The organism is Leptospira ognonensis (genome assembly GCF_004770745.1).
In the GTDB taxonomy this organism is placed as follows: domain Bacteria; phylum Spirochaetota; class Leptospiria; order Leptospirales; family Leptospiraceae; genus Leptospira_A; species Leptospira_A ognonensis.
In genome coordinates this window covers 57,672-115,342 of the sequence record NZ_RQGD01000039.1, presented here as the reverse complement: position 1 = coordinate 115,342, position 57,671 = coordinate 57,672, and the positions used below count along the sequence as shown (strand labels likewise).

The 57,671-nt window shown below is 40.7% G+C and carries 59 protein-coding genes and 2 tRNA genes (2 of these 61 cut by a window edge); 24 read left to right on the top strand and 37 right to left on the bottom strand.

Annotation, left to right across the window (positions count from 1 at the left end; genetic code table 11):
• Positions 1-424: the 5' portion of a 5'-methylthioadenosine/S-adenosylhomocysteine nucleosidase family protein gene (locus EHQ58_RS15410; protein ID WP_135624795.1), read on the bottom strand. It extends 452 nt beyond the left edge of the window; only the first 424 of its 876 coding nucleotides appear in the window; the start codon lies at positions 422-424; its stop codon lies beyond the left edge, outside the window.
• 27 nt (positions 425-451) lie between these two features.
• Between EHQ58_RS15410 and EHQ58_RS15405 the strand changes: the two genes are divergently transcribed.
• The 6 genes from EHQ58_RS15405 to EHQ58_RS15380 all read left to right on the top strand — a co-directional run bounded on the left by EHQ58_RS15405 (position 452) and on the right by EHQ58_RS15380 (position 6,446).
• The gene (locus EHQ58_RS15405) at positions 452-994 is read left to right on the top strand and encodes a glutathione peroxidase (protein WP_135624794.1); all 543 of its coding nucleotides are present in this window, start codon (positions 452-454) and stop codon (positions 992-994) included.
• Between the two features lie 4 nt (positions 995-998).
• Positions 999-1,877 carry a ChaN family lipoprotein gene (locus EHQ58_RS15400; RefSeq protein WP_246047390.1) on the top strand — a complete coding sequence of 293 codons (879 nt, stop codon included), beginning with the start codon at positions 999-1,001 and terminating at the stop codon, positions 1,875-1,877.
• Positions 1,878-1,896: 19 nt separating this feature from the next.
• The gene (locus EHQ58_RS15395) at positions 1,897-4,500 is read left to right on the top strand and encodes a transglycosylase domain-containing protein (protein ID WP_135624793.1); all 2,604 of its coding nucleotides are present in this window, start codon (positions 1,897-1,899) and stop codon (positions 4,498-4,500) included.
• Positions 4,500-5,456, top strand: coding sequence for a hypothetical protein (locus EHQ58_RS15390; RefSeq protein ID WP_135624792.1), 957 nt, complete (start codon positions 4,500-4,502; stop codon positions 5,454-5,456). Before EHQ58_RS15395 ends, EHQ58_RS15390 begins: the two co-directional genes overlap by 1 nt.
• A gap of 5 nt (positions 5,457-5,461) precedes the next feature.
• On the top strand, positions 5,462-5,914 hold the full coding sequence (locus tag EHQ58_RS15385) for a hypothetical protein (RefSeq protein WP_135624791.1): 453 nt from the start codon (positions 5,462-5,464) through the stop codon (positions 5,912-5,914).
• A 145-nt stretch (positions 5,915-6,059) separates the two neighbouring features.
• Entirely contained in the window at positions 6,060-6,446 is a 387-nt protein-coding gene (locus EHQ58_RS15380; RefSeq protein ID WP_135624790.1) for a TIGR04452 family lipoprotein, read from the top strand.
• A gap of 375 nt (positions 6,447-6,821) precedes the next feature.
• Here EHQ58_RS15380 and EHQ58_RS15375 read toward each other — a convergent pair.
• A tRNA-Tyr gene (locus EHQ58_RS15375) sits at positions 6,822-6,903 on the bottom strand.
• An 11-nt stretch (positions 6,904-6,914) separates the two neighbouring features.
• A tRNA-Thr gene (locus tag EHQ58_RS15370) sits at positions 6,915-6,989 on the bottom strand.
• Between the two features lie 86 nt (positions 6,990-7,075).
• Here EHQ58_RS15370 and EHQ58_RS15365 point away from each other — a divergent pair.
• The 4 genes from EHQ58_RS15365 to EHQ58_RS15350 are packed head-to-tail and all read left to right on the top strand — an operon-like array spanning position 7,076 to position 10,186.
• Positions 7,076-7,465, top strand: coding sequence for a hypothetical protein (locus EHQ58_RS15365; RefSeq protein WP_135624811.1), 390 nt, complete (start codon positions 7,076-7,078; stop codon positions 7,463-7,465).
• Between the two features lie 9 nt (positions 7,466-7,474).
• Positions 7,475-8,287 carry a transketolase gene (locus EHQ58_RS15360; protein WP_135624789.1) on the top strand — a complete coding sequence of 271 codons (813 nt, stop codon included), beginning with the start codon at positions 7,475-7,477 and terminating at the stop codon, positions 8,285-8,287.
• A 49-nt stretch (positions 8,288-8,336) separates the two neighbouring features.
• Entirely contained in the window at positions 8,337-9,230 is an 894-nt protein-coding gene (locus EHQ58_RS15355; RefSeq protein ID WP_135624788.1) for a transglutaminase-like domain-containing protein, read from the top strand.
• 2 nt (positions 9,231-9,232) lie between these two features.
• Positions 9,233-10,186 carry a polyprenyl synthetase family protein gene (locus EHQ58_RS15350; protein WP_135624787.1) on the top strand — a complete coding sequence of 318 codons (954 nt, stop codon included), beginning with the start codon at positions 9,233-9,235 and terminating at the stop codon, positions 10,184-10,186.
• Here the strand turns inward: EHQ58_RS15350 and EHQ58_RS15345 are convergent.
• A complete protein-coding gene (locus tag EHQ58_RS15345) occupies positions 10,183-11,436 on the bottom strand; it encodes an ATP-binding protein (protein ID WP_135624786.1) in 1,254 nt (417 codons plus the stop codon). The two genes, EHQ58_RS15350 and EHQ58_RS15345, sit on opposite strands and share 4 nt — an antisense overlap.
• Entirely contained in the window at positions 11,393-12,103 is a 711-nt protein-coding gene (locus EHQ58_RS15340; RefSeq protein ID WP_135624785.1) for an LIC10920 family plasminogen-binding lipoprotein, read from the bottom strand. Before EHQ58_RS15340 ends, EHQ58_RS15345 begins: the two co-directional genes overlap by 44 nt.
• Positions 12,104-12,158: 55 nt before the next feature.
• On the opposite strand from EHQ58_RS15340, the gene EHQ58_RS15335 reads away from it, so the two are divergent.
• The gene (locus tag EHQ58_RS15335; RefSeq protein WP_246047388.1) at positions 12,159-14,018 is read left to right on the top strand and encodes a chloride channel protein; all 1,860 of its coding nucleotides are present in this window, start codon (positions 12,159-12,161) and stop codon (positions 14,016-14,018) included.
• Here the strand turns inward: EHQ58_RS15335 and EHQ58_RS15330 are convergent.
• Complete coding sequence (locus EHQ58_RS15330; protein WP_135624784.1) at positions 13,995-14,519, bottom strand: DUF6580 family putative transport protein; 525 nt, start codon at positions 14,517-14,519, stop codon at positions 13,995-13,997. The genes EHQ58_RS15335 and EHQ58_RS15330 overlap by 24 nt on opposite strands.
• Positions 14,520-14,604: 85 nt before the next feature.
• On the opposite strand from EHQ58_RS15330, the gene mazG reads away from it, so the two are divergent.
• Complete coding sequence (gene mazG / locus EHQ58_RS15325) at positions 14,605-15,438, top strand: nucleoside triphosphate pyrophosphohydrolase (RefSeq protein ID WP_135624783.1); 834 nt, start codon at positions 14,605-14,607, stop codon at positions 15,436-15,438.
• Here mazG and EHQ58_RS15320 read toward each other — a convergent pair.
• Complete coding sequence (locus EHQ58_RS15320; protein ID WP_246047387.1) at positions 15,424-16,932, bottom strand: M14 family zinc carboxypeptidase; 1,509 nt, start codon at positions 16,930-16,932, stop codon at positions 15,424-15,426. The two genes, mazG and EHQ58_RS15320, sit on opposite strands and share 15 nt — an antisense overlap.
• Before the next feature lie 7 nt (positions 16,933-16,939).
• On the opposite strand from EHQ58_RS15320, the gene EHQ58_RS15315 reads away from it, so the two are divergent.
• The 3 genes from EHQ58_RS15315 to EHQ58_RS15305 are packed head-to-tail and all read left to right on the top strand — an operon-like array spanning position 16,940 to position 19,202.
• The gene (locus EHQ58_RS15315) at positions 16,940-17,806 is read left to right on the top strand and encodes a formylglycine-generating enzyme family protein (protein WP_425460491.1); all 867 of its coding nucleotides are present in this window, start codon (positions 16,940-16,942) and stop codon (positions 17,804-17,806) included.
• A complete protein-coding gene (locus tag EHQ58_RS15310) occupies positions 17,803-18,804 on the top strand; it encodes an LIC_10091 family lipoprotein (protein WP_135624780.1) in 1,002 nt (333 codons plus the stop codon). Before EHQ58_RS15315 ends, EHQ58_RS15310 begins: the two co-directional genes overlap by 4 nt.
• Positions 18,801-19,202, top strand: a complete 402-nt coding sequence (locus EHQ58_RS15305; protein WP_135624779.1) for an LIC_13241 domain-containing protein — start codon at positions 18,801-18,803, stop codon at positions 19,200-19,202. Before EHQ58_RS15310 ends, EHQ58_RS15305 begins: the two co-directional genes overlap by 4 nt.
• 3 nt (positions 19,203-19,205) lie before the next feature.
• On the opposite strand, the gene lpxD is transcribed toward EHQ58_RS15305, so the two are convergent.
• From lpxD to EHQ58_RS15280, 5 genes are all read right to left on the bottom strand, one after another.
• Entirely contained in the window at positions 19,206-20,267 is a 1,062-nt protein-coding gene (lpxD, locus tag EHQ58_RS15300; RefSeq protein WP_135624778.1) for a UDP-3-O-(3-hydroxymyristoyl)glucosamine N-acyltransferase, read from the bottom strand.
• A gap of 17 nt (positions 20,268-20,284) precedes the next feature.
• Entirely contained in the window at positions 20,285-20,725 is a 441-nt protein-coding gene (locus EHQ58_RS15295) for a DoxX family protein (RefSeq protein WP_135624777.1), read from the bottom strand.
• Positions 20,726-20,792: 67 nt separating this feature from the next.
• The gene (ygiD, locus tag EHQ58_RS15290) at positions 20,793-21,569 is read right to left on the bottom strand and encodes a 4,5-DOPA-extradiol-dioxygenase (protein ID WP_135624776.1); all 777 of its coding nucleotides are present in this window, start codon (positions 21,567-21,569) and stop codon (positions 20,793-20,795) included.
• Between the two features lie 6 nt (positions 21,570-21,575).
• Positions 21,576-22,217, bottom strand: coding sequence for a RibD family protein (locus tag EHQ58_RS15285; RefSeq protein WP_135624775.1), 642 nt, complete (start codon positions 22,215-22,217; stop codon positions 21,576-21,578).
• Positions 22,214-22,456, bottom strand: coding sequence for a (2Fe-2S)-binding protein (locus EHQ58_RS15280; RefSeq protein WP_246047386.1), 243 nt, complete (start codon positions 22,454-22,456; stop codon positions 22,214-22,216). Before EHQ58_RS15280 ends, EHQ58_RS15285 begins: the two co-directional genes overlap by 4 nt.
• A 69-nt stretch (positions 22,457-22,525) precedes the next feature.
• On the opposite strand from EHQ58_RS15280, the gene EHQ58_RS15275 reads away from it, so the two are divergent.
• Entirely contained in the window at positions 22,526-23,875 is a 1,350-nt protein-coding gene (locus tag EHQ58_RS15275; RefSeq protein WP_135624774.1) for an MFS transporter, read from the top strand.
• Positions 23,876-23,877: 2 nt separating this feature from the next.
• A complete protein-coding gene (locus EHQ58_RS15270) occupies positions 23,878-24,108 on the top strand; it encodes a hypothetical protein (protein WP_135624773.1) in 231 nt (76 codons plus the stop codon).
• Here the strand turns inward: EHQ58_RS15270 and EHQ58_RS15265 are convergent.
• The 4 genes from EHQ58_RS15265 to EHQ58_RS15250 form a co-directional block, all read right to left on the bottom strand.
• Positions 24,105-24,920 (bottom strand): LIC13212 family protein, encoded by an 816-nt coding sequence (locus EHQ58_RS15265; protein ID WP_135624772.1) that lies wholly within the window; start codon positions 24,918-24,920, stop codon positions 24,105-24,107. The two genes, EHQ58_RS15270 and EHQ58_RS15265, sit on opposite strands and share 4 nt — an antisense overlap.
• A 67-nt stretch (positions 24,921-24,987) precedes the next feature.
• The gene (locus EHQ58_RS15260; RefSeq protein WP_135624771.1) at positions 24,988-26,034 is read right to left on the bottom strand and encodes an alpha/beta hydrolase; all 1,047 of its coding nucleotides are present in this window, start codon (positions 26,032-26,034) and stop codon (positions 24,988-24,990) included.
• Positions 26,035-26,037: 3 nt separating this feature from the next.
• Positions 26,038-27,522 carry a DUF2779 domain-containing protein gene (locus EHQ58_RS15255; protein WP_135624770.1) on the bottom strand — a complete coding sequence of 495 codons (1,485 nt, stop codon included), beginning with the start codon at positions 27,520-27,522 and terminating at the stop codon, positions 26,038-26,040.
• The gene (locus tag EHQ58_RS15250; protein ID WP_135624769.1) at positions 27,512-28,519 is read right to left on the bottom strand and encodes a helix-turn-helix transcriptional regulator; all 1,008 of its coding nucleotides are present in this window, start codon (positions 28,517-28,519) and stop codon (positions 27,512-27,514) included. Before EHQ58_RS15250 ends, EHQ58_RS15255 begins: the two co-directional genes overlap by 11 nt.
• 75 nt (positions 28,520-28,594) lie before the next feature.
• On the opposite strand from EHQ58_RS15250, the gene EHQ58_RS15245 reads away from it, so the two are divergent.
• Positions 28,595-29,359 carry an LIC13411 family adhesin gene (locus EHQ58_RS15245; protein WP_135624768.1) on the top strand — a complete coding sequence of 255 codons (765 nt, stop codon included), beginning with the start codon at positions 28,595-28,597 and terminating at the stop codon, positions 29,357-29,359.
• Here EHQ58_RS15245 and EHQ58_RS15240 read toward each other — a convergent pair.
• The 10 genes from EHQ58_RS15240 to EHQ58_RS15195 all read right to left on the bottom strand — a co-directional run bounded on the left by EHQ58_RS15240 (position 29,356) and on the right by EHQ58_RS15195 (position 40,788).
• Complete coding sequence (locus EHQ58_RS15240; protein ID WP_135624767.1) at positions 29,356-29,724, bottom strand: LIC13410 family lipoprotein; 369 nt, start codon at positions 29,722-29,724, stop codon at positions 29,356-29,358. The genes EHQ58_RS15245 and EHQ58_RS15240 overlap by 4 nt on opposite strands.
• Positions 29,725-29,755: 31 nt before the next feature.
• Positions 29,756-31,009: an MFS transporter gene (locus tag EHQ58_RS15235; protein WP_135624766.1), complete on the bottom strand. Its 1,254-nt coding sequence runs from the start codon at positions 31,007-31,009 to the stop codon at positions 29,756-29,758.
• Positions 31,010-31,015: 6 nt separating this feature from the next.
• On the bottom strand, positions 31,016-31,696 hold the full coding sequence (locus EHQ58_RS15230) for a biliverdin-producing heme oxygenase (RefSeq protein ID WP_135624765.1): 681 nt from the start codon (positions 31,694-31,696) through the stop codon (positions 31,016-31,018).
• Positions 31,697-31,788: 92 nt separating this feature from the next.
• Entirely contained in the window at positions 31,789-32,850 is a 1,062-nt protein-coding gene (locus EHQ58_RS15225) for a hypothetical protein (RefSeq protein WP_210412837.1), read from the bottom strand.
• The gene (locus tag EHQ58_RS15220) at positions 32,850-33,635 is read right to left on the bottom strand and encodes a GNAT family N-acetyltransferase (RefSeq protein ID WP_135624763.1); all 786 of its coding nucleotides are present in this window, start codon (positions 33,633-33,635) and stop codon (positions 32,850-32,852) included. Before EHQ58_RS15220 ends, EHQ58_RS15225 begins: the two co-directional genes overlap by 1 nt.
• 88 nt (positions 33,636-33,723) lie before the next feature.
• Positions 33,724-36,537, bottom strand: a complete 2,814-nt coding sequence (polA, locus tag EHQ58_RS15215; protein WP_135624762.1) for a DNA polymerase I — start codon at positions 36,535-36,537, stop codon at positions 33,724-33,726.
• A 3-nt stretch (positions 36,538-36,540) separates the two neighbouring features.
• Positions 36,541-37,644: a glycosyltransferase gene (locus EHQ58_RS15210; RefSeq protein WP_135624761.1), complete on the bottom strand. Its 1,104-nt coding sequence runs from the start codon at positions 37,642-37,644 to the stop codon at positions 36,541-36,543.
• Positions 37,645-38,214 (bottom strand): ATP-binding protein, encoded by a 570-nt coding sequence (locus EHQ58_RS15205; RefSeq protein WP_246047385.1) that lies wholly within the window; start codon positions 38,212-38,214, stop codon positions 37,645-37,647.
• 142 nt (positions 38,215-38,356) lie between these two features.
• Positions 38,357-39,916, bottom strand: a complete 1,560-nt coding sequence (gene gltX, locus EHQ58_RS15200; protein ID WP_135624760.1) for a glutamate--tRNA ligase — start codon at positions 39,914-39,916, stop codon at positions 38,357-38,359.
• Positions 39,913-40,788, bottom strand: a complete 876-nt coding sequence (locus tag EHQ58_RS15195; RefSeq protein ID WP_135624759.1) for a hypothetical protein — start codon at positions 40,786-40,788, stop codon at positions 39,913-39,915. The genes gltX and EHQ58_RS15195 overlap by 4 nt, the downstream gene beginning before the upstream one ends.
• Before the next feature lie 80 nt (positions 40,789-40,868).
• On the opposite strand from EHQ58_RS15195, the gene EHQ58_RS15190 reads away from it, so the two are divergent.
• From EHQ58_RS15190 to EHQ58_RS15180, 3 genes are read left to right on the top strand one after another with little or no spacing between them, the layout of a single operon-like run.
• Entirely contained in the window at positions 40,869-42,239 is a 1,371-nt protein-coding gene (locus EHQ58_RS15190; protein ID WP_135624758.1) for a DNA gyrase subunit A, read from the top strand.
• A gap of 4 nt (positions 42,240-42,243) precedes the next feature.
• Complete coding sequence (locus EHQ58_RS15185) at positions 42,244-44,373, top strand: ATP-binding protein (protein WP_135624757.1); 2,130 nt, start codon at positions 42,244-42,246, stop codon at positions 44,371-44,373.
• Between the two features lie 10 nt (positions 44,374-44,383).
• The gene (locus tag EHQ58_RS15180; protein ID WP_135624756.1) at positions 44,384-45,199 is read left to right on the top strand and encodes an Lp29 family lipoprotein; all 816 of its coding nucleotides are present in this window, start codon (positions 44,384-44,386) and stop codon (positions 45,197-45,199) included.
• A 62-nt stretch (positions 45,200-45,261) separates the two neighbouring features.
• On the opposite strand, the gene EHQ58_RS15175 is transcribed toward EHQ58_RS15180, so the two are convergent.
• The 9 genes from EHQ58_RS15175 to EHQ58_RS15135 form a co-directional block, all read right to left on the bottom strand.
• Entirely contained in the window at positions 45,262-46,215 is a 954-nt protein-coding gene (locus tag EHQ58_RS15175) for an outer membrane protein assembly factor BamD (RefSeq protein WP_135624755.1), read from the bottom strand.
• A gap of 222 nt (positions 46,216-46,437) precedes the next feature.
• Positions 46,438-47,898 (bottom strand): hypothetical protein, encoded by a 1,461-nt coding sequence (locus tag EHQ58_RS15170; protein WP_135624754.1) that lies wholly within the window; start codon positions 47,896-47,898, stop codon positions 46,438-46,440.
• Positions 47,899-48,047: 149 nt separating this feature from the next.
• Positions 48,048-49,094 carry a hypothetical protein gene (locus EHQ58_RS15165; RefSeq protein WP_135624753.1) on the bottom strand — a complete coding sequence of 349 codons (1,047 nt, stop codon included), beginning with the start codon at positions 49,092-49,094 and terminating at the stop codon, positions 48,048-48,050.
• Between the two features lie 2 nt (positions 49,095-49,096).
• Positions 49,097-49,429 carry a TRL domain-containing protein gene (locus tag EHQ58_RS15160; RefSeq protein ID WP_135624752.1) on the bottom strand — a complete coding sequence of 111 codons (333 nt, stop codon included), beginning with the start codon at positions 49,427-49,429 and terminating at the stop codon, positions 49,097-49,099.
• Positions 49,426-49,749 carry a TRL-like family protein gene (locus EHQ58_RS15155; protein ID WP_135624751.1) on the bottom strand — a complete coding sequence of 108 codons (324 nt, stop codon included), beginning with the start codon at positions 49,747-49,749 and terminating at the stop codon, positions 49,426-49,428. Before EHQ58_RS15155 ends, EHQ58_RS15160 begins: the two co-directional genes overlap by 4 nt.
• 5 nt (positions 49,750-49,754) lie before the next feature.
• The gene (lsa14, locus tag EHQ58_RS15150; protein WP_246047384.1) at positions 49,755-50,144 is read right to left on the bottom strand and encodes an adhesin Lsa14; all 390 of its coding nucleotides are present in this window, start codon (positions 50,142-50,144) and stop codon (positions 49,755-49,757) included.
• A gap of 134 nt (positions 50,145-50,278) precedes the next feature.
• Entirely contained in the window at positions 50,279-51,607 is a 1,329-nt protein-coding gene (locus EHQ58_RS15145) for a DUF445 family protein (RefSeq protein WP_135624750.1), read from the bottom strand.
• 3 nt (positions 51,608-51,610) lie between these two features.
• Positions 51,611-52,384 carry an SDR family NAD(P)-dependent oxidoreductase gene (locus EHQ58_RS15140; RefSeq protein ID WP_135624749.1) on the bottom strand — a complete coding sequence of 258 codons (774 nt, stop codon included), beginning with the start codon at positions 52,382-52,384 and terminating at the stop codon, positions 51,611-51,613.
• 2 nt (positions 52,385-52,386) lie between these two features.
• Positions 52,387-52,809 (bottom strand): GNAT family N-acetyltransferase, encoded by a 423-nt coding sequence (locus tag EHQ58_RS15135; protein WP_135624748.1) that lies wholly within the window; start codon positions 52,807-52,809, stop codon positions 52,387-52,389.
• Positions 52,810-52,860: 51 nt separating this feature from the next.
• Between EHQ58_RS15135 and EHQ58_RS15130 the strand changes: the two genes are divergently transcribed.
• Together EHQ58_RS15130 and EHQ58_RS15125 are read left to right on the top strand one after the other, a co-directional pair.
• A complete protein-coding gene (locus EHQ58_RS15130; RefSeq protein WP_135624747.1) occupies positions 52,861-53,751 on the top strand; it encodes a tetratricopeptide repeat protein in 891 nt (296 codons plus the stop codon).
• Between the two features lie 186 nt (positions 53,752-53,937).
• Positions 53,938-54,726: a DNA-processing protein DprA gene (locus EHQ58_RS15125; protein WP_135624746.1), complete on the top strand. Its 789-nt coding sequence runs from the start codon at positions 53,938-53,940 to the stop codon at positions 54,724-54,726.
• Here EHQ58_RS15125 and EHQ58_RS15120 read toward each other — a convergent pair.
• Positions 54,719-55,750, bottom strand: a complete 1,032-nt coding sequence (locus EHQ58_RS15120; protein ID WP_135624745.1) for a sodium:calcium antiporter — start codon at positions 55,748-55,750, stop codon at positions 54,719-54,721. The two genes, EHQ58_RS15125 and EHQ58_RS15120, sit on opposite strands and share 8 nt — an antisense overlap.
• On the opposite strand from EHQ58_RS15120, the gene EHQ58_RS15115 reads away from it, so the two are divergent.
• Positions 55,749-56,390, top strand: coding sequence for a hypothetical protein (locus tag EHQ58_RS15115; protein ID WP_135624744.1), 642 nt, complete (start codon positions 55,749-55,751; stop codon positions 56,388-56,390). The genes EHQ58_RS15120 and EHQ58_RS15115 overlap by 2 nt on opposite strands.
• 1 nt (position 56,391) lies before the next feature.
• Here EHQ58_RS15115 and EHQ58_RS15110 read toward each other — a convergent pair whose 3' ends face one another.
• Positions 56,392-57,671, bottom strand: partial view of a hypothetical protein gene (locus tag EHQ58_RS15110; RefSeq protein WP_246047383.1) — the 3' portion only. Its footprint extends 1,045 nt past the window's final position; only the last 1,280 of its 2,325 coding nucleotides appear in the window; its start codon lies beyond the right edge, outside the window; the stop codon is at positions 56,392-56,394.

Here is a 57,671-nt window from a genome sequence, read left to right as displayed (position 1 = left end):
AAAATTGATAAAATTTCGAATCCAGATTTTCCATGTTTGTGACAGGCCTTTCCACAGTGGTAACGTGACTTTCTTTATCCCATCCCAAAGACTCTATCTTCTCTGGAAAATAATCTCGCGCTCGTTCGTAGTCACGGATTCGATTGGCCCAAAAAAAATCACCAATCGAATGATTCATGTTAGTAGACCCGCAGATTCCTAAATTCCAAACGCGGAAACCTGGGTGTCTTTGTTCTCTCGGAAGACGTTGTGCCATCTCCGTAACAGCCATAGCCGTGGCTAATTTTCCAGGTCCCGTGATGACAACGGTGTGCTTTTCATTTTGATAAAAGCGAAAATGGCCTTGTTTCGAGTCTGGTTTGAGCTGCAATGCATCTATCCACGGTTTTGCTTCCTGAGAAAGTGCGAAAAAAAGCGCTGACATAGTCTAAAGATTTTGTAGGTTCTGTAGATGCAAAGGATTCTTTTTTTCTTATCGTATTTCCTATTGACAATTTCAATCACTCCAGAGGGTAAAAAAATGAATTTTCATGATTTCAAATCAATCGACATCAAAGGCAAAGTGATTGCTCTATCTGCTTATAAAGGTAAACCCATACTCGTTGTCAACGTGGCATCTAAATGTGGTTATACGCCTCAATACGAAGGGTTAGAGAAAGTTTACAAAAGTTTTAAAGATAAAGGTTTGGTGGTCATTGGATTTCCTTCAAATGATTTTGGTGCCCAAGAACCTGGCTCAGAAAAAGAAATCGCTGATTTCTGTAAATTGAATTACGGCGTTAGCTTTGATCTGATGAAGAAGGTAAAGGTGTTAGGTTCTGATAAAGATCCAGTCTACCAATTTTTAATCGACAATGCTCCAGAAAAGGGAGATGTCAAATGGAACTTTGAAAAATTTCTGATTGATAAAGAAGGCAGAGTGAAGGCTCGTTTTGGATCTTCTGTAAAACCGGAAAGCGAAGAATTGAAAAAAGCGATCGAAGGCGTTTTATAAGCAAATGAGAATCAGCCATCTCCTTCTGATTCTCTCGTTTAGCTTCCTTTTTAGACCACTCATGTCCGAAACTCCTACGAGTATTTCTGATGTTCAAATCATTGATACGAGTACAAACAAGAATGTGAGTTGGAAGGAAATTCTTGAGAAGATGGATCAGAATGAGATCCTCATTTGGGGTGAAGAGCATGATGATTCCGATGGACATATGGCTCAGTTAGAGTTTTTAAAGAAATTTTTAGATTTTTATCCGACAGCCTTAAGTCTTGAGATGTTAGAGAAAGACCAGCAAGCGATCCTGGATGAATATTCTCGAGGATTCATTTCCGAAAAACAAATGTTATCTAGCATTCCTCACTGGAAAAATTTCACCACTGATTATCTACCCCTTGTCAAACAAGCTAAGGAAAGTTATGTACCCATCGTTTGTGCCAATCCTCCACGTCGTTATGTCAATGCCGTCGCAAGAAAGGGATTGATTGCCTACTCAGAGTTTTCTGAGGATGCCTATCGTTATTTGCCCTCTGCCTATACTTTAGGTATCTACCAATCAGACAGCTATCTGGCTAAACTACGAGCCATGTTCCAAGAGGAGCACACGAGCCCGGCAAAGCAACCCATGTCGCCTGAGTCCATGATTTTGGCGCAGTATATGTGGGACCAAGGGATGGCTGAATCTGTAAGTCGAGAATCCTATAAATCAGGTAGAAAGGTTTTCCACATCAATGGTCGCTTCCACAGTGATGAGGGGGGTGGAGTCGCCCACCGGCTCAAGCAAATGGGGCATAAAGTTTTAGTTTTGAGTGTGTTTCCCGAAGGGAAGGAGGAGAACCAAAAATTTCAGAAATTAGCTGATTTTGTAATTTTGACAAAACGCCGATAATCAAGGTAGCGAAATGACCATGCAGGCAAACACCAGTCTACCTTCTCCAAAATACATTTGCCCGCATTGCAAAAAGGCTTCTAGACTACCCCAGCCTATACCAGAATCAGGCCTTTATCAGCTAACTTGCGTTTATTGCAAAGAAAAGGTTGTCCTCCGGTTTGATAATTTTCAGTTTCAAGTGGATCGTGTCATCCCAGCAAAGGTAGATTCCGTTCCCAGAAGAGAAACTGAATTTTCTCATCGCATCCCAGTTGATACAAATCCGAAAAAACCGTTCTTCGAGAGAAAAGTCATTGGGGAACCGATGAAAACTCTCGGTAAAAAAGAACAACCTCGAAAGCCTAGATGGTTTCAATTAGGATTCGAAGATAAATCATCTCCTTCTCGGATCAAAAAGAATGTCAGAAAGATGAGCAATTCTTCTTTGCTCCGGTATCTTTTTCTAACTACATCGATTGCTTTATTTTTTTTCATTCTTGTATTCGCCTACTTTATCGCAGGTGTTTATGAAATGCGAAAGGAAGTCCCAGGTCTTCTTGCTGAGCTCACAAAAAACGTTCCCACAAAAATACTTGATCGGAATGGAAGCGTAGTCAGCGAAATTTTTCAAAAGCGGACATCCACTCTGCGTTTACAAGATTATTCTGAAGAGATGGTCTCTATCCTGCTCAATATTGAAGATCAAAAATTCTTTTACCATTCAGGTATCGATTATTCCGCCATCTTGCGTGCGATGGTAAAAAATATAATAAACTTAAGTTATAAACAAGGTGCCTCCACAATCACCCAACAACTAGCGCGAATCATTATCGATGATCGAAGGAAAAGTATCTCCCGAAAAATCAGAGAAGCGCAACTTGCCTTTGCTCTCGAAGCCACTCTTTCCAAAGAGCAGATCCTGGAAACCTATATGAACCATGTATATTTAGGACACGGTGCGTTTGGTTTTGGTGAGGGGATAAAATTTTATTTTCATAAAAATCCACAAGAACTTTCGCGCGAAGAAATCATATTACTTGCTTCACTTCCATCTGCACCAAACAAATATTCGCCTTTAAAAAATCCCGAAGACTCGTATCGAAGGGTCAGAGCCATTCTTTCTATGTTTCGAAACCGAGGCATCTTTCCTGGCTTACAAAAAGAGAAATTCATTGCCATCTACCATCAATTTTCTACGCGCTCCCCGAATGAGACTGTTTTCGGTGTGAGACAAGATATCGCACCTTATGTTACAGAACATATACGTGGAATCCTTTCCTCTTTAGAGGGGGATAAAAATATTTATGAAAGTGGTGGTTACGTGGTCGAAACGACTCTGGATCGGAACATGCAAGAAATGATTGGACCTCTTGTCAGTTCTTATCTTTCTAGATCCGTAAAATCTGGAAAGATTCAAAGGAAATTGATTCGAAAACTTCCTGATTCTCCTGAAGAAAAAGCAATCAAACAGTTGTTTAACGATATGCTCGTGGCAAATGAATTATTCTGGGAAGCAGACTTTGATGAGAATGAAAAAGAGAATGGAATCCAAGCAGCAGTTGTTGGCATTGAGCCGACAACGGGAGATATCCTATTTTTACACGGTGGACAAGAATTTAATAGCAAAAACCAATTCAATCGTGCCATTCAAATGCGCAGACAAACGGGCAGTTCCATCAAAGCTGTGTTATATGCTTCTGCAATAGATTCTGGCGTCATCCAAGCAGGCACAAAAATTTTAGATGCCCCGCTTTATTACCGAGGTGGTGGTGGGAAAGAATGGTCTCCAGATAACCTGGGTGGAACCTATGATGGGGAAATTTCTCTTAGGACTGCTTTGATTAAATCGAAAAATACGGCTGCAGTCCAAGTCGCAGAGAAATTGGGTTATAATGGTATCGAAAAGTACTTCACCAAATTCTTTTTCCCGGATCCGGGAGAAAAAAAATCTAGATTCCGCGGAGATCTTTCATTAGCTCTTGGAACCTTGGAAATCTCGCCACTCGAGATGGCTTCAGCTTTCTCTTCCTTTATGAACCAAGGAACAGTTCGTAGCCCTCATCTCATCAAAAAAATCACTAACGCCAGAGGAGTTGTTATCTTTCAGCTAAATGATCTAGATGAATTTAAGTTGAAACTGCCTTCCGAGAGGCAAGTGATACGCCCTGATACAGCAGAAGTAATGAACTCACTTTTGAAAGATAGCGGTAGGGCGAGCGGAGTCCGTAACGGAGGTTATACGGGAGAGGTTGTTGGAAAAACAGGTACCACAAATGATTATAAAGATGCATGGTTTGTCGGTGCTCGTCCTGAGCTTTCTCTTGCAGTGTGGATAGGATACGACAATCCGAAATACGGAATGGGCGGTGCAGGACTTGGCGGAGCTGTAGCTGCACCGTTGTGGGGCGAGATTGTTCAAAATATCGATAAAAACCAGCTCGTCATTCGAAAGAGTTTTCCACCACCGATTCATAGTAAGCTGTTTAGAATCTGTCCGATTTCCGGAAAGGAAGCGGGACCTACTTGTCCGCATCCCATCTCAGAACTTTACTTGAGCGATTATCCTCCCACGGGAATTTGTACCGAAGATCATAAGCTGCCAAATCTAGAAAATCGCGATTTGATGAAGAATCTATTCTGATGATTCATATACTTACATTTATCTTTTTACTCATCACGAGTCAGCCGATATTTTCCTCGGATTCAACGAGTTATAAGCGGGCCTATGAAATGGAATCACTTAGCACGCTCTTTGCGATTCCTCTCTATGAACAAACACTCCAATCTTCCAATCCCAAGAACATGCAAAAAGCAGCTGTGAGTCGCTTATTTTACCTTTATAAAAAACATAATAAAATCATCGAGGCATTGCTTCTCGGGACGAGATATTCGAGCATCATCTCTTCAAAAGATAAAGCTGGAATTTGGAAATCTATCGTAGAAATTTATAAACCTGTGAGTTATGAAAATCTTACCACAGCATACATTTTAGCTGTGAAAGCAAGTGTTGAGAATCATGCAGAATTGCTTGGCTACTTGAAGGAATATAAAGAAACGAAGTTATTTGAATTTGTTTTTATCGTTCTTTATAAACGAAAGCAGTATGAACTCATCTCAATTCTATTAGAAGAAGACCCAACTCTGACTTCGTCCCCGTTGTATGAAGGTATGGTAAAGATTCGATTGAATCCAGAGAAGGGGAAAGAGTATCTCGCAAATATCCCATCGGATGTCGACAAGGACAATGGAACAAAGGCAGACCTTTTATATCTGCTTGGCCAGTATTACAGAGCGATAGGCGATAATTCGATATCGGCTCGCTATTTCCGTATGAGTGGTTCCTTTCTCTGGCCAGAACGTGCCAAGATTGAAACAGCAAAGTCTCTCGTGCTAGCAGGAAATTTTAGTGAGGCATGCCAAACCTATACTTTTACGCCATCACCAAACGAAGAGGTGATGCAGATTTTTTATTTGGTTTGTAACAAAAAGGATAAGGATTTTTTAAGAGAGATCAAATCTAGTTTAAAGGCGCTTGGCTCGAAAGAAGGCGGAGAATTTTTTCAAAAAGTAAACCAATCTCTGGAAAAGTGGGACTAGTCAAAATGAGATTAATTTTATTGTTATTCTTTATACTGGGATCAAATGCGAATCTTACCGCAGAAGAGAAATTGCTGACTCTGTCTGATGCCACTCGTAAGCTCGTAATAGACGACAGGACATCCGAAGATTATTTTCTCTGCCTAATGGATGGAAAAAAAGTTTTTGGAAAAAATCCAGCAAAAACAAGCGAATGTTATTCTCTGAAGGAACAGGATTTAGCAGTCTCAATGGAACTTTTTTTACAGCTACCAAAAGAAGAAGAGATGCAAGTTGGATTTTATACGAGTGAAGGGAAACAGGTAATTCCTTACTGGGAAGAAAATGGGCAAAGGATTTTGTGCCTTTCTTTTGTGATCCGAAAAAGCAACCAACTCTTCCTCCAGGCTTTGCGAAAGGATACAAAACAATATTTTTTTTGGAAAACTTTCAGTGGCAACTGGGAAATTTTAAAATAGAACACCCTCCTTATTTCTGCTCCGAAATCACAATACTGCTGCTAATTTAAAGACTATTTTTTTTGAATTCTTCTAACAGTTGCAAGTATTATGGTTGCCTCCTGATTTCATAAAGTTCTAGTTAGGTCAAATCAGGAGAAACCCCATGTTAAAAAGTCTATTCATCATTCTAATTGGAATATCCCTATCCGGATGTGCCATTTTAAATCCGGTCGGGCTGAACGCAGATCGTGAAAAAGGTAGCGAAGCAGCTACTAGAATCCGGTCAGCCGCGATCACCACGGATCTTGCCAATTCCTTAGTGCTCACAGGTGGAAGGTCTGCTTCAGTAAGTATTCTTAGCTTGATCGCAGATGATCTCGCAAACATTGATCCATCAAAGTACTATGTGAAATCAGATGTTGATGGTTGCGTGAAGGACATACGTGGTTTAACAGGATTTTTACTCGGCGCGACTTTAACAAATTTGATCTCTTGCCAAGACTTAAAAAAAGATGGGATTTTGTTAGGTGATCCTTTACCTAGTATCTAAGTAATTACACCTTCTGTAAATTGTTTCCGCATTCATGCGGAAACTTCTCCTTCCGCCCATGTTTGTCTGAAACAAACAACCACGCCTCCGCTTTCTATAAAAGCTTCTCGGGGTCAAAGTCGCTCAGGTTCAATTCGAATCCTTCAATCTCTTGTTAGTTGGAAGTTTTTTGTGTGAAAGTAACCGAAGTTTGGGCAGGGAAGGATTCGCCCACCCTTCACTCGGCAATCCTGGCCTCGTTCGCGCGGGCCCGTCGACGTTACTTTTCGGCATCGTGCCGAAACTGCTTCCTATGGGGCGCAGTCGAAACGTCTCAATTCGAATCCCTCAATCTCTTGTTAGTTGGAAGTTTTTAATGAGAAAGTAACCGAAGTTTGGGCAGGGAAGGATTCGAACCTTCGAAGACGTAGTCAGCAGATTTACAGTCTGCCCTCGTTGGCCACTTGAGTACCTACCCGTGGAAAAAAATGGAGCCGCCTGAGGGATTTGAACCTCCGACCGGCTGTTTACAAAACAGCTGCTCTACCACTGAGCTAAGGCGGCGTGCTTTTCCACTTTTCGCGGTTACTATCTGAGGTCAAATAAAAATTCACTTTGTGTTCCAAGTCACCCACCCAAGAATGTCAATCGTGACCCTTTTTCTGATCCACGGCCTGATGACTGCTTCCCTTTTCAGTTTTTACTTTGGCTATTTTTATCGTTTTAAAAACAATAGAGTGCATCGGATTTCGAATACGATCGGGGTTTTCTTCAACCTGGCGGCAGCGATCTACTTACTCTGCTTGAAGTATCTGTTAGGTGGAATAGAGGAGAATGGGATTTTTCCTTCCGTTTCGAGACAGATCATTGATATCCATCGTTTTTTTGCTGCGATCGCACTGGTCCTGATGCTTGTCATGGCTTATTCGGGATATGCAAAGAAAAGAGTTATGCATAGAAAATTGCATTATGTTTTTTTACCGCTATATACGATTGTGTACATCTCTGGCTTATTTATATTTCAAACTCACTCAAAATAAGGAACTGCAATGAGCGTAACGGAAGAAGCAAAAAAATTCGCAAAAAATATTCGAATCCAAGTCATTAAGATGGTAACAGCTGCCAATTCGGGACACCCAGGTGGCCCTTTGGGACTAGCAGATATTTACGCAGCCCTCTATACAAAAATTTTAAAACACGATCCCAAAAACCCAGAATGGGCACTACGAGATCGACTCATTCTTTCCAATGGACACGTCTGTGCCGTTCGTTATGCAGCTATGGCACTTTCCGGATACTTTCCTATCGAAGATCTACTCACATTTCGTGGCATCAATTCCTACCTCCAAGGACATCCGTCAACACGCTATATGAAGGGGATTGAATCAAGCTCTGGATCACTTGGACAAGGATTGTCAGTTTCCGTCGGATTGGCGTTAGGTGCAAGACTTCGAAACGAAACGCATAAAATTTATACATGTATTTCAGATGGTGAGTGTGGCGAAGGCATGACTTGGGAAGCAGCACAATCAGCAGTTCACTTCAAAGTGGATAATCTCGTTGCTTTTATGGATCGTAACTTCATTCAAATTGATGGAAACACCGAAGAAGTCATGAAACTTGAACCTTTGGATAAAAAATTTGAAATGTTTGGATGGAATGTGATCAATGCTGATGGACATAATATGGACGAAATTTTCGCAGCATTTGAAAAAGCTGGAACTCATAAAGGTTCACCTACGCTCATCGTTTTTAAGACAGTTCTAGGAAAAGGTGTTTCCTATATGGAAAATAATCCAAAATGGCATGGAACACCACCAAACAAGGAACAGGAAGCCCAAGCACTCGCAGAATTATCTTAATCTTTAAATCTTGGATTGACATGGAGATCCTTTTTTAAAATATTCTTGCATGGCACACGGTCTTTATCCTAACTTCTCATCGGACGACATAACTCGGTTGCTCTACGATTGGGAAGTAGCACCAAATGAGAAAAAGAGATTTCTTTTGAAAATGATCGCATCAAGGATTCCTTGGCAAATGTCTGTCGATCAAGCTGCAGAAGAAGTAAAAGACCCGCTGCTTCGTGTCATGGCTAGAACCGTGGCACCTGAAATTTTTAGACACCGCATTCGACATAGCTTCTTTAAACTTACATTACGCGGAAATACTGGACATTATAAAGACCTAGAAGAATCAGTCGTTCAATTATCGAGCATCGGATTCCCAAATCAAAACTATATGGAAATCAAAAAAGAGTTAGATCGAATGGCTCTTCGCGTTTCTGAACTTTTTGATGAACACCGAGACCACCTAACGGAAGAGTTGAAAGTTCAACTTTTATGTCAGGTCTTGTTTCAAGAGGAAGGATTTGTCGGAAATCTTCAGAATTACAATGATCCATCTAACTCCTATCTTTTTCACGTAATAAAGAGCAGACTCGGAATACCTATTTCCTTGTCCGTCGTATATTTGTTAGTTGCACAAAGACTCGGATTGCCTCTATACGGAACTAATTTGCCACTTCATTTCCTTTTACAATATGAATCCGAAGGCTATTTTACTTTTATAGATCCATTTCATGGTGGTGTTTTATTAGATCGATTTACTTGCGAAAAATTTCTCGAAGCGAATGGATATCCGATCTCTGCGAAATATTTTACGAAGGCGAGTTCTCTTTCGATGATGAAGCGTATGTGTCGTAATTTGATTCATATTTACAGAGAAAATTCGTCCAAAGAAATGGAAGAGCAAATCAGTGAGCAGCTCTCTATTCTAGAAAGTCGTTCTACTCATGTTGAATAAATATGCCTTCACAAGTATCCCTAGCCAAACTCCTCCGCTCCTTTGATCAAAATCTAAATAAAATCATAGGTGACGATTTACCGATTTTAAAGTTAATTAAGCGATTTGTCATTGAGTCAGGTGGTAAGCGCATTCGTCCAATCACCCATTATCTTTTTTGCCATTTTGTCGGTTATTCTGGGAAAAAATGGCAGGAAGTAGGTGCCGTAGCTGAACTCATTCACTCAGCCTCGTTATTGCACGATGATGTTGTTGATAATGCCAGCTTAAGACGTGGAAAACCAACTGTCGGTGCGAGTTTTGGCAACAAAACGGCAATTCTCTCTGGGGATTTCTTACTCGCTTGTGGCATCGAGCGACTGAACTCACTGGAATTACCCGCGGTGATGCATATTTTTTCTAGAGTTCTGCGAGATCTAGCTGTCAGCGAGTTGATTCAAATGGAATGGGAAAAAAATCCTAAAATTTCCATGAAAATTTATGAATCTATCATATACGGAAAGACAGCTTCCTTGTTTGGAGCATGTACGGAGAGTGCAGGCCACCTTGCAGGACTTAGTGGAAAGGAATGTAAAGAATTGTCTGATTTTGGCATTCGTCTTGGAAAGTTATTCCAGAAGAAGGATGATTGTTTAGATTATTTTTATACTAGCAAAGAGAGTGGAAAAGAGTTTCTTAAGGATTTTAAAAACGGTCTGTATACATATCCTATACTCATTCTGAAAGACACTGTTTCTTCCAAAACACGAAAGGAGATTGATCTATTATTTTTAAAGACGGAACGAACTGAAAGGGATTGTGAGCAGATACTTTCACTTTTGAAAATACATAACATTGAACAAAGATTAACAGATGAGTTTAATAAGGAAAATATATATTTCCAGAAGTTCTTATCCAAATTTCCTGACACCGCAGAAAGACGCTTATTTCAAGATCAAATTCAAAAACTTATCTAAACAGGATATTCCAAAAACTCAGCTACCGGTAGCGTAATTAGAAATTCAGTTTTTCCAGGTACGGAATCAACTGCAATTTTACCCTTATGATTTTCAATGATTTCACGCGTAATTGCAAGACCCATTCCTGATCCTTCACCAATCTCCTTCGTACTAAACTGCGAGTGGAAGATACGATTTTGAATTTCTTCCGGGATTCCAGGTCCATTATCGATAATCTTAACCATTACTTTGTTAGGTTCCATTCTCTGGATATGGATGCTTAGATTTCCTTTCGACTCCATTGCTTGGATGGCATTCAAAATGATATTAGTCCAGACCTGAAATAGTTCTTCTGGATGTCCAACTATTACTGCATCTGTTAGAAACATTTTTGTTAGTGAAATCTTCCCTCTAAGTTGGTATTGATAAATTGACAAGACTGTTTCAATGTTATCCACAAGGTGAAAATGTTTTTCCGCTTGATTGACCGAATTTCGTGTGAATTTTTTTAACGCCAACAACAAGCTAGCTGCTCGATCTACGCCAATTTCAATAATCTTTAAATGTTGTCTTAAATTGCGAATAGAAAGTATATACGGTTTAATATTCTGATTCTTGTGAGATAAAATCATTAAATCAGTTTCATCAGGAGCTTCCAAGCCTACATCTAAAAATGATTCGATGTCATCTGATTCGTATTCATAACTATATTTCTCAAGAATCGATTTTAAGGTTTTGATTTTTTCTTTCCTTTCCTTATAACCCATGACAATTGATTCATTACTATTTTTTGAAATGACCCGAATTAACATGTTCATTTCGGAATCGTCGAGAGATTGAAAGATCTGTTTAGATTTCTGGATCTCACCAATTTCTTTAGTTGTGATTTCGGTCACTGTTTCCGCGGAGGCCTTGATGGCGCTGATCGGATTATTCAGTTCGTGAGCGACTCCCGAAACTAATTTACCTAACTCGGTCATTTTTTTTGAATAGATGAGCTGGGATTGGATCTCTCTCGATTTTAAGAGGCTATGATCATACTGTTCGTTAAGTTTAGCTAACTCTGATTCTAAAGTAGAAACAGAAAGTTGCAATTTTTCCAATTCTGCTTTGTGTTGGAGATCTAGTAATGATTTAGCTTTTAAAAAAGTGTATCGAAAATATAGGAATATGGATGAACAAACTAGGATTAAAGGTAATAAATAAAAGATAGAAATCGTAAAATCACTGTTGCACAACATTTCGAGCGTAACAGTTAATCGATCCACGAATGACTACCTGTGTGGCTCCCGAATTCGTAGCCGCGACTAAACATGTTTGGTTATTTGACGTATAGCAGGTGGTAGTTGTGGTAGTCGTCTGAGCGGTACAATTGACATTGTCTAAGGTGTAGCAGGTGGTGTTATTCGTGGTAGTTGCACCGTCGACATAGGTACCGATTAGATCTAGGTCTACTTTAAACTGAGAAATTTCCTGTGCTGTTGTCAAACTTGTATTTATATTGATGCCGTTAGAAGCCCACTTAACAGTTCCTTGAGTCCCTGTCGCAGTTTTACCAAAAAAACCACCTGTTAAAACGAAACCTTGCTGGGCATTGATGTTCCCTTGGGTTTGAAAGTAATCGTAAGTATATCTTAGAAACAGCGTTTCTCTTGTTTTAAACACCAACTGAGAAACAATGGCATACTTTGTAGATGTGGTTCCCGTAGTGGTTGTAGTCGTTCCTGTCGTTCCCGTAGTCCCAGTGGATGTACTTGTCGCTGTGCTCGCAATCCCACAAGAAGACGTGAGACTCGTGTCGATTTCCCCTGGAAACCAAAGCACGGTTCCGCCTGCAATTGGTAGAAGGGATAGATCCACCTTATTCTGGTCTTTGACCTTACATGCAGTTAATGGAAGCAAAAGGAAAGTCAAAATTAGGGTACGAAAAAGCATACAAGTAATCTTCCGTCTTTCCGCGATTGGGTCAAGACGATTATGAGAAACGTTTTTGCTTTTTCCTTGGTTAAATTGGATGTCTTTTGGATGGTTGTACGAAGTGATTTCTCTCGTTAAAATCAAATCCCTGCTTGCGATCCAAGGCCCAAGGTCTATTTACGTGTATTCTCTACTCATCGGTCTCTTTTCTGGAGTGGGGGCTTACGGATTTAACATCCTTTTATCTTATACCGAAAGTCTAACCTTTTCGCAGCTGATCGGCTATGATCCTGGAGTTCCCGCAGGGGACTCCTTTTTCTCTTTTCCCTTTGCCCCTCGCCAATTTAGCTACCTTTGGCTCTTTCTACTCCCGGCTCTGGGAGGGCTTCTCTCTGGACTCATCATTTATTTTTTATGTCCCGAGGCAGCTGGAGGGGGAACAGATTCCCTCATCAAATCTTTTCATTTTAATGAAGGCAAAATACCCGCCAAACTTCCGTTTTATAAAGCCTTAGTCACCATCATCACACTCGGAAGCGGCGGATCCGGTGGAAAGGAAGGACCCACTGCTCAAATCGGAGCGGGATTCGGATCCACACTTGGCTCACTACTTGGAGTCGGAGCACGTGCACGGCGGACACTGATGCTGGCAGGTACGGCAGGTGGCCTCGGAGCCATTTTCAGAGCTCCTCTCGGCGGCGCGATCACGGCGGTAGAGATGGTCTATAAAGAAGACATTGAGAGTGATTCTCTAGTTCCTTGCATTCTTTCTTCTGTCAGCGCCTATCTTACCTATTCCAGTTTGGCGGGAAAAGGTTCTGTTTTTGCTGTTGCAGAATACAGTTTGAGTGACTACCGACATATCCCATTCTATATTATACTTGGTCTCGTATGTTTTGCGATCGGCTTTTTATTTGTAAATTTTTATCACTTCGTCAAAGATCATTTTGCTGCGTGGCAAATTCCAAACTATCTAAAACCAGCAATCGGTGGTTTGGTGGTGGGTTCGCTTGCGATTTTTTTTCCTGAAGTCCTCGGTTCTGGATTCGGTCTTCTCCAAAAAATGGTCAATGGAGATCATTTGAACTCCTATCATTTTTCGCTTAATGGTCCGGTTTTCTTTCTGACAATTGCCCTTGTCAAAATTGTTTCTACCTCCTTTACCGTAGGATCAGGCAGTTCCGCAGGTCTTCTTGGACCTTCTTTTTTTATTGGCGGAATGCTCGGAGCCTTTGTGGGTTCTATGGCTCAGATATTATTTCCTAGCATGGGAGTCCTCATCTTTCCTTTCATGCTTGTAGGAATGGGCAGTTTTTTTGCAGGAGTTGCAAGGGCACCAATCGCTGGTATGGTGATGGTATGCGATATGATCGGGAGCTATGAATTATTACCACCACTCATGATCGTTTCTGTGATTGCGGCAATCCTATCAAATAAGATTTCGATCTATCGACACCAAGTTCAGAACAGATTCCAATCCCCTTCTCACCATTGGGATATGAATCAGGACATCATGGATCGTATTTCGATATCCAAACATTTTTCTGAATTTAGAAAATTTGCTATCGTTTCTAACTCCATTCCACTCACAGAATTACAAACCCAGGCTCCAGGCATCCAAGCGAGCGATTTTATACTTACTGATAATGATCAGAAGTACAAAGGCATTGTATCCTTACGCAAAAATCGAATATTACCAGAATATGAGGAACATCTTTCGAAACTGATTACCTGCGAAGAAATTGTTCAAGATGTTCCTGCCATCAAGGCAGAGGATACCTTAGGAATGGGCTTACGCGTGATGTTACAGTATGATGTGGATAAGGTGGCGATTGTCAATGAACATGAAGATTGCCTGGGCTATCTCAGATACATTGACTTATTTCGCGCGTACCAATCAGAAATTAAATTATACTCGAGAAAGAGCGATTGAGCTTTTGAAAACAGTGCGTTCCAAAAACATCATAGCGCCGAAAAGAATTCCTGAGTAAACCAAGTCACCTAATAGAGAGTTTTGAAAGAAAGGGAGAGCGAGGGTAAAACAAGACACAAATCCAGTTAGGTCTATGCTGTACATCCCAGAAGTGAGCCAAACTGCTAGGTTGGTGGCAAAAAAGAATAATACCGAACTAACGAGTGTAAAACCTAAAGTTTTTGTTGCAGAAACAGATTTAGAAAGTCTCGTTCCGAGAAAAACAAAAAGAACCATCAGAAGATATATGACAGGCATCAATGCATGGAAGCCTAGAAAAAGATCCGAGACAAACATAGCAGCGAGAGGAACAAGATACGCAAGACGTTTGTCTACGAGGTAAGCCCCAGAAAATAAGGAAACTGCCAAGATGGGGCTAAAATTTGGTGGATGAGGCAAAATACGGCTGAACGCAGCAACAAGGACCATTAAAATCGCAGTTAAAAATCGAGATTGGAACATAGGGCTAGAATTTTCGCCGCTTGGATGGAAGGCAAGATAAAAAATCGGTTTGCGAGCCAGTTGTATTCGGGATTCTCTCTTATATATGTTGCCTCCTCATTTTCCAGACCCACTTCAAAACCTGCTCCAACTTACGAGAGATCTGAGAAGCCCCGAGGGATGTCCGTGGGACCAAGGACAAAATCATAAATCCGTAATCCCTCATCTGCTCGAGGAGACCTATGAAGTTGTTGATACGATCGAAAGAAATGATGACCCCCATATGCGGGAAGAGTTGGGAGATTTACTTTTTCAAGTTGTGTTTCATTGCCAACTGGCAGAGGAGAGAGGAGCCTTCGCTTGGAATGATGTCGTGCGAGAGGTTTTTGAAAAACTAGTGAGAAGGCACCCTCATGTTTACAAAAATACAAGCGGCATTCAAAATGCAGAAGACGTCCTCACTCAGTGGGATGATATCAAACGGCAAGAAAAACAAGGCAAGAGAAGCGCAAATTCGATTTTAGATGAGATACCAAACTCACTCCCAGCAATACTCAAGTCAGAAAAGATCCAATCCAAGGTTTCGAAACAAGGATTTGATTGGGAACATCCTCTGGATCTTTTCACAAAATTAAAGGAAGAGATTTCCGAATTGGAAGAAGCCATAGGACCTTCCCCAGAAATTAAAAATAAGAAGATCGCTTATGATGATCATATTGAAGAAGAGTTAGGTGACATTTTCTTTCTACTAGTCAATCTTGCGCGAAAGCTCTCACTTGACCCAGAGACAACTTTACGTAAAGCAAATCAAAAGTTTGAACGTCGGTTTAAAATCGTAGAAGAGCTGCTTCGAGAAAAAGGTGAAGAGATGAAAGGCAAACCTTTGGCTGAGTTAGATTTGTATTGGGCAAAGGCAAAAGAAAGATTAAGGTCTAGTTGATCTTTTCATTATAATGTTTTGAATCTCCCATTTTGAACTCGGTTTGGTTTTAACTATTATTGATTCATATCCATCACTTTCTAATACCATTTCATTTCCAAGGTCGGGAACATAATAGGTATAAAATAACCCGGTTTTAGGATGATTGGTTCTGACTTCACCTTGGAAGTAGGATAATCCTTTGATCTGAATTTTTGTAAGAAGAGGGGCTCCTTCCTCATTCAAAACTCGGATGAGAATCTTTTCACCAAACACAATTTCGTCGAGCATCTGGGTCCAGACATTGCGGAGAGAATCAAGAATTTTTGGAACGTACTTGTATTCGGGGTTAAAGTGGGAAGATTCCAAGACATAGGAAAGTGTGCCATATCGGAAATAAAAAAAATCTTGATCGACTCCATCGATCGGGTAGAGATTTTTTTTTAAGGAAAACGTTTTTGTGGGGTGTGTACTTCGCGTTTTTTTGGACAATTTTTTCCCTACGATTTCCGCTAAGTCAGGCGAAGGGTTGAGAAACCCTTCTACCGAATAGGGATAGAGCAAGGCATTGGCGAAGGCATGGTAGCTGATCGATGCGACAAACCTTTCTTTTTCTGCTAGAGATATGAGTGCACGAGTTTCTAGTTCGGAGCCTTCCGACGGTCCTTGGAAATAAGGGCTATCGATCTTGTTTGAACTATACTCCCCGCCTGTTTTTCCCCAGTGGATCGGAAAATTGCGATTCAAATCCACACCCTTTAAGTTATTAACACTTCCATTCTTTCTCCCTTGCAAATGGGAAACATTCCAAAATGCATCGGAACCATCGGGATTGGCGATGGGGATGATCCATACGATCAACTGATCCAAATACCTTTCCTTTAATTTTTTATTTGTGATCAATGTATAGATAGCATCATAGCAATGTTCGGTGGTGATCACTTCATTTGCATGAATAGAGCAATGCAGTAATACGTTAACCTTACCATTATCACTTATGTTTTTTCTTGTTAAACGAAGGGCGAATATCGGATTTTTCGATTGAGTTGTGCCGATGATTTGTTTTTCGGCAAACTCCGAATGAGTAAGAGATATCTGAGTCAAGTATCTTTCATTTAAGATTTGATCTTTGTATCCAGAAAAAACATCAGATACTTCGAAGGTGGATTTTTTTAATTGGGTCTGGTAATTTTCGGCAAAGAATTTAAATCCGAGTGGAGTGGTTACTTCACTTGCGAGAAATAGGCTCCGATCCATTTTCTCCCAAACTGCCCGAGGCAATAAGACAAAGCTAAAATTGTTTTCTTCATATACTGAATTTATTTTTTGCTTGGTATAGGTTTTGAAAGTGGGAAGGTTTGCCGAAGGAAGAGACACCAAAACAAATGTGGACCTGTCTCCCAAGGGTGCGATTGGAATGGTGGATCTGGTGAGGAAAGTAAAACAATGGATGTCCATGAGTAGAAGAAATCCAAGACTCACCTTAGTCACTATCTTTCCAATCTGGACAAACATGATCCCCATGAACTTTCTAATTATCCTTCTGGCAAGTTTTCTTTTCGCGGACTGTCATTTACTATCAGAAGGTCTTTTTGAAAAACCTTGCGCAGGCAAAATCATACCCGATATGAAATGCATCCCCGAGGGAGAATTCATCAGAGGCTCAAATAAATTTGAAAAAAATGAAAAACCAGAAGCCAAGATCTACCTGGATGGATTTTTTATGGACACGCATGAAGTGACCAATGAAAAATTCGAACAATGTCTGCATGCAGGGAGATGTAGGGACTGCCTTTCCTCCAAAAAATGTGATTTTGTCGGAGCTAGGTATGGAAAGATATACCAGCGACCAAAACAACCAGTCGTAGGTGTTAGTTGGTATACGGCATCAGAGTATTGCCAATTTGTTGGTAAGCGACTTCCAACCGAGGCAGAATGGGAAAAGGCGGCCAGAGGGTCAGCAGGAGATGTTTACCCTTGGGGAAATGAAAGTGCCACTTGCCAGAAAGCCATCATCGAGGAGGAAGGGAGAAAAGGCTGTGCATTAAAAAAACTAGAAAAACCACATTGGATGACCACGGACGATGTTGGAACTCGTGCTCCCGGTCATTACGGTCTCTTCGATATGGCAGGGAATTCCTGGGAATGGGTTTCGGATTGGTACAGTCCTTCCTATGAAGTTTGCGGACCAGCTTGCCAAGGAAAAAATCCAAAGGGACCATGTAACGGTGATAAGGAATGTCCTGGACACAACAAAAAAATAGTAAAAGGTGGTTCTTGGTGGTGGCCCGGATCTATGGCGAGAGGCTCTTACCGACGAGCGCACGTACCCGAAAATTTTCCTGAGTATCATCATTTTGGATTTCGGTGTGCCAAAGACATTTTATGAAACAAAAGATATATATCCTTCCCTTACTAACATTGATTTATCTTTCTTGCGCTTCGCAAAAGAAAAATATAGAAAACAAACCGTTTGACTATACTGCTCTTTTTCAAATCAATCAAGAAAATCTCATTCCTACAAGATGGGATGTCGGAAATACAACTGTCTCCAATGAGGATAGGTTAGATGTTTTAATACCACATGTCACGAATATCGGAAATGTTTATATTGGTGTTGGTGCAGAACAAAACCTAACCATTGCTGCATGGGCAAAATCGGAATTCATTTATCTTATGGATTTTACACAAGTCGTTGTCTCTGCAAACCAAATGATGATTATGTTTCTTCGAGAGTCTCCAACCAAGGAAATCTTCTTGAGTAGGTATGCGAAAGGGAATGAAACAGAGTCTTTCGCATTGATAGATAAAAATTTACCAGATCCAGAAAATTATAAAAAAATATTTACTCGCATCGGTAAGTTTATCCGAAAGCGTCATAAAACAAATCGGATCACATCCGCTGAATATAAATATCAGATGTTTCAGACAAATGATGAACAATATGAATATATAAGAAATCTAGCACTGAATGATCGCATATTTCCTGTGAAAGGAAATTTGCTGGGAACGACCACTTTAAAAAGTATAGGTGAGACCCTACGACGGAACGGAAAGTATGTGGGGATCCTTTACTTTAGCAATGCAGAAGAATATTTTTTCTATCCCAAAGAATTTAAAGAATCGATTCTCAATTTACCAACTGACGAGTCTTCGCTTGTTGTTAGAACCCTTTCCGTAAAGCAGGCTAAATTCCCGTGGTCACCAGGTTCAGATATCTCGACGGATTTTGGATTTCATTACTGTGTACAACCAATTCAAAATTTTCAAGAATGGCTTTCGAGAGGACCAGAAAAATTGAGATCAGATATGATCATGGAAAACGGTGGAGAAATCAATCGAAGCCTTGGCATTACCGTAGTCCGTGGATTGCCGAAAAATAAATGAAAAAGCTTCCGATGGCGTTGTCTGATTTTTCCACACTCTCTCAGATTTCGTATGAGATCGCAAAAAAACTTATCAAAATGTATCCGAATGCCAGAATGGGGGAGGCTATGGAATTGGAAGAAAATTTTCCGATCCGATGGTTGATGGAGTCCTCAAATCACAAATTTGAATGGGTTGTCTCGGAAATGGGTTCTATGACCTTACGGTTAGCAGGTGATTTTCCAGGTAAAAAAAATCCACCACCTATTTTTTATCTTAGTTTAGGCAAGTATGAGGGAGAAAGGTTTCTATGGGAAACTCCGGAAGGATCTCCCATAGAAAATTTGGAAGGGCAAATCAGGCAGCTCGTAGAAGAAAAAATAAATCTCTTCCTTAGATCGGAAACGGAAAGTGATTAAACCTTAATCCTTTCCTTCCTCAGCTTCGATACCAACTTTTTTTTCGATGTCTTTAATGCGTTTGATCCATTTATTTAAGTTCACAACATTTTTGATGTTCACGCGGTATTTTTGAAAGTCTGGATAATTTAAACCTAAATCCCATCCGATATAAACATCTTTTGCTTTTGGTGAGGTACGAAGGCTTGTTCCTCCAGCTATAATCGTCCCATCTACGAGCGTTATATGATCGCTAATGGCGCACGCTCCTCCGATCAGAACATGATTTCCTAGCGTGACACTTCCTGCGAGTCCAGATTGACCTGCTATGATCACGTGATCCCCGATTTTGCAATTATGAGCAATGTGAACCATGTTATCAAATTTACATCCGTTCCCAACTACAGTGTCCGTCAAGGCACCGCGGTCAATTGTGCAATTCGAGCCAAATTCTACATCATTTCCGATGATTACTTTCCCAACTTGAGGAAGTTTGTTGTGTTTTCCATTTAAGAAAGTAAAGCCGAAGCCATCGCCACCAAACGTGGAATTGCCGAAGGATAAAAAGTTATCACCGATTTCTGTGCCATGAAAGATCACACAATTCATCCCAATTTTGGAATGGTTGCCGATTTTTACATCACGTTCAATTTTTACACCATCGGCAATGATGCAATGATCACCAATCACAACATTTTCACCAATCGTTACAAAATTTCCAACCTGCGTATTGGCTCCAATCTTGGCAGATTTGGCTATGATCGCATTTGGCGAATGAGTTCCATTCGAGACTTCCAAAGGAAAAAAGTGATGTAGGATTTTTATCAATGTAAGTTCAACGTTAGGAACGACTAACATTGGTTTTTCGGGTAAACCTTCGGCTAATTCTGCGTTCACGACAAGTAGTGTAGCTTTCGATGATTTAGCTTCCTTCACGAATGCTTTGCTTGAAACAAAGGAGACGAAGTTTTTGGCATCAGCACCGAGTGGGAGGACTTGCCTGACTTCTGCATTTAAATCAGGACAGTTTACGAGTTTGGAATTTTCAATCAGTTCTGAGAGAGCGTTTAATTTAATGTTGTTCATTTGAATCTTACCCTGGATCAATTGTCCATTTTTGAAATGAGATAATCATCCAGCGAGCATGAACCTGCCCCTTTCAGAATTAAAGGCAAGGCTAGTCCCAATGCTAAGATATGAAATTCGTATCCATTGTTGGTTAAGAAAAACCCATTCGGGCTATGGACGAGAACTGCCGCAACAAGCATCGTGACAAAAATACCGAAGGCGGCAACACGTGTAAAAAGTCCAAGGATAAGACCAATGGATCCAAAAAATTCGGCGGCTATGGCGAGAAGTGCAAATACTGGAGAAATGCCGAGCTGAGTCGTAAAAAAATTCATGGTCCCTTCAAATCCGTAACCACCAAAAGATCCTAGAACCTTTTGAGCACCGTGAGGAAGGATGACGAGTCCAAGCGTTAATCGGATAATCAGGAGCGAAATATCTTTGTTAGTGGATAGAAGTTTATAAAAGAGATTCATTTGTTCCTCGGAATGTTTGTATTCAAAAGATTTTATGAGAGGATGGGATTCGTCAAGTTAGAATCTTTTAGCCGTATCTAACCGAGGTCATATTGAGAGATCCCATGACAAGTTGGTCATTAAAAATCTGAACAGGATCATCGACTGTACTGGCACCCAATATGTATAAGAAGGGTAGAAAGTGCTCCGGTGTAGGCATGGCGAGATTGGCGTCCTTTCCTAAAGATTGGTAGTTGATCAGTTTTTCTTCTTCGCGAGATAGGATCAGTGATTTAAAAAGTTCATTGGCTCGAATGGCCCAATCGTACCCAAAGTTAGGATGGTGCATCTTGCTCCAATCTACCAAGCCTAAATTATGAATCAAATTGCCACTTCCGAGAATTAGAACATTCTGTTCACGTAAATAATGCAGTGCTTTACCTAACTCAAAATGATAGCGACCATCAGTGGTATTTTTGATACTCAACTGAATGACGGGAATCTCTGCCTTGGGATAAATGTGTTTGAGAATGCTCCATGTCCCGTGATCCAGACCCCAGGAGTCATCTGGTTTGCATTGAAATGATTTCAAATCATCTGCGATCTTCAGTGAATATTCCTTATCTCCAGGTACTGGATATTCCACTTCGAATAATTCTTTTGGGAAACCGCCGAAGTCATGGATTGTCGGAGGGAATTCATTTGACGTAATCGAAGTTTGGTGAGTCAACCAATGTGCAGAGATACAAAGAATCGCTTTCGGTTTCGGTATCGTTTCTTTGAGTTCACTCCAGGATCTTGAAAATTCGGTATCTAAAATGGCATTCATAGGACTGCCATGTCCGATAAAAAATATGGGCATCATTCTGCATTACCGCCGATCGTACGTTAGAAAGATCTCATTTCCTTTTGAAACGGAATTCTTTAATACCCATTCCCTTTCATCAAAACCAGCCATAGCGGAGGTTCCGTCTGCAATGCCAGCAAGTCCATTTTTTCCGATAACAAAGGGAACAAGTGTTAGATAAATCCTGTCTACCAGATCTCCATCAAGAAAAGAGTAGTTAAGTTTCGGACCACCTTCCAGAAGCACATTCTTGTAACCTTTTCGCTTCAAAATGCCTGTCACTTTTTTTGGGTCAAGGTCCGTCGAATCCAGAGCGAAGATCTCTGCTCGGTTTTCTAGATCAGCTTTGATTTCTTTCAAATTGTTTTTTGTACAAATAACAAGAGGAATGTGGTCTGATTCCTCAAAGACATGTTTGTCAGTCGGGAGTGTCCCATTTCGGATCAGGATCACAGGCCTTGGGTTTAAGGCATTGGGGAAGGCGCGGATTTTCACAACCGGGTTGTCATTGATCACGGAATTTTTACCTAAGATGATGGCATCCGATTGAGAACGATAGACATCCATTTGCAATTTGTCTTCTTTCGATGTGAGGCCATACCATCGCCCGTCGGGACGAACCACTTTTCCATCCAGGGTCATAGCCATGTTAATCGATAACTTCATTCATTCTTCCTAACGGAGAGATTTTTCAATTCCCTTTGGAGGATGTGGTAGACCTGTATGGAGCATGTACCGCAGCCTGTGGTGGCTCTTGTCTTTTCTCGTATTTCCTCAAGAGTATGGGCGCCCTCTCGTATGGCGTCTACTAATTCTTTTTCAGTCACCATACGACATAGGCAGACCCGTTTGGGTCGCATCAGTGAATTTAAATCAATTCCTTCTTCCACGATTGCACTAATCATTTGACAGAAAATTCAAATAGGGGGAAACTCTTTAATTATTTCAGTTAAGGAAAAAAACTAGGAAAGTCTATGGCACATGAGCTAAGCCCGGAAAGGAAAAAAAATCGGAATCGTGAAATCTTCGGTTGGTGTATGTTTGACTTCGCGAATTCGTCTTACACGACCGTGATTATCAGCGTTGTTTATTGTGAAATATTCACACAACTTGTAGTCCCTTCTGATCCAAATTCAGTGAATCCATTTCAGCATGGAAATTCTCTTTGGGCCTGGTCTCTCGCACTTTCTTATCTTTTCGTGGTGCTAACAGGTCCTATCTTTGGAGCCATTACGGATTTTTCTTCCACCAAAAAGCTATTCCTTTTTATCAGCTACATCGGTTGCATCATCGCTACTTTTATGTTATACTATGTAAACCCTGGTATGATTTGGTTAGGATTTATCCTCGTAGCCATATCGAACTTCTTTTTCGCATCCGGTGAAAATTTTGCCTCTAGTTTTCTTCCGACTCTGGGAGCCAAAGAAGATTTGGGTAAAATTTCGGGCTATGCTTGGGGGATTGGCTACTTTGGCGGGATTGGTTCTGTGGTGCTTGCTACGACTCTCGGTGATTACACGTTAGCAAATTACGAAAATTTGAAACTCGTTGGTCCGTATACAGCAGTCTTCTTTTTGGTTGCTGCCATTCCGACTTTTTTGTTTTTAAAAGAACCGCACCTTCCTCTGGGACATAAGCCAAGTGTAAATTATTTGAAAGTTGGTTTAGATCGCGTTGTCACAACTTTAAAAGACGCGAGTCGATTTAAAGACCTTATGATCTATCTTGTCTCCCTTTTCTTTACGATGGCAGCTCTTGCGATCGCTATTTCCTTTGCCTTTATCTATGGATCCCAAGAAATTCATATTGAAGCTCAACACAAACAAGTCATGTTTATTTTCATTCAGATTTCTGCGGCAATTGGTGCCTTGGCCTTCGGTGTGGTCCAAGACAATATTGGAGCGAAAAAGACCTTCAATCTAACGCTTGTTTTATGGATTGCCGTTTGCGCTCTGATCTATTTCGTACAAGACGTAACCGCTGCCTTAAATTTTGTTTTTGGGAAAGAATGGACCGTCCAATGGGTTTTCGTTTTTATCTCCTCATTGGCAGGAATGGGTCTCGGATCCACGCAGTCTGCCTCACGAGCCATGGTTGGGATTTTTTCACCAGAGGCAAAATCAGGTGAATTCTTTGGTATGTGGGGATTGTCAGGAAAAATTGCTGCTGCCGTCGGCTTGTTTTTATTTGGCTACATCCAAACCATCGTATCACTGAGAAATGCGTTTCTTGTTGTAGGATTCTTTTACGTGATTTCCCTTCTCATCAATCTGTTTGTAAATGAGAAAAGAGGAGTCGAAGCCGCGAATCAGTTTCAAGAATAAAAATGATTATTGATGAAGAAGACGATTTCGAACTACACCAAAGCCAGAGAAAACTGGCTTTGGCAACCATTGATGAGTTGATGCAAACGAAGCTAGACTTATTAGATGCGGATAAACACGTTCCTAGGTTTATCAATAATGCGATTTCTTATCTCAAACGAAAGTATGTCACCGAGGAACAGACGATTTCACAACTCTTAAAAAAACGCCAACAGCAACAAGCCCAAGCCTAATTAAACTCTACGATTTTAGTGATCAATTGTTTTTGGTCTAGTTCCATATTTCGAAGTTTTCGATAGGTGAACTTACTTACCTTTCTAATCATCTTCTTATAAGTTAACATAATATGTTTTTGTTTATCATAAGGCAACGGATCTTTTGCATCGTTGAGAACCATAGAAATAGCGGGGGTTGCTTTTTGTACGGGCACATTTGGCCAAACTGTATCAGATGTTAGTGCCTGATAATATTCGAGTTGGATGTCTGAGTTTACGTCGAGTTTGAATTCACCCTTCTCATCTTTCTCGGTACTTTGTGATTTTGGGGAAGGGTTGATGAGACGGCGCATTTCTTTCACATAGATCGTTCCATCAGCATTGACTCTTTTGAACATCAGCATGATTTTATCTAGTTCCGTAAAATCTTTGTTAGGGTAGATGAAAGCAACTCCATCATATAAATATACTTTTGGCCAATCGATATAGGATTGACCTTGTGGAAGTTTAAATTCGAGATAAAGTTTCCCTTCTGCATCTGTTAAAAATAATTCTTTTACTGTATCAGGAGTTTGGCCTAGAAACTGCGCAGCCGTTTTGTCCACACCTAGATCCTGCAATTTTTTCATTTTTTTCAAATGTTCTGAGATCGTAGCATGGATTGTGTCAATTTCGTTATCGGAAAAACCATTAGATCTTTGCAAATCGATCTGCTTTTGCGTTTCCCGATCTTTTAAAGTCAAGGAAGCAGGCTTTTCTGCAAAGCTTTGAGTAAAAGCAAAGAATAACGAAATTAGAACAATGAGTAATACGCGAGAAGAGTGAGTCATGACATACCTCGAACTTTCATTCCTTTATAGTATCGTAAATTTTGCTGTCGATACTTGAATGCTTCGACTAGAATTTTCTGGAAGTAAAAAAAGAAAGAATCGCCTGGTGGAAGTCGGTTTCTGCCTCTTTTGCAGCTGAAATGAGACCTACCATTTGCAAATATCCGTGAAGTAGGCTGGAAAAGTGCCTGTGCTGGACCTTTACCCCGGCCGATTCCAGAGCTTGTGCATAGGCATCTCCTTCATCTCGCAGAGGATCAAAACCGGCGGTGGCCAGGTAGGCGGGTGGCATTCCCTTCAATTCTTTGGGATCAAGGGTGAGCGGGGAATTATAGGCATGCGTTCTGTCGGCCACATTGGGCGTAAAATTTTGTATGAACCAACGCATTGTAGCTCTCGTAAGAATGTATTTCTCGCCAAATGTCTCGTAGGACTCAGATTCTCGCGAAACATCGGTCATGGGGTAGAGAAGTGCTTGGAAAACGGGTAAAGGGATTTTTTCTTTTTTCGCGCGGAGGCAAACGGCGGTGGCAAGTAAACCACCAGCACTATCGCCCGCGACGGCAATGGCGGAAGGTGAACCTCCCAGGAGGTAAGCACTGTTTCTTATATATCTGTAGGCCTGAAAACAGTCATCTATAGCGCTGGGATAGGGATGTTCTGGTGCTAGACGGTAGTCAACAGATGCGACTATGACCTTTGCATAGTAGGCAAGACGCCGACAGACAGCGTCATGTGTTTCGACAGATCCAATCGAGAGACCACCACCATGGAAATAAATGACGATGGGCAAATTTCCTTTTTGTGGGTGTGCGTTGTATAGGCGAAAGGGTATAAAAGATGCCGCAGGAGTCGGAATTAACTTATCTTCCATATGACTTACATGGATAGGATCTTCATCGAAGATTCGAATGTTTTCCGCAAATAGCTTTCTGGCTTTTTGTGGAGTTAAAGTTTCTAGCTTAGGAAGGACACGGGCTACATTACAAGCCAGTTGGCATTTTGGATTTAGAGCGTTCCCATTTTCTACGGTAGCACCACCAAAAAGTGTATAAATCCAATTTTCAGGTAGGGAAAATACAAAGTGTGCCAGCGAACGCTTGATGCCTAACATAGATTAATGTAGATTCTCTTTTATCATCTTATATAATACAAACAATCCAAAAGTATCCATTTTGCAATAACTTACTAAATCTTCCAGAACACGAATTTTTTCTTCTTGTGTCACCTGCTTTTTTAATAATCTCAAATACTGGTAATTTGCATCCTGGCCCTCGCGAATCGAGAGGCCCACATGATTGGTCTCTGAGAATGCGGGGAGTATCTCTTTTAGAGAAGCCTTACCTTTCTGTTTTGCGGAATAGATCCAGAATTTTTTAAACGGGAGTGCTAGATCTTTAAAATTTAGATGAATCGCATTCCAAAACTCTGAGTGTTCAGGAAAAATCTTTATTAGATCAGAGATGATCTGTTTTTCGAAAAAATCGTTAAACGAAAAAATCGTAGTGTTTTTCGGTATAAGCAAGGTTAGCTCTTTTAGGACCTTTTCTCTCGGATCTCCCTCCTCCGGTGGATGCAAATACGTAAAGTGACGTAACTCATCGGAAATCGGATTCCAAATATGCAAGGAAAATAGAAACGGGATGTGCTGGAAAGGTCGGGTGTTCGGAAAAATCGGGATGGTTGGATTGATAGACTCAAAATCTAGAAAACATACAGTCTCCGAGGTGCCCTCTAAAAAAACAGACATTTGGTTGGAGTCAAAATGAGTATTTTGAGAGACGTGTGCATTTTTTTGAATTTTCTGAATCTGATTGAGTTCCTCATCTGGGATTTCTTCAAAGGTTTTGATCCCCATATGGTATAGCTTTTTGGGAAGCTCATGCCCCTCTCTCAAATCAAATATTTCATAACTCTGACTCTCTTGAAAGCAAACATCAGGTTGGTAACAGCTCTTTGGTGATTTGCAAGTCGGATATACCTCGTCTACTGACGGGAAGATATGGTTCGTCTGATATGCGAGAAATAAATTCCAAACTTCCTCGAATCTTCCTGATTCCTTTATCAATTTTTCAGATAAGGATTCGGTGATTAGAAATGCATCACGATCTAAGAGATTATCAGTCATTTGGTATTCGGAATTGATCCGTATCAATTTTACATCTGAGATGATAACACCTAAAGATTCGAGTAATCTTTTTTGAAAGTACAAAGATCGTATGATATCAAGTTTGGCGGTACTAACAGGACGGAAGTCGTAGAGGATCCAACCTTCGCGAGTGATATCGGGAGATAGGCATTCTATATAGGATGCATATTCTTCTGATTCAAAATAGCCTCCAAAAATGGTATGTTTGTTTTCAAGAGCCTCCTGAGTTTCTTTTTTTTGACTGTCTTTGCTCAAACTTCTCGGAATGATAACAGAATGTTCAAAATAAGACATACACAAATTGATAAATTCAGGCCATTCTAAGGATCCGCTGTGCGGAGTGTTGGTTTTCTCGATAAGATTTTGGTTATGAAGGTAAAATGAATTAGAACACTTTGTAAAATTAATAAACTGTGATTTTGAAATCGGAAAGTTTATATTTTTAGTTGGCAATCGAATAAATCTCGTTTAGTGAATGTAAATACTTCTGAAACTCCATTTTAAAATCGGCAGAGGAATGCGGATGTAATGCGTTTGGAGACTTTAAGAAAAAAGGAAAAAGTGCTTCTATATTCGCAGTGGTAAGCGAGATCCGATTTTCAGAAATTTCATTTTCGTAGCCTTGCAGAAAGTTAAGGAAAGAATCTATGAAAAGGGGAGAGATCTCTAATGTAATTTTACGCGGCGTGTCTTTAAAAAAAGCAAGTGGGTGGAAGTTTAGATCCTCATTTGTAATTTTCTTTTTAGAAACAAAATCTTCTCGGAGTTCCTTCTTTACAAAGATTCTTGGCAAAATAAACCGTCGTAAGGCGTTTTTTGTCCGATCAAAGGCGAGCAAGTAAAAATCCTCAGAATTCTTTCGAATCAATCGATACGGTTCAATGTGGCGGTCTTTTTTGTCACGGCCATATTGGATGATAAGGGCTCTCTTGTCCTTTAACGCCTGTATAATTTTCGTAAGATCAGATTCAGTTTCACGGAAGTCCTGATTTTTTTGCCTATGGATTTTGATTCCCTTTGGATATAGGTCAAGATTTTTGGAAAATAATTTTTGCGAGAGAGATAATAAAACCTCATTTTCAAAATTGGTTTCCGAACACAGTAAAAGGGATAGATATTCTAATTCTTGTTTCGAGAATTTTAATATTTGGTCTAGAGTTTCTTTTTCTAAGTAGTAGGGGTAGTGGTCTTCGGATTGGTAGCCAAAGTTAGCAACTTTGATATTGAAACCCATGGATTTGAGTTGGTTCAAATCTCTATAAAGTTTTTTTCGATCCGAGTCAATGTCATCATTATGATAATACCTGGGCATGATTTTACGAAATCTTTGGAAAGAGATGCCTCTTGATTCCTGCATCAAATTAAAAAGCAGGGCAAAGAGCCTTATTTCCGTCTCATTCATTTTTTTGACTTCAATCATAGGGAAGTCTTCTTCGGAATCCTGATTCATATCCATGCGCTTACATTCCAGTTTTATGTTTTTTTTTGATTCCGAAAAGTATAAAATCTTAAATCTTGGAAAAGAATGCGATTTTGGCCAACAATCATACTCTTATCATCACTCTTAAATTGTGCTACGTATTGGAAAAATAGGCGGAATGATCTATTGGATGTGGTGACTCTTGGTGCAGAAACTCCAACTTATGGTGCAGCCGTGAAGATTGGACCACTGCCCATCGGATTGTTATTCCAAGGTGGAGAAAGTGAGCTTGGGAAAAAAGACCTTGGTCGAGGCTATGGTGTTCGAGGCGGCGGAATTGGTGGATACCACTCACAACAGCTCGTTTATACATTCTTAGGCGGTGAAAGCTTTCATTCTGGTGAGCCGATTAAGGATGAAAAAGGTAAATGGATGGTGGATGAGAAAAAAATTCCACTGACGGATAATGACAGATACAATCAGAAAAGCTATAAGATGCGTTACTTTTCGTTTTTCAATGATCCAGTTAAAGATAGAAAAAAGCGGAAGAAACAAGCGTTCCAACGTGAACTAACAATGGATTTAGTCCGCCAAACAGGAAAAACAGAATTTTTAGTATATCTGCCAAAAGAAGATGAAAAACCTTTTGGTTATCCTCCAGGATTTCTCTGGAATTTGGAAGTGATCGGTGGACTTTATGGAGGAGCTAGGGTCGGATTTAATTTTGGGGAAGCGATGGATTTTTTACTCGGTTTTACCACCTTAGACATGTATGATGATGATGTAGAAGGAAAGGAAAAACAGACATTTCCTGGTTTCCCTTTCCCTGGTGCTTTAACTCCAGAAGAAGAAGCGCCTACCGAAGATTAAAGTTTAAAATCTTTGGCAGTGATTTTGTTTTTAGGATCAAACGTCAACTTGACAAACTTATTTGTTTCCGCTGCTGCTGGTTTTTCCTTTAAAGTGTAATACTGTTCTGGAACTTCGATATCTTCGACAAAATACCAAACCATTACTGTACCAGAAGGATCAGAGGATTTTTCTGTAGATTTTCCTAGAACTGCTTCTGTTTTCACAAGAGAGTCTCCAACCTTGATCAGATCGATTTCCAATTTACGGAGAGCCGTATGTGGATGAATTTTTGTGCTATTCGATGATACTTTATTGCTAGAAGCGCAGGCAATAAACGTGAAAATCACAAGTAAATAGGAGAAAAGGAGAATTGACCGTTTCAAGGTTCACCTCGTAAATTTTAATATCTTAAATCTAAAATAAGGCAGAAGAATTGGCAAGTGATATCTCATCTCTTTCCTTTTCTGCGGTGTTGATTTTTGTGAGTATCTTCTTAAAGAAGGGAATCGTGATTAGAACCAGTAAAATTTCCAGAAATCCGAAGGTGAATGACAAAGAAGGAAATGCATATTCCTTTGGGAGGTGAACTAAATAGAACTCTTGTAAATTGAAAGAAACGATAGGACCTAGCATAAATCCAAGCGATCCAACGCCCGTAAATGCTGACATTGTTGTCGCGGTGAGCCCAGGTTTTGACATCTTACTTGCGAGCATCATGGATGGAACAAACATCACGCCAGCACCCACACCACATAGCAATAAGTATATGAAGAGATATGCAAACTCACTCGTAGTACCTGCAAGCCCTAAAAATATGCCATACATGGTCGAGCCGAGTAGCACAAGGGGCAAAATTCCCGTTTTGCGAGAAAGCACGGCTGAAGGGTAAGAAAGTAGCGACATAGGAAATAAAACTAGTCCTAGAAATAAACCCAGCGTACCCGGATGGAATCCCAAGGTCTCTCTGAGGTGGATATTGAAGGAAGAGATGATGAAACCAACTGTAAATCTGTCTATAAAATTGAAGAGGAAAGGAATCAAAATGTAAGGATTTTCGAATGCGGCTTTCTTGAGATGCTGCCAATGGAATTTCTTATGGGTATGAATTCCTATATCCTTTAATTTGATCAGTGTGACTAGTCCGATAAAAACTAAAATGCCACTTCCTACATAAAACGGAAGGAGAGGATTCTTTCGACCAAGAACACCTAACGGCATACCAAAGGCACCTCCAAGGGATAGGAACATCCCAGTGATACCCATGAGTACGCCCTTTCCATAATACCTTTTGTTTGACGGGTCGTTTTCACGATCAGCAGCAGAACTCAAAAGTAGGCCGATAATGAAAATGTGAGAGGCACCTTCTAAAAAGCGAATGAGTAAAAATAAATTCATATCTTGAACGAGCGTTAGGAGGTAGAATAAAAACGCATCCAAGAAGCAAAAGGCCGCGATAAAATATTTTCGATTTTGAAATCGGTCCGAAATAATACCAGCGATCGGTGCAAACAAAAACGACCCAAGCATTGGGATACTTGTAAAAAATGCCACGTCTAGATTTGTGCCGAGCAATCGATCTTTGACGACGTCTTTCACCACAGGTACAATCATCGTGACTGGAACCATGGAAAGAAAGACGAGGGTGATTAATGTGTATGGAAAACTCAAATTTAACTATCCCGCAGGCAATAACATCTGAAACTTTTCGGAGCCAATATTCTGTTTGAGATCTGCTTCCAGTTCAATAAAGAGCTCTTTATTCAAATCAAAAACTTTCTTTGCCTCTGTCAATAGTTCCGCCTGTTCCGTTTCGTCTAGAGGGAGAGTGTCGAGTGCGGTTCTATAGACTCCCTTGAAGGCTTGCAGATCTGAAATCTCTGGGAACTTATAAAACTCTGTGCCTTCCTCTTCCGAGAGAGAGAATGTTTTTGCGATGACTTTTTGAATGGCCTGTCCACCTGAGAGATCTCCCAAGTAACGGACGTAGGCTTGGGCAGCAAGTAACTTGGGTTTTGTTTTGGCGACGGCTTCAATGTGGTCGATATAACTTTGCGTTTTTGGAGAAATGAAGCCCCGGAGTTTGGCACCAAATTTCGTTTGAAAGGCATTTATATCTTTCTTCAGAGATTGGGCACGGAATAATTCCGGGAAATACAATTTAGATAAGATCGTATCCTCTTTGTGTGTTCGAAACAGATTTTCCATACACTCATAGACATACAGCAGGCTTTCGAGTTGGTACGTGTAGGTTTGAGGATCCAGTCCTCCTCGAAAGATGGCACGAAGGTAGGGAACCTTCTCTGTTTCTTGGTGCTTTTCAGCGGTTCCTTCTCTTAACATTAGGGCAATCGACATTTGGCTACTCCTGTTTGGATTTAATAAATCCTGAGAATCAATCTCAATAATGACAATTTCCTGACAATCGTTCCTATGTAAAGATTTTTTATTTAGAGGAGGGAGGCGATGTAAATGAAAACGATACTTACGACGAGACCTAGACTGGCGAGAAGTACGTCTTTGGCGACCTTTCGGAACGTATCCAAGTAGGGTAGATCACGCAAAGTGGTGACATTGAGAATGATTTCTCTACCGGCAAGGAGACCAAGGAAAACCCAAGTGGTGGACATGGGTATGGTATTCATCCATTGGAAACCAAATAATATGGTACCATATATCACATCGACAATGGTTGCGGCTTTTGCCCATTTGAGATCTGCTTTTTCCGAAACCACGCGCTGGATGGTGCCGCCATTCGTTCGGATGATGACGTAAAGGGCAAAAATCAAAAAGAAAATCGCAAGGCTCAGTTCCAGAAAAGAAAGTTTTCTCGGTAAGAAGACAGCAATATTGGCAGTATCTTGCAAGAGCCAGGCGATCCAAAGGTAGATCGTAGAAAGCCATTGAAACCTCGCCCATTTCCTTTCAGACGCTGGATCTGGTGTATGTTCGTCTTTGTATTCGTGAGGGTCTACCTTCGCAAGTATGGCCCAAACAAATATGGCACAAACAAAGGCGATGCCGTAGCCGAAAAAAGATTTTGTCAGCATAATGTCGACACTGCGACCACCAAACAGTCCTAGTACGAGAAAAGTCGTCGATACGGGAGCTCTGAGGCGAGTGATGACAAGCAACAAGACGGGAGCCAAAAGCTGGATCAGATTGAACTGTCTTGGCTCAGGAATGGAATCTAACCGATGAAAATGGATCTCTTGGTTATGGAGGAGCCATCCTAAAAGATGTATGAGGCAGAGCAGACCTCCGAGCACAAAAAGTTTAATGGCCCAATGTACGGATTTTTTACTCTCAAAAAAAGTACCGATGGTTTGAACGGCGTCATTGCCTGCAACGGAAAATGCGGCAATGGCAAATGAGATCCACCCTAGAAAGTAAGGCGGAAACCCAGATGCATATGCCAGACAAATCCCAAAAGAAAGAAATAAGGTAAATAGATAAAATCGTATTTGGTCCTTTCGGCTAGGCGATTGGTAATCTATTTCCTCTACTTGAATCATGCACCCATGTAGTGTTTAGCGTATCTCTCTGTTATTTCTTTTCTATCAAAGAGAATGAAAACATCTGTAGTTCCAAAAACTGAATCGAGTGCAGGAACGCCACAGATTTTAGCTCCAAGACGAATGTATCCTTTCAAAAGTGGAGGGATATTTTTTGTGATCGCTTTCAGATCTTCAATGGCATAATCAGGGTTGAAACCAGGAAGGATAAAGTCTGGGTTTGGATACACTCTGAATTCATCTGGAGAAATCGCCTCTTTTGCTTTTAAAAAAGCAAAAGATTGAGATGCTATTTCGGGATCCGTGGAATGAATAGAACCACAACCCATCAAGTAACGAACATCTTGTTTGATCATAAATTCTGCAAGACCTTGCCATAATAAAGAGATGACCGATCCGTCACGGTAATCAGGGTGCACACAGCTTCTTCCTACTTCAGCAATCTCATCTGGTAAGTTGTAAATAGAAGTGATATCAAATTGATTTTCGCTATAGAAACCGATTCCCTTTTTTGCCATTTGTCGTGTAAGGATGCGGTAAGTTCCGACAATTTTTTCTTCATTTGATTTGTCGATGACGATGAGATGATTGCAGTGTAAATCATATTCATCTCTATCTTTTCGCGTAGCAGCAGACTGCGGTAGCCCTTCGCCCATCTCTAAATTAAAAACATCATATCTTAAAGCTAATGCTCGTTCGATTTCTAGTTGGTTTCCTGCAAGGCGTACCTCAAGGACTCGTTCTTTTCTATTTAGGATAGGGGTTGTTGTTTTGGCTTTCATAGGTTGACTACCTTTCTTTTTTCTAGGAATCATAGTAGCCCCCCACTGTTACAGTGCAGTTACAAAGTCGTTAAGTTTAGACGAAGTTTTAGTGGGCTTCGTCCCAATTTTTACCGAATTTTCCTTCAACGGTGACCGGAACACTTAGTTTAAGAGCATTTTCCATTTCCTTTTTTGCCATTTCGTAAAAAGAATTTTTTTCTGAACTATGTACCTCAAAGACCAATTCGTCGTGCACCTGTAAAATGATACGAGACTTTAATCTTTGTTTGTCTATTAACTTCTGAATATTGATCATAGCGATCTTGATCATGTCAGCGGAAGTGCCTTGAATGGGAGAATTTATTGCAACGCGTTTGGCGGCTTCACTCGCCATTTTATTTTTACTATTGATATCTGGCAAAAAGCGCTTTCTTCCTAGAAGGGTTTCCACATAACCATTCTCTTTGCAGAATTTGACTGTCTCTTCCATGTAAGTGGAGACACCCTTATATTGAAGGAAATACTTTTCGATAAAATCCTTAGCCTCTTTTCGAGAAACTTTCAAATTGTTCGCTAGCCCGAAGGAAGTAACACCATAAATCACCGAAAAATTTACAATCTTTGCCTTGTTTCTCATCTCAGGCGTTACATCTTTCTCATTGACTCCATACAGCCCCGCTGCTGTTTGCTTGTGAATGTCTTCGCCAGATTTGTAAGCACCTATCATATTTTTATCTTTAGAAAAATGAGCCATGATTCTAAGTTCGATTTGGCTATAGTCAAGCGAAAGGATTTCAAAGCCAGGAGAAGTAATGAATCCCTTTCGCAGAAGTCGGCCTTCCTCATCTTTAATGGGAATGTTTTGTAAATTTGGATTGGTGGAGGAGAGCCTTCCTGTAGCTGCAATCGTTTGGTTGTAACTTGTATGAATTCGACCAGTTTCGGAATTTATCAAAGTTGGAAGAGTGTCTGAATATGTCGACTTGAGCTTGTTAAATTTTCTAATCGATAATAAGTCATCTATAATCGGATGAGTTCCTTGTAGAGATTCAAGAACAGAATGGTCGGTTGAAAAGCCTGTTTGAGTTTTCTTTTCCGCAGGAAGTCTAAGATCTTCAAATAAGACAACTTGCAGTTCTTTTGTAGAATTTATATTAAAAGACCTGCCTGCGTAAAAATGGATATTTTTTTCATGTTCCTTAATTTTCTTTTCAAAGATTACAGAGAGACCGGCGAAATAGTTTGGCTCTACTAAAATTCCCTGATATTCCATTTTTGCAAGCACCGAGAGAAGGGGCATCTCGATCTTTTGGAGAATATTGCTCGTATCCTGAATCTCAATTTTTTTAGATAGGATATCGTACAATTGAAGCGTGATATCAGCATCTTCGCAGGCATAATCCGATACGATATCTGGATCAATATCGTATAGATTTTGCTTCTTTTTGCCCGTTCCCACTAATTCGTCATAGGTGAAAGTTTTGTAATTCAAATAATCGACAGCCATATCGTCCATATTGTGGCGACGTTCCCCAGGCTTTAGGATATATGAGGCGATCATTGTATCAAAAATGATACCTTGTACTTCCACACCACATTTCCGAAGGACTAACACATCATACTTTATATTTTGACCTATTTTTTTGAACTTATCATTTTCTAAAATCGGTTTGAAAGCTTCGATTACTTCTTTCAATGAGGGGAGTGTGTGAGAATAAATTGATTCAGCGTGCGATACTGCAACATAGTAAGCTCGATTCGAGTCCGTAGCAAAAGATATACCAAGTAGCTCGGCAGACATTGGATCTGTAGAAGTAGTTTCTGTATCGATCGCTAGTATTTTTTTTGGGTCCAATTTACTTAAAATTTTCTTAAGTTCATCGACCGTTTTGATACGTGAATACTTTTGTCTGTCGTCTTTCGTGCGCAGATGGGAGCTATCAGCTGCATCTTGAGTTTCCACAGGCTCGGACTCCGATGACTTTTTGCCTTTACTTTTTTTTGCCGCTTTTGTGTTTCCTGTTTCGGAATCTTCTAGAGTTATGCCCGCTTGTTTTGCAAGATCTCGATGTAAAACATTATAGCCTTTATCTTTGAAAACCTGTACTTTCGCCGGTTCATAATAATTTGGTATTTTTAAATCTGATTTTTTAATGTCTAACTTGAGATTGGTGACTATCGTCGCAAGTTCCCGGGAAAGAAACGCTTTTTCTTTATCTGCTTCTAATTTATCTATCAAGCCTTTGTTTTTTAAGTTTTTAAGGTTTTTATAAATAGTTTCGAGATTTCCATATTCTTGGATTAGGGTCGCCGCACCTTTTTCCCCTACACCCTTCACTCCTGGAATGTTGTCAGAAGTATCACCAACTAGTCCCATATAATCTCTTACTTGCTCTTTAGTGATGCCAATATTTTCTTTTACCCATTCTGGATTGATATGTTCAAATTCTGATACACCACGTTTCCCGCGTAACATGTGTATGTTTTTGTCTAGTACTTGGTAGAGATCCTTATCGCTCGAAAGTATGACAATTTGATCAAAGTCTTTTGCAAATTTTTTGCATAAAGAACCAATGATGTCATCAGCTTCAATGCCATCCATTTTATACATTGGGAAGTCCAATGCCTGAATCATTTCGTAAATTTCTCTAAGCTGAGGTTTGAGATCTTCAGGCATCGGTTTTCTTTGTGCCTTGTATGCTTCATATAAATCATTTCTATGAAGTCGAGTGCCAGGATCAAAAGTGAAGGCAATGTGCGATACTTTTTCGTCTTGTAAAAGTTTGAAGAGCATCCTCCAAAATCCAAAGACGGCACCGCTAGGTAGACCTGTTATGGAATTCTTTAAATTAGAAGCGGCAAAGGCAAAGTAGGCACGAAACGCGAGGGCATGGCCATCAATGATGAGTAACCGGTTCATAAATTATACCTTATCGTAAAGAGAATCACCTAGTAATGAAAAATAAATCAGCTTAGTTTTTTGGACAGTGTTTTGATATGAAAAACGTTTCACCGAATTTTTGTTAAAAGAACCAAATAGAGTTTGTTTGGTTTCCGATTCTACGAGATCATCATAGTAATTCGCCAACGCTTCCTCGTCGCCAACGTCAGCAAGATAGGCACCTTTTTCATGTGTGAGCATTTCTGCAATGCCTCCACCTTTTGTCGCGACAATGGGTAGACCAGCTGCCATGGCATCAAGTACCGACGTACCTAAGCCTTCTTCTTTCGAGGTAAGTGTAAAAATATCAAACAAGGACAGTAATTCCGGGATATCCTTTCTGTAGCCTGTAAATAGAATTTTATCTTCCAAATTCAATTCTTTGGTCAAATTTTTTAATCTTTTTTCTAACTTACCTTCACCGACAATCAGAACTTGAAAAGGCAGTTGTGTTTTCATCTTCGATATGGACCTAATCAATGTTTCTTGGTCTTTGTGATCGACAAGTGCTGCTATATTTCCTATTATTGTGGTTTTTTTGGGTAAGGCAAATTCTTCACGGATTGATTCAGCAGAAGGAAGTTTTGAAAAACGCTTGAGATCAATACCCGAATACACCGTAATCAATTTTTCTGGGCTGATGCCAGCATCCATCATAATAGAACGTATCTTATGTGATACGGGAAGATAATAATCAATGGCTTCGTGATTGTATTTCCACTTTGAGAAAAAGCTTTTAGCGGGTTTAAAATCGACTCGTCGAGAGACGACAAGCGGAATTTTCAGATGCTTCCGTTTTGCAAGAAGAGCTAAAGTATGCGCATGTCCCGTATGCGTGTGAATGAGAGAAATATTCTTTGTTTTACAAAGGGAACGGATGCCACGGATCGCAGCGAAATCAAGTTCCCCGCGCATTTCTAGAGGGAAAAACTCAAATCCTTCTGTGGTGCATCTTTCTTCTAAAGGTGAACCAGGAATGCCGACAATTCCTTGAGGAATTTTTTCGGAGGCTAGACCTTGTGCAAGATAGAATAACTGTTGTTCGCCTCCTCGCCATTCGCGAGAGGTATTAATATGTAAGATCAATTATAAATGTTTGGCTCGGTCATATTCAAGTGTGAGAATTGATCCCATCACTTTAAAACCTTGGGGGGCTTCTCCCACCATGCCTTCTCCGTGAAACAATACCTTAACGGAGTCCATCATGGCACTGATTATTTTCAACCCTTTTCCCATATTCTTATGTTTCTGGTGGCTTCCATTATAAGGTAAAGCCTCAGGTTTTTTATCTTGGTGATTTCGTATGTTATTTATAAAGGTGGCAAGGCAAAGAGAGGAGTTCGTTTTAAGAAGATTTTTATCGGTTTCTTCGATGGGGTTCTCATTGTGGAGCCCAGAACCATAGTCGAGTATGTATAAAATGAATTTTGAACCTTCGATCCGCCATCTGCAGATGATCGTCTCGTCGCTATGATTGCAAACGTTAGCTGCTACTGAGTTCGTCAGAGCTTCGTCAGCGGCAATTTCGATTTGCATGATGTTAGCCTGAGGAAATTGATTGTCGGCAAGTGTTCGTTTCAGCTCAGAACGAAATACTTTTACTGAGGCCATGTCGGGGGGAAGAAACATAGCATAGGAACCAGGAGAGGGGTTCATAACGAATTGAGCTGTTTCTGCGGTCCCGACCAAGTTATTTCGTTTCCCACTCCTTTTATTGCATAGTATACGAGAAATATTCTAAAAAAAAAGCCAAAAAATAAGAAATGGCGTAACATTCGTTCTGATTGTCAAAAAAATCCTAATTTAACTGAATTCCTGCCTGATTTGCTAGTATTTGCATTCTTTTTACGAGTTTTTCTTTTCCGAGTAAGGTAAACAGAATCGGTAGTTCGAGCCCATGGGATTTCCCCGTAGTGATGGCTCGGATCGGCATGAACAAGGTTCTGCCTTTTTCACCACTCATTTCTCCTGCCTTCGCCATCAGATTCTTATAGGCATCTGCATCATTTGTCTCGGAGCTCAAAATGTTTGCATAGAACGCTTTTGCGACAGAAATTCCATTACCGTCGGTAAGCAGGCTTTTGGCCTCCGCATTTTCAAAAGTTAAATCTTCTAAAAAAAACTCTTCAATGTAAGGTGGTGCTTGGATGAAACGGTCAAGGTAGACGCGTACCGAATCTAAAATGGAAAGAAGAGCCGGATGGGTACCTGATTTGTATTCTTCTGGGATCTTGGCATCTTTTAAAAATGGAACCATTTCCTTTCCGAGTCTCTCCAGTGAGATCTCACGAATGAGTTTGTTTGACATCCAGTTTAGTTTCGATTTTGGATTTAAGTATTCCGAGAGGCCATTTGCATCTAGCTTATTAAATTCAACAGTCTCTTTTTCCTCTTCTTTTAACTTCTTAAATACATCGAAGGTTGCTGGAGACTTGGAGCAACGACTGATATCAAAGATCTTACAGAGTTCTTCATCAGGCATAAATTCTTTACCATCGGGGGAAGTCCAACCGAGTAGCGCCATATAATTACGCAAGGTTTCGGAAAGATAACCTAAGTCTCTAAAGGCGAGAACTGAGGTTGCACCTGCACGTTTTGATAATTTTTTACCATCGGTTCCGACAATCTCGCTTACGTGAGCGTAGTTTGGAATCGGAAACCCGAATGCTTCTCCGATTAGGATTTGTCTAGGGGTATTTGATAAATGGCCGACACCACGAATGACGTGGGAAATTTCCATCAATGCATCATCAATCACCACGGCATAGTTATACGAAGGAAATCCATCAGATTTAACGAGAATGAAATCTCCTATCAGCTTTGATTCAAATTTAACTTTTCCTTGAATGATATCATCAACGATGACAATCTTATTTGGAATACGAAATCGAACCGTGAAGGGTGTATTTGATGTTAATTTTTCGTTTATTTCTGAATCCGTAAGATCGGAACATTTCCCATCATAAAGATAGGGAATGCCCATAGACTCTGCTTGTTTCTTTTTGCTTTCCAATTCATCAGCAGAACAAAAACAGCGATAAGCCTTTTTTGATGAAATGAGCTTATCCGTATGTTCTTTATAGATGGTGAGTCTTTCTGACTGAGTGTACGGCCCATGCGGCCCTCCGACTCCTGGTCCTTCAGCCCAATCCATTCCCAACCATTTTAAGGATTCAAGGATGATTTTAAATGAGGCTTCTGTGGAGCGTTCTCTGTCGGTATCTTCAACGCGAAGGATAAAAGTTCCCCCTGTTGCTTTGGCATATAAATAATTAAAGAGTGCAGTACGTGCGCCTCCCACATGTAAAAAGCCGGAGGGAGATGGGGCAAAGCGAGTTCGAACTTTAGATTTTGTCATGGTGTTTCCTCTTTGAGAAGGTAATCGCCTATGCGTTTGAGTCCTACGGGTTCTTTAGGTTTTGTAGTAAGATTATTTGCGAGAGGCGGTAAAAAATAAATTTCAAATTTGGAATCGGCATAGATCGATTTATAAAAAAGTTTGTTCGGTTCGGTTGGTGAAACTTCAAACTGGAGCTGGAAAAAGTCGTAATGTGGAGAACTAAATTTTGTGGTTTTATCACCAGAGCCATTTGTGAAAAGGAATACACTCCTTGGTGGACTCGTCTCAGAGGAAGGGAGTTCATTTTTCCATTCATAACTGGACTTCACACTTGTCTGGATGGTTTCCGATGTCTGGTAAGCGCCAGTTCCTTCTACAAAAAAACTGGCCATTTCGCTAATGCTTAAGGATGCCGATTTTGTTTTTCCTAATTTGTTAAGTAAGTCACTGAGATCGTTACTAGCCTCGGCACCTGACTCGAGTAAGGTGAATGAAGCTGTGAAATCTTTTTTATTCTCTGTAAGCGTATAGGTTCCTGTTTTTTTACGCCAAATCAATTTGTATTGAAATTCTTCGGTCTGCGGATACGCAGCTTTCACGGAAGTTAGAAAGTCCTTATCAAAAACGAGAAATGTGATCTCCCAATCTGCGATTTTTAGGCCGCTCTGACTGCCATTTCTTTCGATAAATCGATAGTACGAAGAGCCCTCTGAATAGAATTTTGCGTTCAATTTTTTCGGGTATTTATTCCACAAAACGGCCTGGCTTGCAGACTCCGAACCGCCTTTTCTGAGCAGAGATTTGGTGAAAGAACACTGGCTTAAGAAAAAAAATAACAAAGTGTAAATAAGCCAATAGATTCGGGGGGAAAATGGCATTTTAGGGGACATATATAAGACCGTACCGTCAATCTAAAAAGGGAAAACGGATTGACAAGTCAATTCGCCCGATCCCTGTGTCATTTGGAATCATGAAGAACGAAGATCAATATCCTAGGCGCCCCTTTGAAGAGCAGGTCCACGATGACCAAAGAAAATACTCTCGCTACGTGTGTGATTCACGTGCCATTCCGCATGAAATTGACGGCTTAAAGCCTGTTCAGCGACGCATTTTATGGGCCATGTGGAATAGTGATGCAAGAAATAGGCACACAAAAACAGTAAAAGTCGCAGGCCTTGCCATGGGATACCACCCGCATGGGGACAGATCGATACAGGATGCACTCTCTCAGATGGCTCAGGAGTTTGCATTTGCAAATAATTATCCTTTGGTGCATGGAGAAGGAACTTTCGGAGACGTGCTTGACCCAAATGCCATCGCATCTCCTCGTTATACAGAAGTTAAATTATCTGATTTTGCTAAAGATTTAGGGTTTTTTGAGAGTTTGCCAGACATTGATTATGTGAAAAACTATGATGAGACAGAGGACGAACCGATTCACTTCGTTGGAAAAGTTCCTTTAGTTTTACTCAACAGCATCCAAGGGATTGCTACGGGATTTCGATGTTTTATACCGGCTCATAAATTGAGCGAAGTCATTGATTCTCAAGTCACGTATCTTAAAACGGCGAAAGCCAAAAAGATCACTCCATGGTACAAAGGTTATGGGGGAGAAGTAAAACTCTCTAAAAATGACAATGGCTCCACTGTCATGTCGACAACCTTTGCCTTCAAAAAAATCGACGGAAAACTCTTTTTGACCGATTCTCCGATGAACTGGAACAGAGAAAAGGTCATCCAATACCTAGAAGATCTCATCGAAAAAAAGGACAATTGGCTAAAAGACTATATAGACCATTCGAGCCAAACTTTTAAGATCGAACTGATTGCTCGAAAAGGGGAAGTTCCCTCCGAGAAAGAGATCAAAGAATTATTTTCGAAAGAAAACAACGAAGTATTAACCATCAACGTCATTACACATGAAGGAAAACTTAAAAACTTTTCCATTGAAGAAATCATAAAACATTTTTGTGATTTCAGAAAGATTCATCTCATCCGTCGTTTTAAACGTTTGGCTGGACTTGAGAAAGAAAAGATCGATCGTAATTCTGAACTCATTCGTTTTATCAAAGAAAAATGGAACGAGAAAGTAACGGGCATTAAATCCAAGAAAGAGTTTGAAGAAAAACTTAAAGCTGCAAAGTTCATTTACTTTGAATGGCTCTCCTCGATCCCAGTTTATCGAATGACTTTAGAAGAAGTGAGAAAATGTGAAGAGGCCATTGTCGAGGCTAGGACAAAATTCACAGAATATACGACACTTCAAAAAGATGATAAAAAATTAACTAGTTTTATGATCGAAGAACTCGAAGAACTAAGAACCAAGTGGGATCCAAAGTAATACTATGGCAGCAAAACCTGAGAAAGCCTCTTCCTCCAATGCTCGTAATTTCAAAAAACTTTCGAATGTAGAACACGTTCGTATGAGAACAGGGATGTGGCTCGGCCAAAATTCCCTTTCTACCTTTGAACAACATTTTTTTAAAAAAGATAGCTCTGGCTATTATGATATCAGTCACGAAGAGTTATCCGACATTCCTGCTAAAATCAAATGTTTAGATGAAGCATGCATGAATTGCGTGGATGAATATCGCAAAAATTTAAACGATAAAACAATCCCTGAAAAAGATAAGATGAATCGTTTGATCATTCAATTATCTACGGATCGCAAACGTGTTACGATCGAAGACAATGGTCGTGGGATACCTGCAGACAATGCAGAAGGTGTTTACTTGCACCTCATGTATGGGGAAAACTTTGATGATAAAGTCAAAGAAGACCATGTAGCAGGCCAGAATGGTGTGGGGATATCACTCGTGAGAATGGTTTCTAGCTTTTTTAAAGTGAAAACCATTAACGGCGGCAAGGCGTATAAAAAAACTTTCACGATCCATGATGATGTTAAAAAAGTCATTCGATCCTTTAAGCTTTCAAAAGACGATTTAGAACGTGTATTTTTATATTTTGATGAACATGGTCATTTTAATGACTGCCCAGGTCTTTCAGCGGAGCAGATCAAACAACTAAAGGCACCTTCGGAAAAAACAGGAATGATAGCCGTTGTAGAAAATGCCAAAAAAGAAGATCACGGTACGACAGTTGAATTTGAATTAAATCCGGCATATTTTAACAATCTAGATGTATCGTTTAACATTGCCCTGGTGAAACAATATTTGCAAGACATTGCGATGTCTAACCCTGGTCTTGAGGTTGTGTTCATTCACAAATCAGGCAAGGAAAAATACAAATTTAAGAAAGGCTTCGATGAAATCTTTAGCAATTCAGAGATGGTCTACTATAAGATGGATTATGCGGACAAGGCATCTGCTTCGCAAATCACCATGGATACGTATGTAGTTGTGGGTCAAAACAAAACTCTGACTTGGGTCAATTCCATTTTTTGCCCACAAGGTGGCTCGGCGATTGAATATTTAGAAAACAGAATTTGTGATGAAGTGAGAAAAAAATCACAGATCGTTTCACTCGAGAAAAAACTAAATACCCAATGTACACGAAATGACGTTCGTAGCTGCTTCCATATGTATGTGAACCTACGCATTCTCAATCCGCGCTTTAAGTCACAAGACAAGTCCTATCTGATCAATGACTTAAATGAAGACATCCGTAAGGGCGTAGATAAGCATCTAGAGAAATTACTCAAGAAAACGGGCCTGATTGAAGAAATCAAGATGGTGATGGAGCGTAGAACCCAGCTGAAACAGCTCGAGGACGCGCAGAAAGGCCTCCGTAAGGCATCCAAAAACAATATCCCTAAGCTGATGCCTCCTACAGGTAAACCAAGCGATGAGGGACGAATTCTCTTCGTGGCAGAAGGGGACTCGGCAATCGCCGGACTCAGGCCAGCAAGGAACCCAAAGTTACACGGTCTTTTTCCCTTACGAGGAAAACCTCTCAACTGTAAGGGAATGTCTCTCGCTAAGGCTCTCCAAAATGAAGAGATGAAAAATATCGTCGCCATTGTGGGACTTCCTCTGGATACCAAGGTGAAGTCTGTGGATGAGCTTAACTATGATAAATTGAGTGTGATCACGGATGCCGATTTTGATGGTTATGCGATTCGGTCGTTGATGTTATCTTTTTTCTACGAGTATTGGCCTGAACTTTTTGACCTAGGTTTTATCGCTGTTTCTGCAGCGCCCCTTTTTGAGGTGGATGTAAAGTGGAAAGATGGGAAAAAGGAAACCGTTTTCTGTATTGATGATTCCGACTACGATAAGTTAGTTGCCAGAGTCAATAAATCCGGTTCTGAAATTACGAGAAAAAAAAGGAACAAGGGTCTTGGGGAAACGGGCAAGGAAGCGATGAAATATGCGGTCGATCATTGTATGACTGTTATCACGATCGCAAATAAGAAGACTGCAAAGAATATCCAAGAGCTTTGGTTTCATAAAGATTTTGCCGAAAAAAGAAGAGATGCGATTTCTGAATACGCAATGAGTGTGATCGAAGATTAGAAAAAAACATATGAAAAAGTTTCTTTTTCAAAGTTTGTTTCTGATTTTCCAATTTCTATTTTTTTCTTGCAGTCGGTTTACATACGAATCCGATTTCAGACTGCGCCCTGAACTGTCGAAAACTGCCAGCGATGAGTGGAATGAACTTCTAGCGGTCTCTAAAAAACCACCCAAGATACTCTTATTTGGGTTTAGAGGTTATAAGATCGCAAAAACTGTTTCGAAGCTAAGATCAAACGAGTATTATGCTGAGTTAGATTACACTAACGGTAGTTATCCTTTTTTTAAACACGGTGTCTATGTAGATGAAATTAAGGACGCAAGCCTAGTTTCTGTTGATAAAAAAAATGTAGAAAATTTCATCTTAGCTTATCTAAAAGTAACAGAGGCAGACGGGAAACGAGAGATTGAAAAATTAATTGTTCCTCTAAAGGATAAGTATATGATTCGTAAATCAAATGCTGATTATATCATTCAAGCTTTGCATACGCCTTATTATCATGAACGGACTAAAGACGCTATCAATAGCATAACCGGATTTTTTGGGATCTTAACCTTGGGAACGATTCCGATCTATGAAGTTTCAAACGCAGAATCTACGTTTGCAGTTTACGATTCCAAATTAAATTATTTATCCACCTTCTATTATAAAAGGGATTATTTAATCCGCTCAGCTTGGTGGTTATGGCCAAACGAAGGGTTTCAAACTTTTTTCAGCCAGCAGGAGACTCCGCCTATCAACGCTTATAAAATTCATGTAGAAGAATTTGAGAGGGAATTTCTTCGCCATTTGGTTTCCCAAAGTACGGATAAGACGAAGAAGTAAAAAAAAGCTTAAATTCGATTTTTCGAATTTAAGCTAAACTCAAAGTCTTTGGATTTTAACGATTATCTTTTTTTCGGTGCCGGAGCGGGAATCACTTCCGGTGCTGGTGTGGTTCCTGGAATCACGATTTTCGGATAATCCTTTGCATACATATCAAAATCTTCTTTCTCTAGGGAACCAACGTTTTTAGAGAAGGATCGAATGAGACCAGACTGCCTAGATGTATATTTTAGCCTTCGCGTCGTAGCAAAATCATCATTCATTGGGTCATATAGGAATAGACCGCCTAGGAAATCATAGATTTCAATCGGATGGTATTCGCCTTCCACTCCCCAGAAAACAACGCCTGCGTGTGCACCGATGCCCCAGTAGTCTCGGTAATTTTGGTAGATCGCTTCCGAGGGAAGGTGCAACCAGAGTGCTTCTGCGTTGTAAGCGATACCGCCAGTTCCTGCTTTCCCACCGAAAACTCCTGCGAGAACGAGTGGTCCGAGTCCGATTTCTGTAGTAACCTCAGATCGAAAACCTATCATTTTTTTCTGGCCGTAACCTGCAGCGACAGTCGCACCTGTGTAAAGTTCCGCCTGGATCGCACGTGTAACGTGCCCACCGACTCCAATTTGAGGTCCGATACTGAACCAGAATTCAACTTGGTCGATGAAGTCGAAAATTCTGTCTGGAATGTACCAAGCAATTTTTTCTCCTGTGGATGCAGTCACTTTTGCCCGGATTCCTTTATTGTATCCTAAGAGTTTTGAGGGAGTCACCGCTTCAATTTGTTCTGCGGAAGCCCCATTTCGGATTTCTTGGAGGAGAGGATCATTGGGATGTAAGTCCTCTATTACAGAGATGAGGCGAATCGCTTCTTCATGTTTTCCCTCTGCTTTTAGATCCCTTGCTTCTTTAGCGATGGCAACGGCGGTATCATTGATTTCTTTAATGGTGGGTGAGGAGCAGCCGATGGAAACGGCCAAAACCGCCAAACAGGCTACCTTCCTCTGTATATTTTTAAACATTTGTTCTCCTGAGATCTGTTTGTTTGTCAACTTAGGTCGATTTCTTGGGTTAACATTGAAATGGACAAGAATTTTATGACTGTTACGGAAAGACTTTATTAAAAAATCAAATTTGAAGATACGCCAATCAGTGAACCGTGTTCACTGATTGGAAAGAAAAATTTAGAATATTCTACAAAAAATGAATTCTTTAGCAATAAAATGCGTTTTAGCAATTTGAATTTACTGACCAAACACCCGACGGCTCATCCACAAATGTCTATCTCTTAGATACTTACTTGGATCGACGCCTGCTACCGAATCAATTTTGCTAGGTGACCATACAGGCTTTGTTAAGGGAAACTGCACAGTGGGTTCGTCTTCGCTACGGATCGATGTAGTGGCTGTCGTATATCCAGAAGTTTCTGTCGTGACTCCATTAAAGATAAAATATTCTGTCGTACCATTTTTCACAAGATTGACATTTGTTTTTGCTGTTAAAGTAGGTGCGGTGCCTGAAACGCGAAACATTTGGCCAGGTTCCAACTCAAAAGATGTAGGTGAATTGTTAACTAGGTTGATCACCGAAGGATTAGAGGTTAGCTGGGTGAGGCTTGTCGGTAAGGGATAGGTGGTAAGAAGAGCATTTCCCGTTCCCGAACTTAGGTCCGAATCTGTTGAGCTTAGATCGTATTTGGCGACCGTAGTTGTAGCGTTCGGGTAGCGAAAGAAATTGGCATGAAAAGCAGTGCTGAGCCGAGTGGTGACCTGACCATTGAAAGTTAAGAGAATCGAAGAGTTATATTTTTCTGCTTGGGAAATGTAGGTAGAACCAAGAGAAGTCATTCCCCGCGCGTGCAAACTACTGTTTGAGGTCGTTCCTCGGATGGTTGCCTTTAGAAATGTATTTCTTTTGTCGACGGAGTTTCCCGAATTTTCATACACAAATTTCATAAATGCATAGGAGTAGGAATAGTCACTGATCCGACCAATAAAGTCATAAAGAGATTTCCCATTGATCGAATTCGCACATCCATAAGAAGGATCGGACCTGAGGCAAGCAAGGCGCGAGGATTGTGGGCCGTAACCTGCGATATCGCTCACAACTTCACTCGTTCCTTCGTTGATCCAAAGTTCGTCGGTATAAGTGACCGCATATAATTCTGCGTAGGTGGTTGGATACGGAATGGGTGCCGTAAGGTTACCCTTGCCGATTTCAAACGGGAACCTAACTAAGTGCTGAAACTCATGAGCAATGGTTGAATAATAATCGTTTGGTTTGCTTTTTTTAGCAGAATCCTCAGCAGCGGCAACGAGTAAAAAACCATCTATAAAAAGAACTTCTCTTTCATTGGATCTGATTCCATAACCAGGTGATTTGAAGAGATCCAAAGGGTTAAAATAGCCGGCAACATAGGTGTTTCCAGAACTGCTACCGCTTAAATTTGCAAATACGATGGCAATCTTTTTGTCATTATTAATGTCCGAAGGTTCGCCTGTGGCGGCGATGACCTTGGCGAGCATGACATTATTGATTTCATTGAGAACGGTCGTATAACTGGGATTGCCGATGCCGTAAGATTCTCGCAGGTCACTCAGACCATCTTCTTCATAAATGATGACACTTGAACCTTCCGCCTTTTTTGTGACAGCGATACACTTGTCTTCTCCCGTAGAAAAATCGACTGCCCAGAACCCGTTCACTCCTACATTGCAGTTATTAGCTGCAGTATAAAGGAAAAGTAGTCCAACAATTTCTTCTGTTTCTAAATTCTTTTTAATGGGTTCGCAAAAAAAGAAAGAGCAAACGAAAAAAATGCAAACAAGGACGCGAGAAATCCGAGTAACCATTGTTAATTGGAACCAAAACCTTTTGAAAACTCAATCGTAAGATTATAGGACCCGTACTTCACATTCGCTTCCGAAAGTGCCTGGACAAAAATGGAAGAACCAATTGCAAGAGCTGGGTTTGTGTCAAGATTGCTGAAACTATAAACGTTATTGGTTTTCAAGTAATTCTCCTTTGTATAACCCCAGCGTGTGGCAAACCAAGAAGAATAGCGAAAGACAAAGTCGATCGTCTGAGAATAGCCTTTATAAGTGGCTCCACCCTCACCAAGCGAGAGGGCAACCGCACTCAGACCCCTTGACGTAAGAACCAAAGAATCAAACCTGCTATCATTTCCCTTTAGGTTATAAAGAAGATGCTGAAAATGAATTTCAAACCAACTAAGAGGTTTAAACTCAATCCCGAAACCAGGAACATACCCAGTCATCTTTACCGTTTGGGAGGAATCGGAAAAGTAAGTGATGCTTGGTGATCCTAAGGAGGAAGAGAAGCCGGTGAAATTGGAATCAGTCGTTTGTTGCAACTCCACACGTCTTAAACTCGCTCCAAGATTTAACATCGGTAGGACGGGAAAAAAATATCCAAGGCCAATGCGTTTTTGCGTATCAACATAACTAACAGGTACACTTCGTAAGTTAAAAGCTCCAGCGATGACGCTACCGTACGCAAAATCTTGCGAGATCTTTCGCGTTTCATAAAAAAAACGAAACTTATCTTCGAAGCGATACTCAAGATCGAATTTTGTCGTGGATGTAACCAGTGTTTTGCCATCTTGGAATTGAGGGCCGAACGTAGAAGCATAGAGTGTCGGGCTCCCAGAGGCAACACTGGCAATGGTTAGGGCATTGTCAGCACCGCGAATTTCCTCTTGTGCTGGCGTGATCATTGCACCATCCCCACTCAAGGCCCGTAAAAAGATGCGGTGTTTGTCTGGTTTGACCAAAACATCCGGTTTTTCTAAAGTCGTATCAAAGTCTTTGGCAGAGATAGCGATGCTTGAGAAAATGAGAAAAACTACGAAAAGGGAAGAACCCTTGCAAGTAGGCTTCATGACTACTCTCCCCAAACGATTACACACTCTTTATAATATAGATTGTACAATACGTTGACTGAGTCGCGATCGACGAGTGCGATCTTTGTGATGCCTGCATTTTTGGCGGCCTCTTCAATGGAGTTTCCTGAGCCAAAATAGAAAATATTTAAGATCAGCCCAGATACCGCACAAGACTTACCCGATTTCAAAATCTTTGCTGAGGTGATTTGGTTTCCCGTCACGTCCCCATTCACATGTTGGGTCGCATTTGTGAAAAGAAGGCTTTGCATGGGTGCTGAGATGCAATTGAGACAAAGCGAAAAGAGTAAGATTAAAAATAGATTTATTTTCATTTTTGTTCACCAGAGACAATTGTACAATAATTTCTAAACGTTAATCCCAAAACGCTCAAAGAGGAATGGTCTATGGTCGCTATTTTGATGATTCCATTTTCAGAGGCAATCGAGCCTGCACCTGCGTTACCAAATCCGACCAGACCGAGTATGGAATACTGACAACCCTTAGCTGTTTTTGTCACCTTTACATTGTTTTCCGCATTGATCTGGCCGGGGAATGTGATGGAGGTAAAGAGTCCACCCATGGTCGGGCCTGTAGCGCAATGAGAAAGGGATAAGAAGATTAGAATGATGAGAAAATACTTACTTGTTTTCATATGATTTATTGTCCTTTTACGAGGGAACAAAACCTGTGATAGAGATAACCACTTAGGATCCCGAACTGTTGGTAGTCGACAAAGGCAACTTTCGTGATTTTACCTTCGGATTTTGCCTTTTCTATGCTTGAATCACCCCAGGATACGAGGTAGAGGACCGAATGGTTGCAGGCTTCGGCCTCGAGTGTGCCCTCTGCATTCAGACCGATGAAACCAGGAGTGTAATTTCTATGGAAAAAGAATCCACCCTTGTTATATGGTGCTGCACTGGCATACTCATGGGTAGGATTCGTATTAGCTGCGTTTTGTAACGTGATCAAATTGAGACCAGTACAAGAGAAAAACATGGAAAGGGACAATAATGTCCCTAAATGTAAGAAATTAAAAGGATTCAAGCCTAACACCTCTAAACTCGTATGGGTTTGCTTAGTTTGGTGTTAGCCCTAAGCAGGTCAAATCATTTAATTCAATGTTAACTGTGAGGATTTAAAATATTTTGTAGCAAATTTCCTTTTATGTTAAGCTAACCTCAATTCCCTGGATTTTTCTTCTTGTTTCTGTAATGCGCTATATAAGTAACAGCGATCAGTCCACCTACAGGCAAAGCGAAATAAATATGGACCTGGATGAGCCCAGCAATCATTCCCAAAATCCCACCCAAAAATTGGATGACGACTAGGTTGCCACCCGTATTGTCGAGGATCATCTTTTCCAGTTCGTCGGTATCTAGTTCCATCACTCGCTCTTCCACAAGGGCAGTAACATTGATTTTGTGAACAAATTTCTCAATGTTCTTTTTTAGATATACCTTGCCTTCTTCGCTATTCATGAATTCGAGTACTCGCCTGATCACCCAGTCCATGGCCTTTAAGAAGTTTTTATCGATTTCTTCCCAATTATTAGGATCATCAAGGTAGCTTTGTAATCTCTCGATTCCTGTAGGTAAAAGGTTTTGTCTCGCATAATCCCCGCTGGCTGATAGCCAATCGGAAATCTTGGTCGTGATGAAATCCTGTGTTTCTTTTGAATTGAGTCTTTCTTGGAGCCTTCCCATGACTTCATCCATCATTTTCATAAACTGGTCAGAGGTTTCTGGATCCTGGACAAATCTTTGTAAGAGCTCACGAATGGCTTCGTCGTTAAACGAGAAGATTTTTTTCACTCCAATCCCGATTTTGCCAAGAGTGTTTCTGCTTTTTAAATACTCTTCCAGGCCATCATTTAACATATTAGCAAGTTTTGGCATTTCTTCTAATAACAGGACACGCAGTTGGTTTCCGATTTCTTCTCGGTTTGTTTGTTCGGTGAGATATTCCGTGAGTTTCGTGCGGGTATAGACCCAGAGTTTTTGTACTTCTTCCGGGCGGGCCGCCATTTTTTTGATGGTCTCTTCAGAGAAATCAAAGATGACACCTAAAATTTCTGGGCCACGTTCTTTCAGTAAGGTGATGATCTTAGATACTAAAATTTCACGAATATCATCATTATGAAGTGCTTCATCGATTTCTTTTGCAATTTTTTGGAGACCAGATTCGACTAAGTTACGTTCGTAGATGTAGGCGAGGATGATATCTGGATGGAGAAGATTGGTTTGGATGCTCTCTCCAAGTGACTTTGCGATTTTTGGTTTGTTTTTTGGAACAAGTCCCGCCCAACCGAGCACGGTCCCGTGTTTTGGTTGGAATAACATTTTAATTGCCAGAAAGTTGGTAAAGTAGCCAACAACCCCTGCCATAAGGATCACAAAACAAGCGTTTACCCAGATGTTTCCTTCCCAATAGAGTTGCGCACCTCCTGCGAGGATGGAAAAAACAACGAGGGATTTTCTATACCAGGAATCTAGTTTAGCAACATCCATTCGTTATTTTCCGCTCGTATCCATAAATTTCCCGGCACCCTTTCTGACCCAAGAGCGCGGCAAAAGTCCTGTCAATCCAACCACACCTTGGTTGACAGTGCCTGTGACACAGACTGCGCTATTGGAACGAAGTGCACTCAGTGATTCCTCCACAACTTCAGAGGCATCTTGCCACATAAAAGAAGGATACTTGGATTTTTCGATCCCTGCTCGCTGGTGAAAATCAGAGTGAGTGAGACCAGGACAGAGTGCTTGGACATAAATCCCGTGTGGATGTGCTTCTTCGTGGATGGCTTCTGTAAAGGATTTCACAAAGGCTTTTGTTGCCGCATAAATGGCGCTACCTGGTGCCGGTAGGAAACCTGCAACCGAGGCCACATTGATGATATAGCCTTTTTTCTTTTTCTTAAACTCTTTTAGAGCCGCATGTGTGAGAGTTACGAGTGCTTTCACATTCAAATTGATCTCATCCAATTCTTTTTCTAAGTCAAGAGAAGCAAACTCACCGACCGTACCAAACCCAGCATTGTTTACGAGCAGCTCGAAATCAGGATCTTTTTCAAGGATCTTGGCTAAATCTTCTTGAGATTTTTTTTTGGAAAGGTCAAAGGATAGAGCAGTGAGCAAACCTTTGGCTGTTGGTTCGATTTCAGCAATGGCCTTGTTTAAATCAGCTATCGTGCGTGAGACGAGAATTACATTGTAATTTTTTGCAAGTGCGCGAACAAATTCTTTTCCGATGCCTTGTGAGGCTCCCGTAACGTATGCGTTTTTCATTTTTATGGTTTCCTTGTCATTAAAATTGCTGTCGATCCATCAGGATAATAATTTTTGCGAGTTTCTAAAATGCGAAATCCCATGTTCTTATATAAATTGATGGCAGGTAAATTTTGTTCTTTTACTTCGAGAAAAATATCTTTATTCGGAAAGGTAGAAAACAAATGAGCAAGAATTGATTTTGCAACACCTTGTTTCCGATAGGTGGGAAGAGTCGCGATTCTAAAGATTTCAACTTCCCAGGGGGTTTCGCAAATGAGGGCATAACCCTTTACTTCTGTTTCCAGCCAAACATAACCTGCATGGAATTCCAAATGAGTTCGTAACATTTTTTCATTCCAGGCTTCTCCGGGAAAACAGAGAGAATCCCATTCACAGAGCTCGGGCCACTGACTTTCCGATACCAGCTGAAAACTAGGAGACATAATCTCATTTTTTTCTAGCCAGGCATAAGAAAGAAACTAAATTCGAACATTATGAGAAGAAAAATGGAGAAAACCTTTCCCTTTATCTGTTTGCTCCTCTTGTTCCCCCTTGCATCTTGTGATGTTTGGCAAAATCTAACGAAATCTCGCTGGGACAAAAAGAATGCCATAAAGCCGCCTGCTGAGTCGGACCTTGTGAATTGGTCAGAGAAGCTAGCTTTAGAAGAAGCAGAAATCGAAGAGATGGACGGAAAGATACGTAAGCTCGTCCAAAAATCAAATCAAGCGGGGGCTCTTTCCTGGAAGATCGCTCGCGGCTATATGCGATCTGGTTCCTTCGAAATGGGTTCCAAATACTACAAGCAAGCCATTGGGGAAGAACTAAAAAACCAAGACTTTGAGATTCATAATTTCGAATCCGCACTTCCTTATTTTGAAAAAGCAATGCTTATGGTAAAGCTCGATAAACAATTGCTATATGAGGCAGCCATCGCCTTTGCCAATGCATCTAAAGATATGGGTTGGGAACCAGAGAGGAGAAAACGTGCCATAGGACTTTTTAAACAACTAGCAAGAATGGATCCCAAAGATACTAGGTTTCCTTTCCAGCTCGCGCTTATTTATTTTGACTCCTCCCTAAAAGGAGAGGCATGGTCTGGTAAAATCAATGATGGTTTTGATGAATTGAATGATGCCTTTATTTTACTCGATCAAATATTAAAAATCGAACCTTATAATGTGCCTGCAAGATTTGCAAGAGCGAATTTTTTATACCAGGTCGGGAAGATAGATATTGCAAAGTCGGAATACACTCGCATCAAATCCATGCTAGAGGAAATGAAAGATAAGGGTGCCATTAAAGAATCTTTAAATGAAAATATTTCCTATCAAAACGTTTTAAAAAATTTAGATAAAATCCGGAGCCAAAACCAAAATCCTTAGACCTATTGGTAGGTGTATCCTCGCGAGTATTTTTCGCATCCTAGAATCGCTGCCTTTTGTCATCGAACGAGAATTTGGCGAGAATGCGATTCCCTTCACGCCCTTTCTGTCCGTTTAAAACAGTTACTTTCACCCGCTGAGAGAGTGAAGTTTGAGAGGGAATGTTCCCTATTTCAAAATCGAGAGATGCCCAGTCTCCTTGATGTCTACGATCCTGCTTACCCTAGCTTACTTCGAGAAATCTACGATCCACCGCTTGTGCTTTCGTATCTTGGTAATCTTTCTCTCTTAAAAAAACACCACATCGCGATTGTCGGGACAAGGAAGGCTTCTCAGATTTCCCTCCTTGCCACAAAATTACTTGTCCTGAAACTGAGAGAGCACATCCCTAAACTGAGTATTGTTTCAGGTTTGGCGTTAGGTATCGACAGGCGGTCGTTTGAGGTTGCCATGTCTGAAGGGATTTCTGTCATCGGAATCCTTGGAACAAGCATTGAAGAAGAATATCCTCCAGGGAATCGAGATCTTTACAAACAAATCAAATCTTCAACGAACGCACTCCTACTATCGGAGTTTATTTTTCCTACAGAGCCGGCTAGGTGGACTTTCCCGAAACGGAACCGGCTCATCTCGGGTCTTGTCACAGATGTATATATCATGGAGTCCGGCAAAAAATCGGGGACACTATCGACAGCTATGAGTGCACTCTCTCAAAATCGCGAGATCCATGTATTTGATCACGAGCTACAGTTTGATAATGAAGGCGGCAAACAGCTGCTTAGTGATGGTGCTGAATCATTGGATTGGTCCGTACTCGCGGATGGAATCGGCAAGATCGAAACACCAAATTTTTTCGGCGAGAATCTACTCGTCAGCGAGGAATGGAAAAAATTAGCAGAAAGTGAAAGAAGTTTTAAAAGAAAAAAAAATATTACGCCTCTAGGTCGAGGCGCATACTTTGTAGAGTTTATTTGAAAAAGTAACCCGCAACCGTTGCGATCAGGTAAATGATGAGGAGAATCACACCTATAGGACGTTTGATGGTATCTTTTGACATGGCAATCCCGGCTCTAAACACAAGTAAAACTAAGATCATGGCTGGAAAATAGAATTGGAAAAAGTTGACCGGTGCTTCGAGTCCATTAGAGGTAACGGCAGCGGCAGCACCAGATACGAACAGAACATTTAGGATGTCGGCACCTATGATATTTCCAATGGCTAGTTCGGAATGACCTCGCCGCGAAGCTTGGATGGCGGTCACAAGTTCTGGTAACGATGTCCCAAAAGCCACGAGAGTCGCGCCAATGATCGCATCAGGAATGTATAAAATTTTGGCTGTGATTTCTACGGCTGGAATCAAAACCTGAGAAGAGAGTATGACGACTGTTATAGCGATCACTAGTTTGATGATGACAATAACGAGTGAGGAAGTATCAATCTCTGTTGTATCATCAAGGCCTTCTTCTAACTCACCAGGTTTACTACGTGACCATCTGATGCTGAGATAGATGTATTGGAGAAGGAGTGCAAGAAAAACAAAACCTGTGAGTTGTGTGATCCGTCCGCCAGTTGTGAACATCGATCCCAGGTCAAACCAAGGGATGGCTGCAAGAACCAACAAAAATCCTGCACCGACTTGTATCCAACCTTGGCGGTTCACCAAACGTTTGTCAATGCTTGGTGGGGAAATTAATATGGCGATGCCAAGTATCAGGCCTGTGTCACAAATAATCGAACCGACAGCGTTTCCGAGAGCGATTCCAGGATTGCCTTCGAGTGCGGACAGCACGGATACCGAGACCTCTGGCAAAGTGGTTCCCAAACTTACAAGTGTGGCACCGATGATCATCTTCGGAACACCCCATCTCAGGGAAAGGGAAACTGCTTCATCAACGAGTACATCAGCGGCCTTTCCTAAACAAAGGATAGACGCGACAATGACCAGTATGAGAAGTGGGAGTGGAAATGCTTGAAAGCTATTGTGTAAGAATTCATCCATGGGTAAACGCCAGTCTATGATCTCCCCAAACCTTTTTCGACTCTTTCTTTTATCTATCCTACTCTTCCCGTTCTATATTTTATCCTCCGAGCCGCGCGCGCCCAAAGATCCGACCTTACCTACATCACCCTCAGAAGAAAAAAAAGACGATCGGGATGCAAGAGGGGATCTACGTGAGAAAAAAACATCCGTGCAAACACTCACTCTCTGTGATGGACGAACGATTCGCGGGGAAGCAGACGGTATGGGCGAGGGCTTTCAATTTTCGCACCTAAAAGATGGAATCGAATACAAGAAGAAATTGAAATGGGAGGAAGTGGAATCGGTAAAAATAGATAGCTGGGAACTAAAACAAAAGAAAGAAGAGAAAAAAGGAATTTCCTTTGAGGCAAGGCCCAAGCGAGTACGCATCCGGACTAAAAATGGAGAGATCTTTTACAAGGATACAGGACTTGCGGACATCAATCTTCTGAATCTGTCTGTTAAAAATAATAATGGCACCGCCAATCTCTTTTCCTACTGGATTGATTTAAAGTTTCCTACGGGCTCCTGGTATTCTGGGCTCCCTCCGATCAAAGGAGAGAGTCTCATACGAGAGGAGTGCTATAAAGATGTAGTGCGGATGATCGAATGGGAGTGAGTTAGATTCGTTTTTTCGGTAAGTATTTATAATATTCCATTTCGACTGTATTGATGAGATAAGTATAATACTTCACGAGCTTCTTATCAAATTTTTTCTTGTTCATTTCTTCACGATAAAAATCAGCGAGTTGACCTCTGAAAAGTGCGGCTTTTAAATCATTACGGTTGATCAAAATCGTGGAAGGCATATCCTTTACTGCCACATCATCGGGAATCAGAATGGTGGCGACCGACTGTAACACCGCGTATTCTACGGTAGAAGCAATCTTGTCATCGTTCTTTTCTTTTGCGAGTGTTAGGTTGTTTCTTTTGATATTATCTAAATTTTCGTAGATTCTACTTTTTAATGACTTTGGATCTAAAACTTTGTCGGTAATTTTATTAAATCGTTTTGGGAAAACAAAGTTATCTGCTGCCTTATAGATATTGGCAATCTTTTCTTCTTTCTGGCTCGTCGGCTGCTCTTCGTCGCTAGAAGAACTAGACATGGCTCCTCCTCCACCGCTCGATTTTCCCCAATCTCCCACGTTTCCGAATTTACCTGAATTTTTAATATCTTCTCGTATTTCTTCAGAGGTCTTTTCGCGGAAAAAAAGTGCGGCCATAAAACCAGCCGCTATCGAAAAAGGGACTCCGAAAAATATCGGCACCGCCGAACGCAAGTAATAAGCGGCAGTTATAAACATAAGAACACACACAAAAAAAGTCATGAGCCCCGGGACAACATTAAACTTACTTTTGATATCTTGGGATTTTTCCCATTCCCTTTCCTCATGTTCTAAATCTTTTACGCCCGCATTCATTTTTGCGATTGCATCGGGCCTTAATTTATTATTTAGCTCTGGATGTTTTGGATTCGAAAGTCGATGATTGATCGTCTTGGCAAATTCAAGCTGTTTTTTAAGCTCTGGATTTCCCTTGCTTTCAAAGGCTAACTTGTGTATGACTGCGGCCATATAACCATGGTCCACCACATAATAAACCGATTTACCGTTTGATAATTTTTCTTCTTGGTATGAGAACTCTGACAGGACATCGTCTTTTAATCTTTTGATGTATTCACTCGCTTTTTCAGGTGACGTGATACCTGCACTCGCAACTTCGTCTTCAAAATTGATGCGCAGTAAGGAGTGGTTGTTTTTCGTATACTCTGGAATTTTTGACATGACTGACTGTTTCATCGTAGAATAGATATTATCATCTTTTCTGTGAATGACAGATCCCTTTTCTTCGCTCAGACGTTTCAGAATTTTCATTCCTGTGTCGACGGTTTCTCGTA

Coding starts and splice junctions, on each gene's coding strand:
- EHQ58_RS15405 (WP_135624794.1), top strand. CDS start 452: ATGCAAAGGATTCTTTTTTTCTTATCGTATTTCCTATTGACAATTTCA.
- EHQ58_RS15400 (WP_246047390.1), top strand. CDS start 999: ATGAGAATCAGCCATCTCCTTCTGATTCTCTCGTTTAGCTTCCTTTTT.
- EHQ58_RS15395 (WP_135624793.1), top strand. CDS start 1,897: ATGCAGGCAAACACCAGTCTACCTTCTCCAAAATACATTTGCCCGCAT.
- EHQ58_RS15390 (WP_135624792.1), top strand. CDS start 4,500: ATGATTCATATACTTACATTTATCTTTTTACTCATCACGAGTCAGCCG.
- EHQ58_RS15385 (WP_135624791.1), top strand. CDS start 5,462: ATGAGATTAATTTTATTGTTATTCTTTATACTGGGATCAAATGCGAAT.
- EHQ58_RS15380 (WP_135624790.1), top strand. CDS start 6,060: ATGTTAAAAAGTCTATTCATCATTCTAATTGGAATATCCCTATCCGGA.
- EHQ58_RS15360 (WP_135624789.1), top strand. CDS start 7,475: ATGAGCGTAACGGAAGAAGCAAAAAAATTCGCAAAAAATATTCGAATC.
- EHQ58_RS15355 (WP_135624788.1), top strand. CDS start 8,337: ATGGCACACGGTCTTTATCCTAACTTCTCATCGGACGACATAACTCGG.
- EHQ58_RS15350 (WP_135624787.1), top strand. CDS start 9,233: ATGCCTTCACAAGTATCCCTAGCCAAACTCCTCCGCTCCTTTGATCAA.
- EHQ58_RS15340 (WP_135624785.1), bottom strand. CDS start 12,103: ATGCTTTTTCGTACCCTAATTTTGACTTTCCTTTTGCTTCCATTAACT.
- EHQ58_RS15330 (WP_135624784.1), bottom strand. CDS start 14,519: ATGTTCCAATCTCGATTTTTAACTGCGATTTTAATGGTCCTTGTTGCT.
- mazG (WP_135624783.1), top strand. CDS start 14,605: ATGTTGCCTCCTCATTTTCCAGACCCACTTCAAAACCTGCTCCAACTT.
- EHQ58_RS15320 (WP_246047387.1), bottom strand. CDS start 16,932: ATGTTTGTCCAGATTGGAAAGATAGTGACTAAGGTGAGTCTTGGATTT.
- EHQ58_RS15315 (WP_425460491.1), top strand. CDS start 16,940: ATGAACTTTCTAATTATCCTTCTGGCAAGTTTTCTTTTCGCGGACTGT.
- EHQ58_RS15310 (WP_135624780.1), top strand. CDS start 17,803: ATGAAACAAAAGATATATATCCTTCCCTTACTAACATTGATTTATCTT.
- EHQ58_RS15305 (WP_135624779.1), top strand. CDS start 18,801: ATGAAAAAGCTTCCGATGGCGTTGTCTGATTTTTCCACACTCTCTCAG.
- lpxD (WP_135624778.1), bottom strand. CDS start 20,267: ATGAACAACATTAAATTAAACGCTCTCTCAGAACTGATTGAAAATTCC.
- EHQ58_RS15295 (WP_135624777.1), bottom strand. CDS start 20,725: ATGAATCTCTTTTATAAACTTCTATCCACTAACAAAGATATTTCGCTC.
- ygiD (WP_135624776.1), bottom strand. CDS start 21,569: ATGATGCCCATATTTTTTATCGGACATGGCAGTCCTATGAATGCCATT.
- EHQ58_RS15285 (WP_135624775.1), bottom strand. CDS start 22,217: ATGAAGTTATCGATTAACATGGCTATGACCCTGGATGGAAAAGTGGTT.
- EHQ58_RS15280 (WP_246047386.1), bottom strand. CDS start 22,456: ATGATTAGTGCAATCGTGGAAGAAGGAATTGATTTAAATTCACTGATG.
- EHQ58_RS15275 (WP_135624774.1), top strand. CDS start 22,526: ATGGCACATGAGCTAAGCCCGGAAAGGAAAAAAAATCGGAATCGTGAA.
- EHQ58_RS15270 (WP_135624773.1), top strand. CDS start 23,878: ATGATTATTGATGAAGAAGACGATTTCGAACTACACCAAAGCCAGAGA.
- EHQ58_RS15265 (WP_135624772.1), bottom strand. CDS start 24,920: ATGACTCACTCTTCTCGCGTATTACTCATTGTTCTAATTTCGTTATTC.
- EHQ58_RS15260 (WP_135624771.1), bottom strand. CDS start 26,034: ATGTTAGGCATCAAGCGTTCGCTGGCACACTTTGTATTTTCCCTACCT.
- EHQ58_RS15250 (WP_135624769.1), bottom strand. CDS start 28,519: ATGAATCAGGATTCCGAAGAAGACTTCCCTATGATTGAAGTCAAAAAA.
- EHQ58_RS15245 (WP_135624768.1), top strand. CDS start 28,595: ATGCGATTTTGGCCAACAATCATACTCTTATCATCACTCTTAAATTGT.
- EHQ58_RS15230 (WP_135624765.1), bottom strand. CDS start 31,696: ATGTCGATTGCCCTAATGTTAAGAGAAGGAACCGCTGAAAAGCACCAA.
- EHQ58_RS15220 (WP_135624763.1), bottom strand. CDS start 33,635: ATGAAAGCCAAAACAACAACCCCTATCCTAAATAGAAAAGAACGAGTC.
- polA (WP_135624762.1), bottom strand. CDS start 36,537: ATGAACCGGTTACTCATCATTGATGGCCATGCCCTCGCGTTTCGTGCC.
- EHQ58_RS15205 (WP_246047385.1), bottom strand. CDS start 38,214: ATGAACCCCTCTCCTGGTTCCTATGCTATGTTTCTTCCCCCCGACATG.
- gltX (WP_135624760.1), bottom strand. CDS start 39,916: ATGACAAAATCTAAAGTTCGAACTCGCTTTGCCCCATCTCCCTCCGGC.
- EHQ58_RS15195 (WP_135624759.1), bottom strand. CDS start 40,788: ATGTCCCCTAAAATGCCATTTTCCCCCCGAATCTATTGGCTTATTTAC.
- EHQ58_RS15190 (WP_135624758.1), top strand. CDS start 40,869: ATGAAGAACGAAGATCAATATCCTAGGCGCCCCTTTGAAGAGCAGGTC.
- EHQ58_RS15185 (WP_135624757.1), top strand. CDS start 42,244: ATGGCAGCAAAACCTGAGAAAGCCTCTTCCTCCAATGCTCGTAATTTC.
- EHQ58_RS15180 (WP_135624756.1), top strand. CDS start 44,384: ATGAAAAAGTTTCTTTTTCAAAGTTTGTTTCTGATTTTCCAATTTCTA.
- EHQ58_RS15175 (WP_135624755.1), bottom strand. CDS start 46,215: ATGTTTAAAAATATACAGAGGAAGGTAGCCTGTTTGGCGGTTTTGGCC.
- EHQ58_RS15165 (WP_135624753.1), bottom strand. CDS start 49,094: ATGAAGCCTACTTGCAAGGGTTCTTCCCTTTTCGTAGTTTTTCTCATT.
- EHQ58_RS15160 (WP_135624752.1), bottom strand. CDS start 49,429: ATGAAAATAAATCTATTTTTAATCTTACTCTTTTCGCTTTGTCTCAAT.
- EHQ58_RS15155 (WP_135624751.1), bottom strand. CDS start 49,749: ATGAAAACAAGTAAGTATTTTCTCATCATTCTAATCTTCTTATCCCTT.
- EHQ58_RS15145 (WP_135624750.1), bottom strand. CDS start 51,607: ATGGATGTTGCTAAACTAGATTCCTGGTATAGAAAATCCCTCGTTGTT.
- EHQ58_RS15140 (WP_135624749.1), bottom strand. CDS start 52,384: ATGAAAAACGCATACGTTACGGGAGCCTCACAAGGCATCGGAAAAGAA.
- EHQ58_RS15135 (WP_135624748.1), bottom strand. CDS start 52,809: ATGTCTCCTAGTTTTCAGCTGGTATCGGAAAGTCAGTGGCCCGAGCTC.
- EHQ58_RS15130 (WP_135624747.1), top strand. CDS start 52,861: ATGAGAAGAAAAATGGAGAAAACCTTTCCCTTTATCTGTTTGCTCCTC.
- EHQ58_RS15125 (WP_135624746.1), top strand. CDS start 53,938: ATGCCCAGTCTCCTTGATGTCTACGATCCTGCTTACCCTAGCTTACTT.
- EHQ58_RS15115 (WP_135624744.1), top strand. CDS start 55,749: ATGGGTAAACGCCAGTCTATGATCTCCCCAAACCTTTTTCGACTCTTT.
- EHQ58_RS15120 (WP_135624745.1), bottom strand. CDS start 55,750: ATGGATGAATTCTTACACAATAGCTTTCAAGCATTTCCACTCCCACTT.